At 63.6% G+C, this 53,929-nt stretch carries 59 protein-coding genes and 1 tRNA gene (1 of these 60 running past the window's edge); 22 read left to right on the top strand and 38 right to left on the bottom strand.

The features are described 5' to 3' along the window. Window positions 1-26 precede the first annotated feature (26 nt). From ACQ4W0_RS08555 to ACQ4W0_RS08535, 5 genes are all read left to right on the top strand, one after another. Window positions 27-1,115 carry a CobW family GTP-binding protein gene (locus tag ACQ4W0_RS08555; protein ID WP_436576375.1) on the top strand — a complete coding sequence of 363 codons (1,089 nt, stop codon included), beginning with the start codon at window positions 27-29 and terminating at the stop codon, window positions 1,113-1,115. Between the two features lie 481 nt (window positions 1,116-1,596). Continuing rightward, window positions 1,597-2,049 (top strand): RNA polymerase-binding protein DksA, encoded by a 453-nt coding sequence (gene dksA, locus ACQ4W0_RS08550; protein WP_034753066.1) that lies wholly within the window; start codon window positions 1,597-1,599, stop codon window positions 2,047-2,049. Window positions 2,050-2,259: 210 nt separating this feature from the next. Beyond that, the gene (gene hslV / locus ACQ4W0_RS08545; RefSeq protein ID WP_010394217.1) at window positions 2,260-2,796 is read left to right on the top strand and encodes an ATP-dependent protease subunit HslV; all 537 of its coding nucleotides are present in this window, start codon (window positions 2,260-2,262) and stop codon (window positions 2,794-2,796) included. A gap of 42 nt (window positions 2,797-2,838) precedes the next feature. Continuing rightward, the gene (gene hslU, locus ACQ4W0_RS08540; protein WP_436576374.1) at window positions 2,839-4,197 is read left to right on the top strand and encodes an ATP-dependent protease ATPase subunit HslU; all 1,359 of its coding nucleotides are present in this window, start codon (window positions 2,839-2,841) and stop codon (window positions 4,195-4,197) included. An 18-nt stretch (window positions 4,198-4,215) separates the two neighbouring features. After that, complete coding sequence (locus tag ACQ4W0_RS08535; RefSeq protein WP_436576373.1) at window positions 4,216-4,410, top strand: hypothetical protein; 195 nt, start codon at window positions 4,216-4,218, stop codon at window positions 4,408-4,410. A gap of 67 nt (window positions 4,411-4,477) precedes the next feature. On the opposite strand, the gene ACQ4W0_RS08530 is transcribed toward ACQ4W0_RS08535, so the two are convergent. Next, the gene (locus ACQ4W0_RS08530; protein ID WP_436576372.1) at window positions 4,478-5,098 is read right to left on the bottom strand and encodes an outer membrane protein; all 621 of its coding nucleotides are present in this window, start codon (window positions 5,096-5,098) and stop codon (window positions 4,478-4,480) included. A gap of 168 nt (window positions 5,099-5,266) precedes the next feature. Here ACQ4W0_RS08530 and ACQ4W0_RS08525 point away from each other — a divergent pair, with 168 nt between their 5' ends. Next, window positions 5,267-6,052 carry a helix-turn-helix domain-containing protein gene (locus ACQ4W0_RS08525; protein ID WP_436576371.1) on the top strand — a complete coding sequence of 262 codons (786 nt, stop codon included), beginning with the start codon at window positions 5,267-5,269 and terminating at the stop codon, window positions 6,050-6,052. On the opposite strand, the gene ACQ4W0_RS08520 is transcribed toward ACQ4W0_RS08525, so the two are convergent. The 17 genes from ACQ4W0_RS08520 to gpmA form a co-directional block, all read right to left on the bottom strand. Further along, window positions 6,025-8,283: a patatin-like phospholipase family protein gene (locus ACQ4W0_RS08520; RefSeq protein WP_436576370.1), complete on the bottom strand. Its 2,259-nt coding sequence runs from the start codon at window positions 8,281-8,283 to the stop codon at window positions 6,025-6,027. The genes ACQ4W0_RS08525 and ACQ4W0_RS08520 overlap by 28 nt on opposite strands. Window positions 8,284-8,341: 58 nt before the next feature. Further along, on the bottom strand, window positions 8,342-8,905 hold the full coding sequence (locus ACQ4W0_RS08515) for a type II secretion system protein N (RefSeq protein ID WP_436576369.1): 564 nt from the start codon (window positions 8,903-8,905) through the stop codon (window positions 8,342-8,344). Window positions 8,906-8,921: 16 nt separating this feature from the next. Continuing rightward, on the bottom strand, window positions 8,922-10,142 hold the full coding sequence (gspF, locus tag ACQ4W0_RS08510; protein WP_436576368.1) for a type II secretion system inner membrane protein GspF: 1,221 nt from the start codon (window positions 10,140-10,142) through the stop codon (window positions 8,922-8,924). A gap of 10 nt (window positions 10,143-10,152) precedes the next feature. Next, complete coding sequence (gene gspE / locus ACQ4W0_RS08505) at window positions 10,153-11,574, bottom strand: type II secretion system ATPase GspE (RefSeq protein ID WP_436576367.1); 1,422 nt, start codon at window positions 11,572-11,574, stop codon at window positions 10,153-10,155. A 10-nt stretch (window positions 11,575-11,584) separates the two neighbouring features. After that, entirely contained in the window at window positions 11,585-13,825 is a 2,241-nt protein-coding gene (gspD, locus tag ACQ4W0_RS08500; protein WP_436576366.1) for a type II secretion system secretin GspD, read from the bottom strand. Further along, window positions 13,822-14,598, bottom strand: coding sequence for a type II secretion system protein N (locus tag ACQ4W0_RS08495; RefSeq protein WP_099760994.1), 777 nt, complete (start codon window positions 14,596-14,598; stop codon window positions 13,822-13,824). Before ACQ4W0_RS08495 ends, gspD begins: the two co-directional genes overlap by 4 nt. Next, a complete protein-coding gene (locus tag ACQ4W0_RS08490) occupies window positions 14,595-15,128 on the bottom strand; it encodes a type II secretion system protein M (protein ID WP_436576365.1) in 534 nt (177 codons plus the stop codon). Before ACQ4W0_RS08490 ends, ACQ4W0_RS08495 begins: the two co-directional genes overlap by 4 nt. Beyond that, window positions 15,125-16,354, bottom strand: a complete 1,230-nt coding sequence (gspL, locus tag ACQ4W0_RS08485; RefSeq protein WP_436576364.1) for a type II secretion system protein GspL — start codon at window positions 16,352-16,354, stop codon at window positions 15,125-15,127. The genes ACQ4W0_RS08490 and gspL overlap by 4 nt, the downstream gene beginning before the upstream one ends. 19 nt (window positions 16,355-16,373) lie before the next feature. Further along, window positions 16,374-17,348 (bottom strand): type II secretion system minor pseudopilin GspK, encoded by a 975-nt coding sequence (gene gspK / locus ACQ4W0_RS08480; RefSeq protein ID WP_436576363.1) that lies wholly within the window; start codon window positions 17,346-17,348, stop codon window positions 16,374-16,376. Continuing rightward, entirely contained in the window at window positions 17,345-17,968 is a 624-nt protein-coding gene (locus ACQ4W0_RS08475; protein ID WP_436576362.1) for a PulJ/GspJ family protein, read from the bottom strand. Before ACQ4W0_RS08475 ends, gspK begins: the two co-directional genes overlap by 4 nt. After that, window positions 17,968-18,351 (bottom strand): type II secretion system minor pseudopilin GspI, encoded by a 384-nt coding sequence (gspI, locus tag ACQ4W0_RS08470; RefSeq protein ID WP_436576361.1) that lies wholly within the window; start codon window positions 18,349-18,351, stop codon window positions 17,968-17,970. The genes ACQ4W0_RS08475 and gspI overlap by 1 nt, the downstream gene beginning before the upstream one ends. Then, window positions 18,348-18,842 carry a GspH/FimT family pseudopilin gene (locus tag ACQ4W0_RS08465; protein WP_436576360.1) on the bottom strand — a complete coding sequence of 165 codons (495 nt, stop codon included), beginning with the start codon at window positions 18,840-18,842 and terminating at the stop codon, window positions 18,348-18,350. The genes gspI and ACQ4W0_RS08465 overlap by 4 nt, the downstream gene beginning before the upstream one ends. Window positions 18,843-18,854: 12 nt before the next feature. Beyond that, the gene (gspG, locus tag ACQ4W0_RS08460) at window positions 18,855-19,307 is read right to left on the bottom strand and encodes a type II secretion system major pseudopilin GspG (protein WP_436551494.1); all 453 of its coding nucleotides are present in this window, start codon (window positions 19,305-19,307) and stop codon (window positions 18,855-18,857) included. Window positions 19,308-19,400: 93 nt separating this feature from the next. After that, on the bottom strand, window positions 19,401-20,162 hold the full coding sequence (locus ACQ4W0_RS08455) for a HesA/MoeB/ThiF family protein (protein WP_436576359.1): 762 nt from the start codon (window positions 20,160-20,162) through the stop codon (window positions 19,401-19,403). Window positions 20,163-20,170: 8 nt separating this feature from the next. After that, the gene (locus ACQ4W0_RS08450; protein ID WP_436576358.1) at window positions 20,171-21,664 is read right to left on the bottom strand and encodes a S41 family peptidase; all 1,494 of its coding nucleotides are present in this window, start codon (window positions 21,662-21,664) and stop codon (window positions 20,171-20,173) included. A 47-nt stretch (window positions 21,665-21,711) separates the two neighbouring features. After that, window positions 21,712-23,175, bottom strand: a complete 1,464-nt coding sequence (locus ACQ4W0_RS08445; protein WP_436576637.1) for a murein hydrolase activator EnvC family protein — start codon at window positions 23,173-23,175, stop codon at window positions 21,712-21,714. A 76-nt stretch (window positions 23,176-23,251) separates the two neighbouring features. Further along, window positions 23,252-23,998, bottom strand: a complete 747-nt coding sequence (gene gpmA / locus ACQ4W0_RS08440) for a 2,3-diphosphoglycerate-dependent phosphoglycerate mutase (protein WP_101483505.1) — start codon at window positions 23,996-23,998, stop codon at window positions 23,252-23,254. A gap of 106 nt (window positions 23,999-24,104) precedes the next feature. Between gpmA and ACQ4W0_RS08435 the strand changes: the two genes are divergently transcribed. From ACQ4W0_RS08435 to ACQ4W0_RS08415, 5 genes are all read left to right on the top strand, one after another. Further along, window positions 24,105-24,521, top strand: coding sequence for a rhodanese-like domain-containing protein (locus tag ACQ4W0_RS08435; protein ID WP_353659236.1), 417 nt, complete (start codon window positions 24,105-24,107; stop codon window positions 24,519-24,521). A gap of 25 nt (window positions 24,522-24,546) precedes the next feature. Next, window positions 24,547-24,813: a glutaredoxin 3 gene (grxC, locus tag ACQ4W0_RS08430; protein ID WP_422727220.1), complete on the top strand. Its 267-nt coding sequence runs from the start codon at window positions 24,547-24,549 to the stop codon at window positions 24,811-24,813. A gap of 160 nt (window positions 24,814-24,973) precedes the next feature. After that, entirely contained in the window at window positions 24,974-25,447 is a 474-nt protein-coding gene (gene secB / locus ACQ4W0_RS08425) for a protein-export chaperone SecB (RefSeq protein ID WP_010394167.1), read from the top strand. A gap of 83 nt (window positions 25,448-25,530) precedes the next feature. Further along, the gene (locus ACQ4W0_RS08420) at window positions 25,531-25,992 is read left to right on the top strand and encodes an SH3 domain-containing protein (RefSeq protein WP_436576357.1); all 462 of its coding nucleotides are present in this window, start codon (window positions 25,531-25,533) and stop codon (window positions 25,990-25,992) included. A gap of 68 nt (window positions 25,993-26,060) precedes the next feature. Next, window positions 26,061-27,107, top strand: coding sequence for an NAD(P)H-dependent glycerol-3-phosphate dehydrogenase (locus ACQ4W0_RS08415; RefSeq protein ID WP_436576356.1), 1,047 nt, complete (start codon window positions 26,061-26,063; stop codon window positions 27,105-27,107). Window positions 27,108-27,259: 152 nt separating this feature from the next. Here the strand turns inward: ACQ4W0_RS08415 and ACQ4W0_RS08410 are convergent, their stop codons facing one another. Genes ACQ4W0_RS08410 through mscL form a run of 4 tightly spaced genes read right to left on the bottom strand, consistent with a single transcriptional unit; the run spans window position 27,260 to window position 29,985 of the window. After that, window positions 27,260-27,604: a cupin domain-containing protein gene (locus tag ACQ4W0_RS08410; protein WP_436576355.1), complete on the bottom strand. Its 345-nt coding sequence runs from the start codon at window positions 27,602-27,604 to the stop codon at window positions 27,260-27,262. A 15-nt stretch (window positions 27,605-27,619) separates the two neighbouring features. Beyond that, window positions 27,620-28,312 (bottom strand): DUF2461 domain-containing protein, encoded by a 693-nt coding sequence (locus tag ACQ4W0_RS08405; protein WP_436576354.1) that lies wholly within the window; start codon window positions 28,310-28,312, stop codon window positions 27,620-27,622. 21 nt (window positions 28,313-28,333) lie between these two features. Further along, window positions 28,334-29,494 carry a Do family serine endopeptidase gene (locus ACQ4W0_RS08400; protein ID WP_436576353.1) on the bottom strand — a complete coding sequence of 387 codons (1,161 nt, stop codon included), beginning with the start codon at window positions 29,492-29,494 and terminating at the stop codon, window positions 28,334-28,336. Between the two features lie 41 nt (window positions 29,495-29,535). After that, the gene (mscL, locus tag ACQ4W0_RS08395; protein WP_436576352.1) at window positions 29,536-29,985 is read right to left on the bottom strand and encodes a large conductance mechanosensitive channel protein MscL; all 450 of its coding nucleotides are present in this window, start codon (window positions 29,983-29,985) and stop codon (window positions 29,536-29,538) included. Window positions 29,986-30,398: 413 nt separating this feature from the next. Here mscL and petA point away from each other — a divergent pair, with 413 nt between their 5' ends. From petA to ACQ4W0_RS08360, 7 genes are all read left to right on the top strand, one after another. Beyond that, window positions 30,399-31,007: a ubiquinol-cytochrome c reductase iron-sulfur subunit gene (gene petA / locus ACQ4W0_RS08390; RefSeq protein WP_436576351.1), complete on the top strand. Its 609-nt coding sequence runs from the start codon at window positions 30,399-30,401 to the stop codon at window positions 31,005-31,007. Between the two features lie 2 nt (window positions 31,008-31,009). Continuing rightward, window positions 31,010-32,422, top strand: a complete 1,413-nt coding sequence (locus ACQ4W0_RS08385; protein WP_436576350.1) for a cytochrome b — start codon at window positions 31,010-31,012, stop codon at window positions 32,420-32,422. Between the two features lie 36 nt (window positions 32,423-32,458). Continuing rightward, complete coding sequence (locus tag ACQ4W0_RS08380) at window positions 32,459-33,223, top strand: cytochrome c1 (RefSeq protein ID WP_436576349.1); 765 nt, start codon at window positions 32,459-32,461, stop codon at window positions 33,221-33,223. A 120-nt stretch (window positions 33,224-33,343) separates the two neighbouring features. Then, window positions 33,344-33,955, top strand: a complete 612-nt coding sequence (locus ACQ4W0_RS08375; protein ID WP_010394154.1) for a glutathione S-transferase N-terminal domain-containing protein — start codon at window positions 33,344-33,346, stop codon at window positions 33,953-33,955. A gap of 141 nt (window positions 33,956-34,096) precedes the next feature. Then, on the top strand, window positions 34,097-34,609 hold the full coding sequence (locus ACQ4W0_RS08370; RefSeq protein ID WP_436576348.1) for a ClpXP protease specificity-enhancing factor: 513 nt from the start codon (window positions 34,097-34,099) through the stop codon (window positions 34,607-34,609). 26 nt (window positions 34,610-34,635) lie between these two features. Continuing rightward, window positions 34,636-34,711, top strand: a tRNA-Thr gene (locus tag ACQ4W0_RS08365). 228 nt (window positions 34,712-34,939) lie between these two features. Next, window positions 34,940-35,146 (top strand): dodecin, encoded by a 207-nt coding sequence (locus ACQ4W0_RS08360; RefSeq protein WP_436576347.1) that lies wholly within the window; start codon window positions 34,940-34,942, stop codon window positions 35,144-35,146. Window positions 35,147-35,160: 14 nt separating this feature from the next. Here the strand turns inward: ACQ4W0_RS08360 and ACQ4W0_RS08355 are convergent, their stop codons facing one another. Further along, window positions 35,161-35,472: a hypothetical protein gene (locus ACQ4W0_RS08355; RefSeq protein WP_436576346.1), complete on the bottom strand. Its 312-nt coding sequence runs from the start codon at window positions 35,470-35,472 to the stop codon at window positions 35,161-35,163. A 170-nt stretch (window positions 35,473-35,642) separates the two neighbouring features. On the opposite strand from ACQ4W0_RS08355, the gene ACQ4W0_RS08350 reads away from it, so the two are divergent. Together ACQ4W0_RS08350 and ACQ4W0_RS08345 are read left to right on the top strand one after the other, a co-directional pair. Further along, window positions 35,643-36,017 carry a hypothetical protein gene (locus tag ACQ4W0_RS08350; protein ID WP_436576345.1) on the top strand — a complete coding sequence of 125 codons (375 nt, stop codon included), beginning with the start codon at window positions 35,643-35,645 and terminating at the stop codon, window positions 36,015-36,017. Between the two features lie 212 nt (window positions 36,018-36,229). Then, a complete protein-coding gene (locus ACQ4W0_RS08345) occupies window positions 36,230-37,219 on the top strand; it encodes an EDSAP-1 family PEP-CTERM protein (RefSeq protein WP_436576344.1) in 990 nt (329 codons plus the stop codon). 41 nt (window positions 37,220-37,260) lie between these two features. Here the strand turns inward: ACQ4W0_RS08345 and ACQ4W0_RS08340 are convergent, their stop codons facing one another. The 14 genes from ACQ4W0_RS08340 to ACQ4W0_RS08275 all read right to left on the bottom strand — a co-directional run bounded on the left by ACQ4W0_RS08340 (window position 37,261) and on the right by ACQ4W0_RS08275 (window position 50,254). Further along, window positions 37,261-38,304 (bottom strand): LytR C-terminal domain-containing protein, encoded by a 1,044-nt coding sequence (locus tag ACQ4W0_RS08340; protein ID WP_436576343.1) that lies wholly within the window; start codon window positions 38,302-38,304, stop codon window positions 37,261-37,263. A gap of 11 nt (window positions 38,305-38,315) precedes the next feature. Beyond that, a complete protein-coding gene (locus ACQ4W0_RS08335; RefSeq protein ID WP_436576342.1) occupies window positions 38,316-39,254 on the bottom strand; it encodes a type II secretion system F family protein in 939 nt (312 codons plus the stop codon). A 14-nt stretch (window positions 39,255-39,268) separates the two neighbouring features. After that, window positions 39,269-40,246 (bottom strand): type II secretion system F family protein, encoded by a 978-nt coding sequence (locus ACQ4W0_RS08330; protein WP_436576341.1) that lies wholly within the window; start codon window positions 40,244-40,246, stop codon window positions 39,269-39,271. An 11-nt stretch (window positions 40,247-40,257) separates the two neighbouring features. Further along, a complete protein-coding gene (locus tag ACQ4W0_RS08325; protein WP_436576340.1) occupies window positions 40,258-41,604 on the bottom strand; it encodes a TadA family conjugal transfer-associated ATPase in 1,347 nt (448 codons plus the stop codon). Window positions 41,605-41,654: 50 nt separating this feature from the next. Next, window positions 41,655-42,824, bottom strand: coding sequence for a CpaE/TadZ family protein (locus tag ACQ4W0_RS08320; protein WP_436576339.1), 1,170 nt, complete (start codon window positions 42,822-42,824; stop codon window positions 41,655-41,657). Between the two features lie 55 nt (window positions 42,825-42,879). Next, window positions 42,880-43,494, bottom strand: a complete 615-nt coding sequence (locus tag ACQ4W0_RS08315) for a TadE/TadG family type IV pilus assembly protein (RefSeq protein WP_436576338.1) — start codon at window positions 43,492-43,494, stop codon at window positions 42,880-42,882. After that, window positions 43,484-43,966, bottom strand: a complete 483-nt coding sequence (locus ACQ4W0_RS08310) for a TadE/TadG family type IV pilus assembly protein (RefSeq protein WP_436576337.1) — start codon at window positions 43,964-43,966, stop codon at window positions 43,484-43,486. The genes ACQ4W0_RS08315 and ACQ4W0_RS08310 overlap by 11 nt, the downstream gene beginning before the upstream one ends. Beyond that, on the bottom strand, window positions 43,963-45,390 hold the full coding sequence (locus ACQ4W0_RS08305; protein WP_436576336.1) for a pilus assembly protein TadG-related protein: 1,428 nt from the start codon (window positions 45,388-45,390) through the stop codon (window positions 43,963-43,965). The genes ACQ4W0_RS08310 and ACQ4W0_RS08305 overlap by 4 nt, the downstream gene beginning before the upstream one ends. Next, window positions 45,380-45,682 (bottom strand): hypothetical protein, encoded by a 303-nt coding sequence (locus ACQ4W0_RS08300; protein WP_168208485.1) that lies wholly within the window; start codon window positions 45,680-45,682, stop codon window positions 45,380-45,382. Before ACQ4W0_RS08300 ends, ACQ4W0_RS08305 begins: the two co-directional genes overlap by 11 nt. 16 nt (window positions 45,683-45,698) lie before the next feature. Next, on the bottom strand, window positions 45,699-47,132 hold the full coding sequence (locus tag ACQ4W0_RS08295; RefSeq protein WP_436576335.1) for a type II and III secretion system protein family protein: 1,434 nt from the start codon (window positions 47,130-47,132) through the stop codon (window positions 45,699-45,701). Window positions 47,133-47,164: 32 nt separating this feature from the next. After that, window positions 47,165-48,022 carry a Flp pilus assembly protein CpaB gene (cpaB, locus tag ACQ4W0_RS08290; RefSeq protein WP_436576334.1) on the bottom strand — a complete coding sequence of 286 codons (858 nt, stop codon included), beginning with the start codon at window positions 48,020-48,022 and terminating at the stop codon, window positions 47,165-47,167. Then, the gene (locus ACQ4W0_RS08285) at window positions 48,019-49,392 is read right to left on the bottom strand and encodes an ATP-binding protein (protein WP_436576333.1); all 1,374 of its coding nucleotides are present in this window, start codon (window positions 49,390-49,392) and stop codon (window positions 48,019-48,021) included. The genes cpaB and ACQ4W0_RS08285 overlap by 4 nt, the downstream gene beginning before the upstream one ends. 93 nt (window positions 49,393-49,485) lie before the next feature. After that, window positions 49,486-50,019: an A24 family peptidase gene (locus tag ACQ4W0_RS08280; RefSeq protein WP_436576332.1), complete on the bottom strand. Its 534-nt coding sequence runs from the start codon at window positions 50,017-50,019 to the stop codon at window positions 49,486-49,488. A 52-nt stretch (window positions 50,020-50,071) separates the two neighbouring features. Further along, window positions 50,072-50,254 carry a Flp family type IVb pilin gene (locus ACQ4W0_RS08275; protein ID WP_034752975.1) on the bottom strand — a complete coding sequence of 61 codons (183 nt, stop codon included), beginning with the start codon at window positions 50,252-50,254 and terminating at the stop codon, window positions 50,072-50,074. A gap of 481 nt (window positions 50,255-50,735) precedes the next feature. On the opposite strand from ACQ4W0_RS08275, the gene ACQ4W0_RS08270 reads away from it, so the two are divergent. Then, entirely contained in the window at window positions 50,736-51,782 is a 1,047-nt protein-coding gene (locus ACQ4W0_RS08270) for a GGDEF domain-containing protein (protein ID WP_436576331.1), read from the top strand. Here the strand turns inward: ACQ4W0_RS08270 and ACQ4W0_RS08265 are convergent. After that, complete coding sequence (locus tag ACQ4W0_RS08265; RefSeq protein WP_436576330.1) at window positions 51,779-53,005, bottom strand: HD-GYP domain-containing protein; 1,227 nt, start codon at window positions 53,003-53,005, stop codon at window positions 51,779-51,781. The genes ACQ4W0_RS08270 and ACQ4W0_RS08265 overlap by 4 nt on opposite strands. Before the next feature lie 174 nt (window positions 53,006-53,179). Here ACQ4W0_RS08265 and ACQ4W0_RS08260 point away from each other — a divergent pair, with 174 nt between their 5' ends. After that, window positions 53,180-53,929 carry the 5' portion of a LysR substrate-binding domain-containing protein gene (locus ACQ4W0_RS08260; RefSeq protein ID WP_436576636.1) on the top strand. 186 nt of this gene lie beyond the right edge of the window, so only the first 750 of its 936 coding nucleotides appear in the window; the start codon lies at window positions 53,180-53,182; its stop codon lies beyond the right edge, outside the window.

The following is a 53,929-nucleotide window of genomic DNA, read 5'->3' as shown; positions in this document are numbered from 1 at the left end:
CATCGATTACAGCATAGGCATCTCTCATGGCACTGATTCCAACCACCATCCTCACCGGTTTCCTGGGCGCAGGCAAAACCACCTTGCTCAACCGCATACTGCAGGAAGACCATGGCATGCGCATCGCCGTGATCGAAAACGAGTTTGGCCAGGAAAACATCGACAATGAAATCCTGGTACAAGATAGCAACGAACACATCATCGAGATGAACAACGGCTGCATCTGCTGCACCGTGCGCGGCGACCTGATCGTGGGCCTGACGGAACTGGCGCGCAAGCGCGACGCCGGCCTGCTGGCGTTTGACCGCGTCGTCATCGAAACGACGGGCCTGGCCAATCCCGGCCCCGTGGCGCAAACCTTCTTTGTCGATGAAGAAGTGGGCAGCCACTACATGCTCGATGCCATTATCACGGTGGTCGATGCCCGCCATGCCATGAAGCAACTCGACGAATACGAGGAAGCCCAGCGGCAAGTGGGCTTTGCCGACAAGCTGCTGCTGTCGAAAACCGACCTCGTCAGTGAAGAGGACGTGGCCACGCTGACGCGCCGCCTGAAGCGCATCAATCCCCGCGCGCCTATCGCCAAGGTCGATTTCGGCCGCGCGCCGCTGGCCGACGTACTCGACATCCGCGGCTTCAACCTGAATGAAAAGCTGGAACTGGACCCGAATTTCCTGGCCACCGAAACGGCGCATGTGCATGATCATGACCATGCGCATGAGCACGCAGGTGAGCACGGCCACAAGCACGCACACGAACACAGCGATGCTTGCGCCACCGATTGTGGTCACACCGACCACCACCATGCGCAACACAGCGACGATATCGCCGCTTTTGTTTTCAAGAGCACGCAACCATTCGACAGCGCCAAGCTTGACGAGTTCCTCGGCGGCCTGGTGCAAGTGTATGGCCCGCGCATGCTGCGCTACAAAGGCGTGCTGCTGATGCAGGGTGCCGAACGCAAGGTGGTATTCCAGGGCGTGCACCAGTTGATGGGCAGCGACCTGGGTGCCAAATGGGGCGAGAATGAAGTGCGCGGCAGCAAAATGGTGTTTATTGGCAAGAATCTACCAAAAGACATTTTTATTCGCGGACTCGAACAATGTTTGGTATAAACTAGCCGGGTTTTGCCAATTGTCCGTTGCAAAGCAGAAACAAAAGGGAAAGTTAAGCACGCTTTCCCGCTGTCCGACACCCATCTTGCTGGTATAAACCAACAAGTAGCCGTCTCTGATCGGCTAGGCAACAAATCGGGATGGCAATATAAGGCAAAGCGTGCCAAAATCAGCGACGAAAACGGCCCATGTCGTTGGCCTGTCATGAAATGCTGGCAAACTGCCGCTGGCCACATGCCAGGCATGCAAGCGATCCACCCAACACGCCCGTTGTCGCGCGCATAGCGCGACTGGCATAGAGCGGTAAAAAGTTATCAACATGGCACCATAGCCTGCCGGTAATCCTGGCTTTCGCCGGCAAGCCAAGGTCGCAAGCAGTACAGCGGGACAGCAATGCCAAGCGGAACCTGTACAGTTGCTCGGTATCGCCGCATCAACTGATCAATTTGAAAACTCTGTCGTATCGAAGGTAAGCGAAGTTATGACCAAAACTAATAAATCGACCCCGGCCGCCAACCAAGACATCCCTCTCATCAGCGAAGACCAAATTCGCGCCATGAGCGAAGATGACTACATGAATCCGGCACAACTGGCATTCTTCAAGGCGCGCCTGCAGCAGCTCGAGAAAGACCTGCTGAAAAACGCCGGCGAAACCACGGAACACTTGCGTGAAACCGTGCTGGTCCCGGACCCTGCCGACCGCGCCACCATCGAGGAAGAGCATGCGCTGGAACTGCGCACGCGCGACCGCGAACGCAAATTGCTGAAGAAAGTGCAGCAATCGATCGCCAGCATCGACGCCGGCGACTATGGCTGGTGCGAAGAAACGGGCGAGCCTATCGGCATCCCGCGCCTGATCGCCCGTCCCACCGCCACCCTGTCGCTGGAAGCTCAGCAACGGCGCGAACTGAAGCAAAAGCTGTACGGCGACTGATCGCCCCTCCCCTTGCGTGGCCGCTCCGGTGGCTCCGCAAGGACGAAAAAAAAGCACACAACCTGCGTTGCGTGCTTTTTTTTCGTCCTGCGCCGACTACACTGAAGCAGGCACTGCCGCTTGCAATTGCCTTTTCCATCCCCACTTTTGAGCCATGGGCGCGCAGGCACACGACGCTGCACGCATCGGCACGAATCTTTTGAGGTCACTATGGAACAATTTCACGGCACCACCATCCTCTGCGTCCGGCGCGGCAAGCAAGTCGCCCTGGGCGGCGATGGCCAGGTAACTTTGGGCAACATCGTCATGAAGGGTACGGCCCGCAAGGTGCGTAAGTTGTATCAGGGCAAGGTCCTGGTCGGCTTTGCCGGCGGCACGGCCGACGCCTTTACCCTGCTCGACCGTTTTGAAGGCAAGCTGGAAAAGCACCAGGGCAATCTGCTGCGTGCCTCCGTCGAACTGGCCAAGGACTGGCGCACCGACCGCGTGCTGCGCCGCCTGGAAGCGATGCTGCTGGTGGCCGACAGCGAGTCGACCCTGGTCATCACGGGCAATGGCGATGTGCTGGAACCGGAAGACGGCATCGGCGCGATCGGCTCGGGCGGCACCTATGCCCAGTCGGCCGCCAAGGCGCTGCAGGAAAACACGGACTTGTCGCCGGCCGAAGTGGTCAAGAAATCGCTGACCATCGCCGCCGAGCTGTGCATCTATACGAATATGTCCCACATCATCGAGACCTTGGACTAAGTCCAAGCGCGCCTGAGCAAAGAATAGAAAGCCATTATGATCATGAACATGACTCCGTCGGAAATCGTCACCGAACTCGACAAGCACGTGGTGGGCCAGGCCAAGGCCAAGCGCGCCGTCGCCATCGCCCTGCGCAACCGCTGGCGCCGCCAGCAGGTGGCCGAGCCACTGCGCCATGAAATCACGCCCAAGAATATCCTCATGATCGGCCCCACGGGCGTCGGCAAGACGGAAATCGCGCGCCGCCTGGCCAAGCTGGCCGAGGCGCCGTTCATCAAGATCGAAGCGACCAAGTTCACGGAAGTGGGCTATGTGGGGCGCGACGTCGACACCATCATCCGCGACCTGATCGACATCGGCATCAAGCAGACACGCGCGCTGGAAATGAAGAAAGTGCGCGCACGCGCCGAAGATGCGGCGGAAGACCGCGTCATCGACATCCTCGTGCCGCCGGCACGCGACTTCGGCTTCACGCCGAATACGCCGGCGGCCGTGGACAGCGGCAGCGGCAGCGGCGACAGCACGCGCCAGACCTTCCGCAAGCGATTGCGCCAGGGCGAGCTCGATGACAAGGAAATCGAAATCGAGCTGGCCGAGGCGAGCCCGCAGATGGAAATCATGGCGCCGCCGGGCATGGAAGAAATGACGGAGCAGATCAAGTCCATGTTCTCGGGCGTGGGCGGGCAGCGCAAGAAGGCGCGCAAGGTCAAGATCCGCGAAGCATTGAAACTGCTGGTCGAGGAAGAAGCGGCCAAGCTGGTCAACGAAGATGAGCTCAAACAGAAGGCCATCCAGAACGTCGAGCAGAACGGCATCGTCTTTCTGGATGAAATCGACAAGATCGCTTCGCGCTCGGAGTCCGGCGGCGCCGACGTCTCGCGCGCGGGTGTGCAGCGCGACCTGTTGCCGCTGGTCGAAGGCACGACCGTCAACACCAAGTACGGCATGATACGCACGGACCACATCCTGTTCATTGCCTCGGGCGCCTTCCACCTGGCTAAGCCGTCGGACCTGATTCCCGAACTGCAGGGGCGTTTCCCCATCCGCGTGGAACTGGAATCGCTGTCGATCTCGGACTTCGAGCGTATTTTGACCAGCACCGACGCCTGCCTGACGATGCAGTACGAAGCCTTGCTGGCGACGGAAAACCTGAAGCTGCAATTTGCGCCGGAAGGCATCACGCGCCTGGCGGAAATCGCCTATTCGGTCAATGAGCGCACGGAAAACATTGGCGCGCGCCGTCTGTACACGGTGATGGAAAAATTGCTGGAAGAAGTGTCGTTTACGGCCAGCGAAGGCAGCAGCAGCACGGAAAACCTGCTGGTGATCGATGCCGCGTATGTCAACGAACGCCTGGAAGCGCTGTCGGTCAACGAGGACCTGTCGCGCTACGTGCTGTAGTCAGGGAGGGGAACACCGATGGCAAACAAGGCATTGGCGACGCGGCAGAAAATGCAGTTCCGCGTCGAACCCTCGCAAAAACCGCGCAATCCGGTCGCCACGGCCGCCTTGCAGCGCGCCGCCGGCGCGCACGTGAAAACCGTGTCTGCCCAGCGCCAGCAGGAAAAACGCCTGCTGGCGACATTGCTGCTGAAGGTGGAAACGGACAAATAGGCCGCCCGCGGACACCCCGGTCAGGGGCGTCCGCCATCAGGCCACTCTCTGCCGCAGCAGCATCCCCTTAGAAACGGTAGGATGCGCCCAGCGAAAACATGTCGACCTTGGTCGTTTGCTTGTCGTTGTACTTCACGGGCACGCGATCCCAGTCGAGGTGCAGCGACCAGTTCTGGTTCAGCGCATATGCCGCGCCGATGCCGTAGATCAGGCCAGCCTTGTTCTTCTTGTCCGAACCGCCGCCCAGATAATCGACCTTGCCCTGCGTGTAAGCCACGCCGGCACGCCCGCTCAGGGTGAAGGCATCGAACTGGTAGCCGAGCACGCCCTGCACGCCGGCGCCGGTGAACTTGCCGCGGCCGGCGCGCTTGCCGGCGCCAGTGTCGAAGCCGGACTTGACCTCTCCGCCCAGATACCCCACCAGCTCAACCGAAGGCAGGGCCACGCCGCCCTGAAACGGCAGCGCGTCGAAACTGTAGCCCACGTAGGCCTTGCCATTGCGCTTGCTGCTTTTGTCGCAATCGCCTTGTCCTGGCACGCAGTCGAGGCCGGTATTGGCGCGAAAGCCGTAGCTGGCGCCCGCGTAGATGGGACCCGGCGCAGGCTCGGCTGCGGCCGCCACGGCGTGCAGAGGAGCGATGGTGGCCAGCGCCAACAGCGCTGCGGGGAAACGGAAAGATGGGAACATGGATAACCTCTACAAGTGGATGGATTGCCTGGTTGTAGCGCGCTGCGCGAGCCACAAGCGGGAGTGTCATCTCTTTTGCCGAGAAGTACTATCACCTTGTGCAAAGTGCCATTTGCGGCTACATTCGGTACCGTCATCCGCCACCAAACTTGTAAAAAAGGATATCTCGTGAGTTCACCTGAACTGGTTTTGCGCGTGTTGCGCACCCAATTGCGCGCCGCCGGCATCACGTATAAGGTATTGGCCGAGCGCATCGCCATGAGCGAGTCGAGCGTCAAGCGCATGTTTGGCCAGCACGATATGTCGCTGTCGCGCCTGGCCCTGATCTGCAAGGCCTCGGGCATCGCCATGGAAGACGTGCTGCGCGGCGCGGCCGACATCACGCCGCACGCCGACACGCTCACCCTGGTGCAGGAAAAGTCGCTGGTGGCGCATCCGCGCTTGCTGCTGGTGGCGATCTGCTGCCTGGGCCACTGGAGCCTGGAGCAGGTGGTGGAAACGTATGCGCTGACGCAGGCCGAATGCATCGGCTGCCTGGCCGAGCTGGACCGGCTAGGCTTGATCGAACTCAAACCGCTGAACCGCTACAGCCTGCGCGTCTCGAACGCCTTCCACTGGCTGGCCGACGGTCCCGTGCAGCAGTACTTCCGCGAGCATGTGGTGGCCGATTATTTCAGCGGGCATTTCGACGGCGCCGGCGAAACCCTGATGTGCATTCCGGCGCGCCTGTCGTTGTCGAGCGCGCAAGAGCTGGTGCAGAAAATCCGCCAGCTGGCCGAGGAACTGGCGCGGCTGCACCAGAACGACCGGCGCCTGGCGCCCGCCGAGCGCGATGGCTTTACCCTGCTGCTGGGGTTTCGCTCATGGGAGTTTGCCGCCTTCACGGCCCTGCGCCGCAGCACGACGCCCGCCGCCCCGGCTGCGCCTTACCAGACCGGTCCCAGGAACAGATAGAAGGTGCTTTCGCCCCCCTTCGACGCGCCCGATGCCACGTACACGGGACCGAAGCGCGTATCGACGGAGATGAAGGCGCTGCTCGCCTGCGTGAACTTGCTGGCTTTCCAGCGCTCGCTCTGATCGAAGCCGCCACCCATTTCCAGCGAAAAGCCGGCCCGCACGACGCCGCCCAGGGTGCTGGGCAGGGAACCGATGCGGCGCGCCATCACAAAGCGCGCCAGGGCGATGCTGCGCCCACTCACAGATTGAAAATCCGTGCCGGACAGGCGCAGGAAGCCACCCAGACTGAGCGGCGCCTCGCCACGCTGCGAGCGCGCCCATTCGCCATACACGTGGCCGGCCCAGTTGCCGCGGCTAAAAGCCTTCAACCCCGTAATGGACGATTGGCCCACGGCCGTTTCGCCCGATCCCGTGGTCGTATCGCGCGTCCAGGTAGCATCGAACAGCACGCCGCGCGTGGGGAAACCGGGCGAATCGAGCGTATCGACGCGGAACTGCACGAACTGCGTGGTGCCCAGCGCACGCAACTCCGGCTGCGCAGGGTCGGCCGGAATCGCCAGCTTGCCCTTGACTTCCCGTCGCGTGACGCCAAACTGCAAATCGCCCCAGTTGCCGAACTGGCGCCCCAGCACCAGTGCAGCCGTCTGGCCGTTATACGCCAGGCGCGCGCTGCGCCTGCCCTGGTCGAACAAATCCATCGCCGACGAGGTGTATTGCAGCTGCGGTGCGATGTACCAGGGGTTGCCGGCGCCCAGCGGCTGCCAGAACTGCACGCCATAACCGCGCGCATTGCCGATCTGCGCCGTGCTGCGCAACTCGCCACCCCAGCTGTTAAAATTCGAGCGCACATGCAGCAGCTTCAGGGCAAAGCTATTGCTGTCCCTGAAGTCGCTGGCCATTTCCAGGCCCACGCGCAGGCGGCTGCTGGCCCATGGCGCTTCGACCGCCTTGATGCTGACCGTGCGCTGGTCGCCGGCATCAACCACTTCCGTCTCCACGCGCGCCACGTCGCCCCGGCCATACAGCTTGGCCGCCGCCTTGAGCACATCTTCCTGGCTGACCGGCTGCCCTTCCACCAGTCCCGATTGCGCCTGCAAGATGCGCGGGTTGATGTCGCCTTCGCTCTCCACGGCCAGGCGCGTGAGCGGCAAGGCCACGTCCAGCAAGGCCGGCGCCGCCAGGCGCAGCTGCTCGCGCGCCGCGTACTGTTCCGGCGGCAGGGCCAGCGGCGCCAGGCGGGTGGCCAAGGCCTGCGCCGCCTGTTCGCCGGCGCGCATGGCGCGTGCATAATTTTCAAAGTCAAGAAAACTCACGCCCGTCAAATCCGGCGCCACCAGGATATCCTGCGGACGCAATTCCTTGAGCGAGCGCTGCACGTTTTGCTCCGTGAGGATCTGCAGCATCTGCTGCGCCACGCCGATAGCGCTGCCCAGCTCTTTTTCCGGCGCCAGCGGCGTGCCCACGTTGACGGCGATGATGATGTCGGCCCCCATGGCGCGCGCCATGTCGACGGGCAGGTTGCGCACCAGACCCCCATCGACCACCAGCCGGTTGTTCACGCGCACGGGCGCAAACACGCCCGGCACGGCCAGCGAGGCGCGCATCGACAGGAACAGCGGCGTGTCGACCAGCTCCACCAGCTCGCCATTCACCAGGTCGGACGCCACCGAGCGGAAAGGCAAGGGCAACTGGCTGGCGGGGCGGTCGCGCATGCCGGCCGGCAGCAGCCGGTTCAGCGCTATTTCCAGCGCCGCGTTGCTGGCCGCGGCCGGCGGCGTGGAAATGCCGTTGCGGCTGGTGCCAAACTCGATGCGCGACGGCAGCAATAAATCTTCCTCGCGGCGGCGGAACGCCAGTTCGTCGCGCGGCGGCCGGTCGGCCACCACGCGCGCCCAGTTGGTTTCGCGCGCCATCTTTTCCAGGTCGGCCACGGAAGCGCCGGCCGCATACGCGCCGCCCACCACGCCACCCATGCTGGTGCCCACCACCATGTCGATCGGCACATGCAGCTCCTGCAGCACTTTCAATACGCCGATATGCGCGAGACCGCGCGCGCCACCGCCCGACAGCACCAGGGCGATGCGCGGGCGCGCCGGTACAGGCGGGGGGACGGCAAGGGTGGAAACGGCGGTAGAGGTAGTGGCGGCGGGGACGTCGGCTGCGGCAGCCGGCGGCAAGACGCACAGCGCCGCCACGCAGCCCGCCAGGACGGCACGGATCGAGAACATGAAGACTCCTGTAGCGATGGCGGCATGGTGCCATCGGCAAAATACGATAAGAACAGCGTTAATTCGACGGCGGCGTGCTGGTGGTGCTCACTTGCGGCACCGGCATCATGGTTGCCGGACGTTGCTGCTCCATCGGCAGCGGCGGCGGCACCAGGTTCGTGACGGGCGCAGGGGCCGCAGCCGGCGTTGGGGTGGCGGACACTTGCGCCGGCATGGCCAGCGCCTTGTCGTCGGCCACCAAGTCGAGGCGCTTGCTCACGCCGCCATCGCGCAGCAACACATGGCGCGCATGCACTTCCAGCACCGTCACGCCGGGCACCACCTCGGCGCCTTCCGGCAGGGCCACGGACGGCTTGCCGTCGGTCGAGATGATGGCCACGCTGCCGCGGCCATTGCTGGCCGCTACCACGCCCTTGAGCTGGTAGTTGCTGGCCGTGGCCACGCTGACCTGGCCGCCGAACAGCGAGGCGCCCGCCTCCACGCTGGCATCCTGCACCACCGGCACGGCGGGTGGATTGATGGGGCGTTGCGGTGCCTTGAACAGCTGCATGGCCCAGTAGGCCAGCGACACGGACAGCGCCACGACGGCGAGCAAACTTGTAAATTGAGGCAAACGCTTCATGGCTTCCTTGAGTCTCTTATTTGACCAGCTGATTGATTTCGATAATCGGCATCAGCACGGCCAGCACGATCAGCAACACCACCACGCCCATGGCCAGGATCAGGGCCGGCTCCAGCAGGCCCGCAATGGTCAGGGTGCGGCGTTCCAGGTCCTGCTCCTGCGCGCTGGCGGCGCGTTCCAGCATGGCCGGCAGCTCGCCCGTGATTTCGCCCGCGCGTATCATGTGGATCAGCATGGGCGGAAAATGCTTTTGCGCCGACAGCGCGCGTGCCAGGCTGACGCCCTCGCGCACGGCGCCGCTGGCTTCTTCCACCAGTTCCTGCATCGCCACATTGGTCAGCGTATCGCGGCTGGTATCGAGCGCGCGCAAGATCGGCACGCCGGAGCCCGTGGTGATGGCCAGGGTGCTGGCGAAACGCGCCGTGTTCAGGCTGCGCTCGAACTTGCCGTACAGGGGCGCCGTCAGCAGCCAGGTATGCCAGCGCCGTTTCAAGGCCGGCTGCTGCAGCGCGCGGCGCCAGGCCACCCAGGCGCCGGCGAGGGCAATCGCCACGACGATGCCGTAATGGCGCACGAAGTCCGACAGCGCCAGCATGATCACCGTGAGCATGGGCAGCTTTTGCTTGGTATTGGCAAACACGGAAACGATCTGCGGCACCACGTAGGTGAGCAGGAAGATCACGATGGAAAACGCCACCACCGTGACGATGGCCGGATACGTGAATGCCAGCTTGACCTTCTGCACCAGCGCATTGCGCCGCTCGATATAGTCGGCCAGGCGCGACAGCACGCGCGACAAATGGCCGATCTGCTCGCCGGACGCCACCAGCGCCCGATAAATTTCCGCGAAATCGCGCGGATGGCGCGCCAGCACGTCGGAAAACGCGGCGCCGCCGATCACTTCCGAACGGATCGAGGCGATCAGGTCGCGCAGATACGGCCGCTCGGCCTGTTCCAGCAGCGCGGAAAAGGCCTGCTCCAGCGGCAGGCCCGCTTCCAGCAGGCTGGCCAGCTGGCGCGTAAACAGGGCCAACTCGGTGCTGGACAGGCGCTCGCCGAAGCCGCGCCGCCTGGTGACGCCGGCGGCGTCGACCTGCGCGGCGATCGGTTCGACGGCCAGCGGCACTAGGCCTTGCACGCGCAGCTCGGCGCGCGCGGAACGGGGACTGTCGGCATTGAGCACGCCCTTGCGGGTGGCACCCTGGGCATCGACGGCTTCATAACGGAATGCGGGCATGGTGGCGGGCCTAGTCTTTGGTCACGCGCAGCAATTCAGCTTGCGTGGTAGTGCCGTCGCGCAGCCAGCGTTCGCCGTCGTCGCGCATGCTCGTCATGCCATCCTGCAGGGCGACCGCGCGCACGTCCGCTTCCGAAGCGCGGTTGTGGATCTGCGCGCGGATCTGCTCCGTCGTGCGCAGCAACTCGTACACGCCCACGCGGCCCTGGTAGCCCGTCTGGCCGCACTGCTCGCAGCCGACCGCCTGCCAGTATTGCCCGTCGAAGGTCTTGCACGCGCCGCACAATTTGCGCACCAGGCGCTGCGCCAGCACGCCCAGGAGCGACGACGACAGCAGAAACGGTTCGATGCCCATGTCCAGCAGGCGGGTGACGGCCGCCGAGGCATCGTTGGTATGCAAGGTCGCCAGCACCAGATGGCCCGTCAGCGAGGCCTGCACGGCAATCTGCGCCGTTTCCAGGTCGCGGATCTCGCCGATCATGATCACATCGGGATCTTGCCGCAGAATCGCCCGCAACGCCTTGGCAAATGTCATGTCGATGCGCGGATTGACCTGCGTTTGCCCCACGCCGGCAAGGTCGTACTCGATCGGGTCTTCCACCGTCAGGATGTTCGTGGTGGTGGCATTGAGCATCGACAGCGCCGCGTACAGCGTGGTGGTCTTGCCCGAGCCGGTGGGACCGGTGACGAGCACGATGCCGTGCGGTTGCGTGATCAGGCCATCGAACTGCTTCAGCATGGGCGCGCTCATGCCCAGGTGCTGCAGGTCGAGGCGGCCCGCTTCCTTGTCCAGCAAGCGCAATACGGCCCGTTCGCCATGCCCGGTGGGCAGGGTCGAGACGCGCACGTCGACGGGTTTGCCGCCCACGCGCAGGGTGATGCGGCCGTCCTGCGGCAAGCGTTTTTCGGCGATGTCGAGCTGCGCCATGATCTTGATGCGCGAAATGAGCGAACCGTGGATGGCCTTGCGGGGGCGCACCACGTCGCGCAGGCTGCCATCGATGCGAAAGCGCACGACGGACGTCTGCTCGAACGGCTCGATGTGGATGTCGGACGCGCCTTCGCGCAGCGCCTGCGTCAGCAGCGCGTTGATCATGCGGATGACGGGCGCATCGTCGGACGATTCGAGCAAGTCCTCGATGGCCGGCACGTCCTGCAGCAGCTTGGTGAGGTCCAGGTCGGCGTCGAATTCATCGGCCATCTGCGACGCGTCGCCGCCACCGCCCGCGTAGGCGCCAGCAATGGCAGCATCAAGTTCGCCGCGCGGCAGCACCGTCAATTGAATCTGGCCGAAACGGCGCGACACTTCGGCAATCGCCGCCGGCGCCGTCGATGCGGCCACCAGCACCTCGACCGGGGCGCCGTCGACGGCGCCGGGCCGGGCCAGCAGGCCGAAATCGCGCGCGAAGGCGTAGGGAAGCAGATTACTCATGGCTGTCCCATCACTTCTGCTGCGGCAATTGCTGCTGCTGGTATTGCTGCAGCAGCGGCTGCGGCGGCGTGGCCGCGTTGGCCGGCGCGCCTGGCGGCGGCGTCGGCGCCGGCGGCACGGGTCGCGTCACCATGTTGCCGCCCACCGGCTGGCCATCCTGCAGGGCCGGCAAGACGGGCGTGCCCAGGTCTTTCAGCATCAGGTTGCCCGTGGCCGGCACGGCGGCCGTCTCGGCCGAGCGCATGTAGTCGTAACGGTCGGCCGCCAGGCTGCCGCTCTGCTCCTTGTTGCGCACGATGACAGGGCGCAGGAAGATCATCAGGTTGGTTTTCTTGCGCTCGCGCGTCTGGTACTTGAACAGGTTGCCGATCAGGGGAATGTCGCCCAGGCCGCGCACTTTCTCCGCGTTGTCGCCCGTGGTGTCCTCGATCAGGCCACCGAGCACGATGATCTGGCCATCGTCGGCCAGCACATTGTTTTCGATCACGCGGTTGTTGATGGTGATGCCGCTGACGGCCGACGCGGTGGATTTGTCCACGCTCGACGTCTCGTGATAGATGCCCAGCTTGATGGTGCCGCCCTCGGAAATCTGCGGGCGCACCTTCAGGGTCAGGCCCACTTCCTTGCGGTCGATGGTCTGGAACGGGTTGGTGTTGGTGCCGGCCGTACTGGTGTACTGCCCCGTCAGGATAGGCACGTTCTGGCCCACCTTGATGGTCGCCAGTTCATTGTCCAGGGTGATCAGGTTCGGCGTCGACAGGATATTCGCATTGCCGTCCGATTCCAGCGCATGCGCCACGGCGCCCAGGCCCAGCGCGCCGTTGATCTGCTTGAAGATGCCCAGGGTCAGGCCGCCCGTCGGCAAGACCTTGCCGCCGCCCGTGGCGATGGCGCCGATGTTGTTGGTGGTGCCGCCGGCGAACGACTGCAAGGCACCTACGCGGTAGTTGCTGCCGCTGTCGCCGGACAGGCCCAGCCACTGTACGCCGAATTCGGACGCCTTGGCCGACGTCACTTCGACGATCAGCGCCTCGATGTAGACTTGGGCGCGGCGCACGTCGAGCTGGTCAATCACGGCGCGCAGGTTGCGGTAGACGGCTTCGTTACACGTCAAAATCAGGGTATTCGTCGACGCATCGGCCTGGATGAAACCGGCCGCGCCGCCCGACGACAACTGCTGCGGCCCATTGTTCAGCGAGGCGCCGCCCGTGCTGCCGCTTTGCGTATTGCCGCCCAGGCCAGTGCTGTTCATGCCGCTGTTGTTCTGGCTGATCTGGTTATTCGTGCTCTGGTTGCTGGTGCCCTGCTGCGCCGTGGCGGCCGTGCCGTCCGACGTCACCACCGAGCGCAAGGTCTGCGCCAGCTTGGTGGCGTCCGCATTTTTGAGGTACACCACGTGCACATTGCCCAGCTGCGTGGTGGGCTGGTCCAGCTTCGAGATCAGCGACTTGGCCAGGTTGGCGCGCGCCGCCGACGGCGCGCGCAGCACCAGCGAATTGGTGCGCGGGTCGGCCAGCACGGAGACCTTGCCAGCGTCGGCCCCTGCGGCGGCGCCCGCATTCCCGCCTTCCATCAGTTTATTGACCATCGAGGCCAGGTCGGACGCGATGGCATAGCGCACGGGGATCACGTCCAGGTCCGTCGAGGCGGGCACGTCGAGCGCGGCGATGATCTTCGCCAGGCGCTTGAGGTTATCCGCGTAATCGGTGATCACCAGCGAATTGTTGCCCGGGTTGGCGTTGATCGTGTTGTTCGGCGAGATCAAGGGGCGCAGCACGGCCAGCAGGTTGGCCGACGATTCGTAGTTCAAGTAAAACACCTGGGTGGCGATCTGGTCGCCCTTCACCTGGCTGGCGCCATTGCCCACCTGGGTCGGCACGGACTGCAGCTTGGCGTCCGCTTCCGGCACCACTTTCGCGTAGCCGTCGCCGGAGACCACCGCATAGCCCTGCAGGCGCAAGGCCGAGGCCAGCAGCCCGAAGGCCTGCGTCTTGCTGATCGATTTTTCCGACACCAGGGTGATCGTACCCTTGACGCGCGGGTCGATGACGAAATTGATGTTGGTGTAATGGCCCACGGCCTTGATCACCGATTCGATGTCGGCGCCGACGAAATTGAGCGCCGCTTCATCGCCGGGCGCGGCCCAGGCGGGTGCCGGCATGCCGGCCACGGAACAGCACAGCAAGGCGGCGGCCGACAGGCGGCGCAGCGAAAAGGAGAAAGTATGGGGGCTCACGGATGGTTTTTTCATTGTCTGAACTCTAAGGCGATGATGTTTTTTTCGCTATTGCTACGGCGCTGTCCCAGCAAATTCAACAAACTCGCCAAGGTCTCTTCATATCCTGCTGCGGCCTGGGCCTGGCCGGAAAACTGCATGCGCCCCTGTTGCAGGCTGCCGCTGCCGTCGAGCAGCAGCGGTCCCTTGATGGAGCGCAATGTCAACGTCGCCTGCTGCCCCTGCCAATCGAAATCGAGCTCGTAGCTGCCCAGCGGACGCAGCGACGACAGACGCGACGCCATGTCCGTCATTTGCAAGGTGGTGCGGCCGACGGCGGAAAACTGCCGCTGCTCCAACGCCAGCTGCAAGGTGCTCCACGACAATCGCATGCTGCCCGTCGGCGCCACGGTATTGAGCGGCGCGCCCAGGCCACCGAGGCCATCGGCCGGCAGCAGCAGGGCCGCCGGACTGACCTGCCAGTGCGACCACGAACCGCGCAAGTTCACCGGCTGCGACAGCGCCTGCGGGTTTTGCAATTCCACGTCCGCCGATCCCCACAGCACCGAGGGCGAAATACGCCAGCTGAAACGCCCCGGCAGCAGGGGCGTCACGGCGCCGTTCGCGCTGGCCGCCCCGCCGATAAAGGCCGAGCCGCGCCACAGGGTACCTTGCGCGTCGCCCAAGGTCAAACGTCCGCCCGTCTGCTTTTCCACGATGCCGGCGACCCAGCCGGCCGGGAAAAATACCAGCAGGGTGACGCAGACGCTGACGATGATGGCTAGCAGCCAGCCAAGCAAGCGCCTCATCGTGCCGCGCCAGGGCTCTGGTGCAGGGTCAGGCTGGCATCGACCAGCCCAGCCTTGCCCTGCGCCGTGATCTTCGCTTCCTGCACCGCCACGCGGCCTTCGCGGCGCAAACCGTCCAGCCACAACATGACGCTGGCAAACGGCACGCCATTGAGCTGCACGCGCGCATATTCGCCCGTCAGCGACAGCGATTGCGGCGCCAGGCCGCGCGCCTTCAACGACGCATCGAGGCTTTCACGGCCCATGGGCGCGACCTGCACAGGCGCCTGGCGCGCCAGTTCGCCCGCTTCGCGCGCCAGCGCCTGCAACTGCGCCGCGTTCTGGCGCAGCTCGGGCAAACTCTTTTGCAAGGCGATGCGGCCCGTCCAGGCCGGCTCGAAGAACACCGCGTAGACGAAGGCCAGGCCCGCCACCACGCCGCCGATGGCGAGCAGCTTGCGCTCCTGCTGCGTGCGTTCGGCCCAGAATGCCTGCACATTTTGCTGTTGGCCCACCAGCGCGGCGCGCACCTTGTTGACTGCTGCACTCATGCTTTTGCTCCCGTGGCCGGCGTGATCTTCCACACGCCCGGCGCCGTTTCATTCAAGGCCAGCTTGCGCGCGGCCAGGCCATCGCGCACCTGCGCCTGGGCGCTGGCGTCGACCATGTCCGGTTTCAGCTTGACGATCAGGCTGCGCTCGCGGTATTCCAGCGACGCCACCACGCCGCGCCCGGCCAGCCCGCCCAGCGCCTCGCCCAGCGCCGCGCTCATGCTGGTGAAGTCATCCATGCTGGCCTGCCCGCTTTGCAGGCGGGCAGCAGCGATATTGCGCCGCATCTGCTCCGCTTCCAGGCCATACACGGGCGCTTCATTCGGATACGCGGCCTTGAAGGTTTGCTGCATCGAGGTGCGCACGGTGGCGGCCTCGCGCTTCAAGCGCATCCATTCGATATTCATGCCGGCCAGGTTGACGATCACGGCCAGCAGCGCCAGGCGCAGCGGCCAGCGCCAGCGGCGCCATTCGGTGGCCGATCCCGTGGTCGTGCCCAGCGCGGGCGCCAGGTCCAGCCCCGCGCCCTTGGCGCCGGCGATCCAGTGCGCCCAATGGTCGCTCTCCAGCGTCACGCCCTCCATGCCGACAGCCAGCTGTTGATATTGCGCAAGCTCGGCCTGCGCCACGTAGACCGTCAGGGGCACGTCGCCGGCAAACGCGCGCGTCGTCAGCAGCGCCTGCTGCGGCTGGGCCGGCAAGACCAGGCCCAAACCCTCTTGCGGCGCCTGGCGCAAGGCCAGTTCCAGGCCGTCGCCGGCCGCGTGCAAGGAGGCCGTCACACTGCCCGGCTGCAAGGGCAGGCACAGCTGCGATGGCAGCAGCGCCACCTTGCGCGCGCCCTGCGCCAGCAAAGCCTTCACCAGTACCTCGGCCCAGGCGCGCTGCGCCACGGCGACCGTGCGCATGCCGGCAGCGTCGGGCGCACCGGCGGCCAGCAGGCAATCCTGAGTATCACCGAGGATATGTTCTTCCACCAGGCCAGGCAAGGCCGCGCGCAGGCGGGCGCCGGCCAGCGGCGGGGTTTTCAGGCGCAGCAGGGTCACGTCGGCCGCCGCCAGCAGCAAGACCACCTGCTTCGCGCCAGCAATCAGCTGACCCAGGCTGCCCAGCGGCGCGCTGCCCTGCTGCAACAGGGCGCCGCCGTCGCCGGCCAGCACGAAGGAGCAGGCAGGCGCGCTGTCGGTGGACGCCTTGGCCGGGTGACGGATATACAATATTGTCAAAGTGACTCGCTTTCAGCTGTTAATTTTCTCGCAACCAGACCAGGCGGGTTGCCCGCTCCCGGTCTGGTTGTCGATAGATGAGGGCCACGGCATCCAAGGCGGCGCGGTCCAGCCGCACGCGGATGACGGTAAGGAAGTAGCGGCTCTTCACATCGAGCTCCACGCCGTCGATCGGCTTGGCATTAATATTATTCTTGAAGTTTGCCAAATCGACAAACTTTTTGCGCGGATTGCTCAAGGTCAGGGCGCTGGCCTCGGACAAGGACATCATCGTCACGGCCGCCAGCACCTCGGCCGGCGCCGTATTCACATTCACTGCCGTCAATTCCGGCAGCACGATGATGAAGTCGCGCAGCTGCTCGATCATCTGCGGCGTATAACCGGGCACGGCCAGCAAGTCCTCGACCTGCGTGAAGGCCACCGGTTCGCTACTGCCGCCCGTGGCGGCGGGGGTAGCGGGCGTCTTGCCATCGGTGCCACTGTCGGGGGCACGCGGTTTTGGTTTCGCGCGCAGCACGGCATCAGCCGTGGCCTGCGCCAGGCCGCTGTCAAGCCGCAGGTTGGCCAGCAAACGCTGGTAAGCCTGCACCTGCGATGGATTGATGCCGCCCGTGGCGGCGACCAGGTTGGTAATATTAAACCGCGCCTGCGCATCGAGCGCGCGGCCCGACACAGTGGCGTCAAATTTTTCCGTGTCGACCTTTTCGCGGTCGACATAATCGTCGAGCCGCGCTTCCTCGATGGGCGTGGCCCACACGCCGTCCAGCGCCGTCTGCGTGGGATTGTCCTGGCGCAACCAGAAGCGGGCGAAGTCGACCATGCCGCGCATGGCCCACTGCGTCTGCAGGCGCAGGCGCTGGTTTTCCATCGAACGCACCTGCACCTGCTGCTGCCAGAACAGACTGGCGACAACGGTGATGGCCAGCGCTGTCAGCAGCAAGGCCGTGATGACGGCCACGCCGCGCTGGCGGCCGGGGCGGATAAACGGCTTCATCCCGGCCCCAACAAGAAGACTTTGGACAGGCCCGCATCCTGACCCGGCATTTGCAAGGTCACTTCCAGGCCCGGCACTTGCGCGGAGATGGTGGCGCCGGCCGTCAGCACGTTCCAGGCGCCATTGCTCCAGCCCCGCATGACCATGCTGTCGACGCCGCGCATGAGGGCCACGTCGGCGTTGGAGGTATCGGTATCGTCGCGCGCCGCCTGCCACAGGGTGTCGAGCACGGCCAGGTCGCGCGTGCCGTTCGACTCGCGCCGCGTCAGCACGCCGCCGCGCAGACGGTAAGTGACCACTTGCAACTGCTGCGGCTCTTGCTCCGACGCGGCCAGGCGCACCAGGGTCAAGCGGTCGGTCTCGGCGCTCAGGTTGGTGCGGCCATTCAGCAGGGTATTGCCCTGACCGGCACCGGCCAGGTGATCGCAATCGCTTTGCATCTGGGCAAACGCCAGCTGCATGCCGCGCGCCTGCTCCAGCTGGCTGGTCAGCACTTCGCGCGAACGCATGATGCTGTCCAGGCCGCGCCAGCCCAGCACGGCGACCATGGCCAGGATGCCGATCGCCACGAGCAGCTCGATCAAGGTGAAACCGGCGGCAGAATGATTGCGGCGCGCCATCAGTCGTTGAACGCCAGTAAGACCAGGCGCACGATGCGCCGGGCCGGGTATTGCACGTCGTACACGTTGACGCGCACTTGCCGGATACGGGGATTCGGCGTGGCCACCACTTCTTCTTCGCAGATCAGTTTTAAATCGCCTTGCGGGCAGTCGACCGTGCGCTTGCCCGTCTGCGGGAAGGTTTTCGCCAGGCGCAGCCGCACCAGGTGGTTTTCCGCCGACCAGGTGGCCATCATGGCGCTGCGCAAGCCGTCGCTGTTTTGCGTCAGGCTGCCCACGGCGCGCAGTGAGGCGCCCAGGGCCGTGCCGACGATGACCAGGGCGACCAATACTTCCAGCAAAGTGAAGCCGCGCTGGCGGCGTTGTCGGGAGATGCCCATCATTGTTCGACCGTGAAATGGCCGATGCCGTCGGCGCGGATGGCCACGCTGCGCTCACCGCTGGCCAAAGTCAGCACGAAAGGCTTGTCGACCGGTTCGCGGCCGAAGATGATGCGCAGCGGCTGCGCCACGCTGTTCGACGGCTGCACGCTGAGCAGCATAGGCGTATTGGCAAACGCGCGCTCGCGCAGCAAATCATCCTGCGTCACGGGTTGCCACAGCTTTTCATTGAGCACCAGGAAACGGTATTGATTGTCGTCAGCCTCGAACGCCACCTGCCGGCTGCGCACGATGGCTTCATCGCGCGCCAGCTGCAGCAGCAGGGCGATGCGCTCGGCTTCCTTCTGCAGCGCTTGCTGGCCATTCGGCATGGCGTTCAGCGACACCAGGCCCAGGGTCACCCCGATGATGACCATCACCACCAGCAATTCGATCAGCGTGAAGCCGCTGGCGCGTGGCCGGGGCAGTGCGCGACCGGTGGTCATGGCAAGCATGCAATGGAAAACTTACAGTTCCCAGGAGCCGATATCGGCATCGTCGCCGCTACCGCCAGGCTGGCCGTCGGCGCCCAGCGAGATCAGGTCGACTTCGCCTTTCACGCCCGGCGAAAGGTACTGGTACGGGTTGCCCCATGGATCCTTCGGCATCTTTTCCAGGTAGCCGCCCGCTTTCCAGCCATTCGCGGCCGGTCCCGTGGTGGGTTTTTCGATCAGCGCCTGCAAGCCCTGCTCGGTGGTCGGGTAGCGCTGGTTATCCAGGCGATACAGTTTCAAGGCTTGCATCACGGTGGCGATGTCGACTTTCGCCGCCGCCACTTTCGACTCGCCCGTGCGGGCGATCAGCTTGGGCACCACCAGCGAAGCGAGGATGCCCATGATCACCACCACGACCATGATTTCGATCAAGGTGAAGCCGCGCGCGCGGCGCTGGCGGGTCGGATGGTTTGCTGCGTTTTGCATAAGAAAGAGAGAAGAAGGTGAGTAATGAGTGCAGAGTATAAAGCGGAAATATGACAAAGCCTGTCATATAGGGAAAAAATTCTGCGCGGCTACTCAGAGCGGCAAGACCACTACACCGCAAACAGCGCAGCCAGGGTCGCGAGCGACCTGCATGCTGCTCCATTCCATGTGCAAGCCGTCGAGCAGCAGCAGGCGCCCGGCCAGCGATTGCCCCACGCCCATCACCAGTTTCAACGCCTCTGCCGCCTGCATGGCACCCACCACGCCCACCAGCGGCGCGAACACGCCCATAGTCGAGCACGCCTCATCCGTGAACTGCTGCTCCTGCGGAAACAGGCAGGAGTAACACGGCTGGGTACCCGTGCGTGGGTCGAACACGCTCACTTGCCCGTCGAAACGGATCACGGCGCCCGACACCAGCGGCACCCGGGCCGCCACGCAGGCGCGGTTGACGGCATGGCGCGTGGCGAAGTTGTCCGTGCAGTCGAGCACCACCGTGGCGGACAAGACCAGTTCGGCCAGGCGCGCGCCGGCCAGGCGCTCTTGCAAGGCAACGATGTCAATCTCGGGATTGATGCCGATCAAGGTTTCGCGGGCCGACAGCACTTTCGGCTGGCCCACGCGGGCCGTCGTGTGGGCGATCTGGCGCTGCAGATTGGTCAGGTCGACCGTATCGTCATCAACCAGGGTCAGCTTGCCGACGCCGCTGGCGGCCAGGTACATGGCCGCCGGCGAGCCGAGCCCGCCCGCACCGATCACCAGCACATGCGCATCGAGCAAGGCTTGCTGGCCTTCAATGCCGATCTCGTCTAACAGGATGTGGCGCGAATAGCGCAGCAGCTGATGGTCGTTCATGGCGGCGACTACGGTTTTCGCACAGGAATCTTCTTGTCGTCGGCCTTGATGTCGGAAGCGATTTCCGGCTTGGCGCTGATCTTCTCGCCCTTGGCCTCGACCTTGGCCAGCTGCACCGGCAAGCCCTGGAAGTGGTTCAACGCTTGCTGCAGTTGAAAGTCATCCTTGGCGCCGTATTCGAGCGGCTTGCGCTTTTTCGCCGTGGCGATCAGACGCTGCTCTTCTTCCATCTGCTCATGCATGCCTTCCATGGTCGGTTTGGCCGCTTCCGGCTTGCCATCGTTGCTGCTCAAGTGTTTTTCCAGGTCCGCCTCGCGCACGCGCAGGCTGTTCCAGCCATCGCCTTCGGCCGTTTCATCGACCAGCAAGTCGGGCACGATGCCGCGCGCCTGGATGGCGCGGCCTTTCGGCGTGTAGTAGCGGGCCGTGGTCAGCTTGACGGCCGTGTCGGCAGTGATCTGGCGCAAAGTTTGCACGGAACCCTTGCCGAACGTCTGCGTACCGATGACGGTGGCGCGCTGGTAATCCTGCAAGGCACCGGCGACGATTTCCGAGGCGGACGCGGAACCGGCATTGACCAGCACCACCAGCGGCACGGTTTTCAGCGCGGCCGGCAGCTTGGCCAGCGGGTCAGCCTTGGCGCCCGGTGGCGCATAGAATTCGCGGCGGCCATAAAACACTTGTTTCGACTCGGGCAACTGGCCCTTGGTGGAGACGATCACGGAGTTACCCGGAAGAAATGCTGTCGCCACGCCGATGGCGCCCGGCACGACGCCACCGGGATCGTTGCGCAAGTCCAGCACCAGGCCCTTCAGCTTGGGGTCTTGCGCATACAGCGCGTTGATCTTTTTGACCATGTCATCGACGGTCGGTTCCTGGAACTGGGCGATGCGCAGCCAGGCATAGCCGGGCGCGACCATCTTGGCCTTCACGCTTTGCACGCGGATTTCCTCGCGCACGATGGGGAACACCAGCGGCTTGCTTTCGCCCTTGCGCGACATCGTCAACACCAGCTTGGTGCCAGGCTGGCCACGCATCTTCTTGATGACATCCTCCAGCTGCAAGCCTTTCAGCGGGATATTGTCGAGACGGGTGATCAGGTCGCCCGCCAGGATGCCGGCCTTGGCGGCCGGGCTGTCTTCGATGGGCGAGACGACTTTCACGTAGCCGTCTTCCATGCTCACTTCGATGCCGATGCCGACAAACTTGCCCTGCACGCTTTCGCGCATTTCCTTGAAAGCATTCTTGTCGAGGTAGACAGAATGCGGGTCCAGCGACGAGACCATGCCGGAAATGGCTTCCGTCAGGAGTTTCTTGTCTTCCACCTTCTCGACATAATCAGACTTGATCAAGCCGAAGACATCGGACAGCTGGCGCAGCTCGTCGAGCGGCAGCGGGGCATTCGTGATTTTCTGCGCCACGGCCGGAAACTGCAGCGACATGCCGATGCCGGCCAATACGCCCAGACCAATCAGGCCGATACTTTTGACTTTGATGCCCATGTATTCTTCACAATCTACAAATTCGCTGCCGCAGCAATGGTGGGGACTTAAAACTTCACCCAGGTGGCGGGGTCGAAGGCGCGGCCCTGATGGCGCAATTCAAAGTATAGCCCTGATTCCTCGTTGCCGCCGCTGTTACCCGCGCTGGCAATGGCGTCGCCGCCCTTGACGGCATCACCCACCCGTTTCAGCAAGGATTGGTTATTGCCATAAATACTCATGTACTGGCCGCCATGGTCGACGATGATCAAATTGCCGAAACCACGCAGCCAGTCGGAAAACACCACGCGGCCGCCGGCGATGGCGTGGATCTCGCTGCCTTCGCCCGTGCGGATGAACACGCCCTTCCAGCTGGGGCCGTCACCGCGCTTGCTGCCGAAGCGGGCGGCAATCTTGCCCGCCACGGGCGCGCGCAACTGCCCTTTCAGGCCGGCAAAGGCGCCAGATGGCGCGGCCGGGCCCAGGCTCGGACGTTCCGGCTCCGGTTCCGGCTTGGGCTCAGGCTTGGGCGTCACCTTGGCCACTTGCGGCGGCTCGTCGTCATCGATCGGTTCCAGTTTCACAGGCGGCGCTGGCGGCGTCTGCGGCTTGATCTTGCCCGATTTGTTTTGTTGCTCTTTCGCAATGCGTTCGCGTTCGGCTTGCGCCTGGGCGGCCTTGGCGCGCGCGGCCAGCAAGCGTTCGCGTTTTTCTGCGGCGATCTTGGCGTCCGCAGCCGCTTTGGCGGCGGCGCGCTGCTCGGCCAGCAATTGCTGGCGTTTCTTTTCGGCCGCAGCGGCCGCGGCCTGCTCTTCGATCAGTTTCGCCAGCTTGTCGACCAGGTTGCCCATGCGCTGTTCGTCGCGCTCGACATTGCCCACTTCCTTGCGCTGCGCCACCAGGCGTTGCGACAAGCTCGTCAGCAAGGCGGCGCGGCGCGCCTTTTCCTGCACCAGCAGGGCCTTCTGGTCGCGCTCTTCCTGCGCGATTTCTTCCAGTTCATCCTTGGCGTTCTGCACGTCCGCCTGGTTTTTCTCCACCGCCAGCAAGTTGACGCGCAAGGCGTCAAGCAGGCGCGCCTGCGCCTGCGACACATAGGCCATCAGTTGCAAGTCGCGGTTGATGCGGTTCGGGTTGTCGCCCGACAAGAGCAGCTTGATGCGGTCTTCGTTGCCGGCGACATATTGTTCACGCAGCAATTTGGACAGCTGCGCTTTTTGTTTCTCGACGGTGGCCGTCAACTGCTGGTGCTCTTGCCCCAGCGCATTGAGTTTCACGCCCGTCGCGCTTTGCTCCTGTGCCAGGTCGCGCAAGGCGCGGTTGGCGTTGGAAATAGCCTCTTCCGACTCGGCCAGGGTATCGGCCGCGTCATCCTTGGCGCTTTCCGTGCGGCTGATGTCGCGCTTGAGCGCCGTCAGCTTTTGTTGCAATCCAGCACGTTGTGCTTCCGCGGCCGCTTTCTGCTTGCTGCGTTCGGTGGGCTTGGCACCCTGTACGGCGCCGCTCGACAACAGCAGCGCTGCGCACAGCATGGCGCCGGCGCGCCACGCCGGCAGGGGTCGTTCAGCAGAGGGGGCGATCGCTGTGCCGCGGAAGAAAGACAACAAGTTACTTGGCCTTCCCTTGGTTCGCCACGGCCGCTTGCGCTGCCGCAATCGCTGCCGGGTCGCCCAGGTAGTAATGACGAATCGGTTTCAGGTCGGCGTCCAGTTCATACACGAGCGGCTGGCCGTTCGGAATGTTCAAGCCGACGATGTCGCTGTCGCTGATGCCGTCTAGCATCTTGATCAGCGCGCGCAGGCTGTTGCCGTGGGCCGAAATGATGATTTTCTTGCCAGCGCGGATAGCCGGGGCGATTTCTTCGTCCCAGGACGGCATCACGCGCGCCACGGTGTCTTTCAGGCATTCGGTCAGCGGAATCGACGCTTTCGGCAAGCCGGCATAGCGCGGATCGTTGAACGAGGCGCGGTCATCGTCAGCTTCCAACGGCGGCGGCGGCGTGTCGTAGCTGCGGCGCCACACCAGTACTTGCTCGTCGCCATACTTGGCGGCCGTCTCGCCCTTGTCCAGGCCTTGCAGGGCGCCGTAGTGGCGTTCGTTCAAGCGCCAGTCGTTCTTGATTGGCAAATACATCATGTCCATCTCGTCGAGCGCCAGCCACAGGGTGCGAATGGCGCGCTTCAGGACGGAAGTGTAGGCCACGTCGAACGTAAAACCTTCCTGCTTGAGGATCTGGCCGGCGGCCTTGGCTTCGTTGACGCCCTTTTCCGTCAGATCGACGTCGGTCCAGCCGGTGAAGCGGTTATCGAGGTTCCAGGTGGACTCGCCGTGACGCATGAAAACGATTTTGTACATAGTTCTATCTTCTCAAGGGGTTCAAATCAAAAAAGCAAAACGTAAAAAGACCTCGTCCAGCTTCTATTTTATAATGCGCGGATTGACTTAAACCATTGGACCCTACGTGAAATTCATTATCGACCACATTTTTCTGTTTGCCATCGTCATTATTTCCGGCGGCGCCCTCCTCTGGCCACTGCTGTCGATGCGCGGCAAGCGCGCGACCGTGCTGGAAGTCACGCAATTGATCAACCGCGGCAAGACCATCATCGTCGACGTGCGCAGCGCGGAAGAATTCGCCACGGGGCACTTGCCTGACGCAAAAAATATTCCGCTGCCGGAACTGGCAAAACGCCTGGGCGAGCTGGAAAAATTCAAAACGCGCCCCATTGTAGTGGTTTGCCAGAAAGGTTCGCGTTCGGCAACGGCCGTCGGCCTGCTGACCAAAGCCGGTTTCGCGGAAGCCACCAGCCTGGAAGCCGGCCTCGACGAATGGAAAAAGCAAGGTTTGCCATTGAAAACCTTGTCGCTGGCGAAGTAAACCAGCATTTATTGAAGGAATCATCATGACCGTACCTGTAATTGTGTATAGCACCGCCGTGTGCCCGTATTGCGTGCGCGCCGAGCGCCTGTTGGAAGCCAAGGGCGTGAGCGTGCAAAAGATCCGCGTCGACCTCGACCCGGAAGAGCGCATCAAGATGATGGAACGCACGGGCCGCCGCACGGTGCCGCAAATCTATGTGGGCGATACCCACGTGGGCGGTTTCGACGATTTGTATGCGCTCGATCAAGCTGGCAAGCTGGACCCCTTGTTAAACGGCACAGCAGCCTGATATAAAGCGGGTTCGAGAAATTGCTTGGTTTTTTGTCGTATTGTTTTGATACAATTGCCCTCGCACCTGATCTGGCCGTGCCTATCCGGCACGGTTTACATACCGCAAGCACCATATTTGAACGGTGTGCCGTTCTTGTCCTTTACAACGAAAGCGTTCCATGTCTGACGAAAATCTGCAACCAGTCTTCCAAATCCAACGCGTCTACCTGAAAGACATGTCGCTGGAACAACCAAATTCCCCAGCTATTTTCCTGGAACAAGAAGCACCAGCAATCGAAGTCGCTCTGGACGTGGGCGCTGCGCCTCTGGCCGACGGCATCTTCGAAGCCACCGTGACCATCACCGTGACCGCCAAAGTCGGCGATAAAGTCGCTTTCCTGGTTGAAGGCAAGCAAGCTGGTATCTTCGAAGCACGCAACATTCCTGCCGATCAACTCGATCCGCTGCTGGGAATCGGCTGCCCGAACATCATCTACCCTTATCTGCGCGCCAACATCGCCGACGTGATCACCCGTGCCGGCTTCCCGCCAGTGCACCTGGCCGAGATCAACTTCGAAGTGTTCTACCAACAACGTCTGCAAGCTATTGCTGACGCCGCTGCCGCAGCTCCAGCAGCCAGCGAAACGCACTAAGCTCTGCAAGACCCCGCCGGCCGTCAAGGCTGGCCTGACACGGCGGCCTGGCCGCCGTGTTTCGTTAAGGTTCAAAAAATATCATGTTGAAAAGTGCGCTCTTGAGCAAGTTCCGCTGGATAGCCGGCGCCGTGCTGCTGCTGGCCACCGCCGCCAGCCACGCCGTCGATTTCAAAACGGTGGGAGCAAACCCCGTGATCCTGTACGACGCGCCGTCCGCCAAGGGCGGCAAGCTGTACGTGGCGCCACGCGGCATGCCGCTGGAAGTCGTGCTCAGCTACGGCGAATGGGTCAAGGTCCGCGATGCCAGCGGCGAAATGGCCTGGACCGAAGCCAAGGGCCTGTCGGCCAAGCGCAACGTCGTGGCGCGCGCCGCGAACCTCAAGGTTCGCGCCAGCCCCGACGACACCGCCTCGCCCATCATCCTCGTCGACAAGGGCGTGCTGCTGGAAATGAGCGAGCAACCCAGCTCCGGCTGGGTCAAGGTGCGCCACAAGGATGGCCAGAGCGGCTACGTCAAGACCAGTGAAGTGTGGGGCCTGTAAGCACCGCCAGATTCATCGGGGCAACGGCCAGCCGCGCCGTGCCCCTCCCCCTGCCAGACTGAGGTTGCATGCAAGTTTCCCCTGAAAACACTCCCGATACCAGCGCCACAGCTGCCCCGCGCCGCATTACCGTACTGGGCGCCGGCGCCTGGGGCACGGCCGTCGCCATGGCCCTGGCCGGCCGCCACGACGTGCTGCTGTGGGGCCGCAACGGCGACGCCATGGCCGCCATGGCCGCCAGCGGCGAAAACAGCTATTTACCGGGCTTCCCCTTGCCGCCGCAACTGCGCATCAGTGCCGATTTCGACGCCGCCGTCGCGCATGCCGGTGGCGAACGGGGCCTGCTGATCGCCGCCTGCCCCGTGGCCGGCCTGCGGCCCCTGCTGCTGCAACTGAAAGACAAGGCCATCGGCAAGCTGGTATGGCTATGCAAGGGCTTTGAAGGCGGCACGGGCTTGCTGCCGCACCAGATCGTGCAGGAAGTGCTGGGCGACAACATCCCCGGCGGCGCCCTGTCCGGGCCCTCGTTCGCGCAGGAAGTGGCGCGCGGCCTGCCGTGCGCGCTGACCATCGCCTCGCACAGCGCCGCCTTGCGCGGCGCCGTCGTCTCGGCCTTGCATGGCGGCACCATCCGCGTGTATGCGAGCGAAGACCTGGTGGGCGTGGAAGTGGGTGGCGCCGTCAAGAACGTGCTGGCCATTGCCACCGGCGTGGCCGATGGCCTGGGCCTGGGCTTGAATGCGCGCGCCGCACTGATCACGCGCGGCCTGGCGGAAATCACGCGCCTGGGCACGGCCCTGGGGGGCCAGACGGAAACGTTCATGGGCTTGACGGGCATGGGCGATTTGATCCTGACCTGCACCGGCGACCTGTCGCGCAACCGCCGGGTCGGTCTGGGCCTGGCGCAAGGCAAGGCGCTGGCCACCATCGTGGCCGAACTCGGTCACGTGGCCGAAGGCGTGCCCTGCGCCAAGGCCGTGCGCGAACTGGCGCTCCGCATGGGCGTCGACATGCCGATCACCAACGCGGTAGCCGGCGTGCTGTTCGACGGCGATTTGCCGCACCTGATGGTGCAGCAGCTGCTGTCGCGCGATCCGCGCGCCGAGGCGGCTTAACCACGTGTACGAGTAATAACGCCTAACAAAACCGTAGCGAGCGGATGTGAGTTGTGGCTGAGAAGCGGAACTGTGCGAATGCACGGGGACGCCGAGTCAGTGAGCATCGGAGGCCGCGACCCGCGCCGCGCAGTAGGTTTGGTTAGGTGTTCCTAGCGCCCCGCCTTGGCCATCAATATCGTCAGCAGCACCAGACTGTCTTCACGCGCGGCCAGCGCATGCGCCTGGCCGCCGTGCAAGTACAGCATCTGCCCCGGCCCCAGAAGATGCTCCTTGCCATGCGCATCCACCGCTACCTGCCCTTGCAGGCACAGCAAGGTGATTTCACCGAGGACATGATGCTCGGGCATGGTCTTGCCCTTGGGCATGCACATGCGGATCAATTCCAGTTCGTCCGTCTTGGCCAGCGCGATGGCGGAAAACTGCGACAGGTCGTCGCCGTCCCTGCGCAGCACCTCGATCACTTGTCCTGAACTTGCGTGCTCCAGTGCCATCATGTGCTCCTTCAGCAATTACTCGGTGACTTCCTCCGGCTCTTTCGCGCCGCGCATCCACTCGACCAGCGGCCACGCATCCTGCAAGCCTTGCGCCAGGGTCGACAACAGTTTTTCCGGTTCGTTTACGGGCAGCGGCACTTCGGTCCAGACAAAAAAGCTCTTCAGCTTGATGAATTCGATATGTTCGGCGTCCGCCTCGAAACCCTTGGGCGGGCGCTGCAACTTGCCCTCGTTCTGGATGGTGCCGAAACGGGCCTTCAAACGCTTATTTTTCAGCACTTTGGAAAAACCTGGCGCGTCGTTGACCATGTGTTCGCGCAGCGCCTTCAGGCGGCCTGGTGGCGGCATGTATTCGCCGGCGCCGAACAGCAAGTTGCCCTGACCATCGATCTGCAGATAATACGTGGGGCCGCCCGCCTTGCTGGGACGGCGCATGTCGTTCGGCGCGATGGCGGCCGAAAAACGCGTTTTATACGGGCTCTTGTCGTGCGCAAAACGCACGTCGCGGTTGATGCGGAACATGGCCTTCTTCGGATTGCAGTACTTCACGGCCGGGTCAAACTTGCCCAGCTCACCGATCAGACTGGTGACCAGCGCGAGGAATTCTTCGCGCAGGATGTCGTAGCGGGGCTTGTTCATGACAAACCAGGGACGGTTGTTGTTGTCGCTCAGTTCACGTAAAAATTGGGTCAAATCGCGCACATGCATGTGTCAAATTCCGATCAGCAACTATTTGGAAAGCTCTTTCGGGAGGGGGCGCTTGCCCACCATCACGTCGAGCGCCGCTTCGCGATTCTTGCGCAGCACCGTCATTTTAGCTTTTCCGCCAGGCGGCAGTTGGGCGATCAGGTTGAGCATTTCCGTCGTGTCACCCACGGGCTTGCCTTCCACCGTCAGCAGGATGTCGCCGGGCACGATGCCCGCCTTGTCGGCCGGGCCGTTGCGCACCACGCCGGCGATGATGGCGCCGCTGGTACGCTGCAAGCCGAAGCTTTGCGCCAGCTCGGGCGTGATGTCCTGCGTTTCCACGCCGATCCAGCCGCGCACCACATGGCCATCCTTGATGATGGCTTCCATCACCGTCTTGGCCGTCGAGACGGGAATGGCAAAGCCGATGCCGACGGAGCCGCCGCTTTGCGAGTAAATCGCCGTATTGATGCCGATCAGATTGCCGCGCGTATCGACCAAGGCGCCGCCCGAGTTGCCGAAGTTGATGGCCGCATCCGTCTGGATGAAGTTTTCAAAACTGTTGATGTGAAGATTGTTGCGGCCCAAGGCAGAGATGATGCCCATGGTCACCGTCTGGCCCACGCCGAACGGGTTGCCGATGGCCAGCACCACGTCGCCCACGCGCGCCAGTTCCGACTGACCCAGCACTATGACGGGCAGCTTGTCGAGGTCGATCTTGATCACGGCCAGGTCCGTTTCCGGGTCCAGGCCCACTACCTTGGCGGGCGCCTTGCGCCCGTCCGTCAGCACCACTTCGATTTCGTCGGCGCCTTCCACCACATGGTTGTTGGTGAGAACATAGCCTTCATGGCTGACGATGACGCCCGAACCGAGGCTGTTTTTCAAGTCCTCGTCATCCTCGCCGTCCGGGTCGCGGTCGCCGAAGAAACGTTTAAAAAAGGGATCGCGCGCCAGCGGATGGGCGCCGCGCTTGGGTACTTGCAGGGTGAGGATGTTGACGACGGCGGGCATGGCGCGCGCCGCCGCGTCGCGGTAGGAACCGGGCGCCAAGCTGCTCGACGCCGTTTCCACCACGGGCACCGGCTTCGCAGCAGAGCCCAGCTGCTGTACCCGGCTGGCCGGGCGCAGCGCGCCGTACACAAAGTACAGCGCCAACGCGATGGTCACGGTTTGCGCAAACAATAACCAGAATCGTCGCATACAGTTCTCTGCCCAGGTCAGCCGGCCATTGCCGGAACGACTTATTTTGCCAGATCGTTGCTATTCTGTCCGTTCTTCTGCAGAGAGTCGCGGATTTCACGCAGCAGCACGATGTCTTCCGGCGTGACCGGCGCTGGTGCTGGCGCGACCGGTTCGCTGCGGCGGGCCTTGTTCATCAGGCGCACCATCTGGAAAATGATGAAGGCAAGAATGACAAAGTTGAGCAAAATGGTCAGAAAGTTACCGTAGGCCAGCACGGCGCCCGCCTTTTTCGCTTCCACCAGGGTCATCGTCGTGGCCTGGCCGTTCAGGGGCAGATAGTAATTGGCGAAATCGAGGCCGCCGAAAATACGGCCGACGGGCGGCATGATCACGTCTTGCACCAGGGAATCGACAATCTTGCCGAAGGCGCCGCCGATGATGACACCGACTGCCAAGTCGACAACGTTGCCTTTCATTGCAAATTCTTTAAATTCCTTCATCATTGCCATGAATTTCTCCTTCGGATAGGTATAAAAAACATGCCAATCATACTATTGATTCCCAGTGCCACCAACTTGTGGTTGTAGTCAGGACCAATTCGGGCACAGCCGGGCGCATCTAGTTCGAAAGAACTAGCCACCTCCTGCAAAAGTATATAAATTATGGTACAAGCAACGTTTTTGTTTTATTCGTTGTTTGCTTCACTTATAATTTGCGGTTGCCAGAAGTGGCTTTTTCACTTCCGGATAATCAACAAGAAACTGGCACGGGCTGCGCCATTGGCCGAAGTTCCGCAGGGATGTTGCCACTTTACCGCGCAAAGATGCGGGTTGCGGCAATCAGTGGGAAAGAGCTTCGGCGACGGGTTTTTCGCGGCTGCCACTCATAATAAAGATTCGCATTTTGACTGATTGGGGTTTGCATGAGTAACGAAAAGCAGGTCGATTCAGGCCGTCGCGGCTTGCTCGTCGCCACGTGCGCGGCGGGCAGTGTAGTTGGATTGGCAACCGCGGGAGCCTTGGTAAGCACCTTCCAGCCGTCGGAGCGCGCGAAAGCGGCTGGCGCGCCGGTTGAAGTAGACATCACCACCTTGCAACCCGGCGAAATGCGCACCGTCGAATGGCGCGGCAAGCCGGTCTGGATCATCAAGCGCACGCCGGAAATGATCGCGTCGCTCAAACAAACCGATGGCAAAGTCGCCGATGCCAATTCCCAACGCAATCCCGCCGAATTCACGCCTGAATACTGCATGAATGAAGCGCGCTCGATCAAGCCTGAAATTCTCGTCGCCGTCGGCATCTGCACCCACCTGGGCTGCTCCCCTTCCTCGAAATTTACTCCCGGCCCGCAACCGTCGCTACCCGATGACTGGGAAGGCGGCTTCCTGTGCCCTTGCCACGGCTCCACCTTCGACATGGCAGGCCGCGTGTTCAAGAACAAGCCGGCGCCGGACAACCTGCAAGTGCCGCGCCATATGTACCTGAGCGACACCAAATTGCTGATAGGTAAAGACGAGAAAGGCGAGGCTTGATCATGGCTGCTTTTAAAGAAACAAAATTCCCGGCCGACGCTCCCGTTGCCGAAAAAGCGCTGGGCTGGGTCGATGACCGCTTTCCCCTGACCAAGCTGTGGAATGACCAATGGGGCAAGTACTACGCCCCGAAAAACTTCAATTTCTGGTACATCTTCGGCTCGCTGGCCATGCTGGTGCTGGTCTTGCAGATCGTCACCGGCATCTTCCTGACCATGCACTACAAACCGGATGCGGCCCTGGCCTTCAATTCCGTCGAGTACATCATGCGCGAAGTACCGTGGGGCTGGCTGGTGCGCTACATGCACTCGACGGGCGCCTCGGCCTTCTTCATCATCGTCTACCTGCACATGACGCGCGCCCTGCTGTACGGCTCGTACCGCAAGCCACGTGAACTGATCTGGCTGTTCGGTTTCGCCATCTTCCTGTGCCTGATGGCCGAAGCGTTCTTCGGCTACCTGCTGCCATGGGGCCAGATGTCGTACTGGGGCGCCCAAGTGATCGTCAACCTGTTTGGCGCCATCCCGTTCATCGGCCCTGACCTGTCGCTGTGGATCCGCGGCGACTACGTTGTCTCCGACGCGACCCTGAACCGCTTCTTCGCCTTCCACGTGATCGCCATCCCGCTGGTACTGCTGGGCTTGGTTGCAGCGCACTTGATCGCCCTGCATGAAGTGGGCTCAAGCAATCCGGACGGCATCGAAGTGAAGGAAAACCTGGGCGCCGACGGCCACCCGCTCGATTCGATTCCATCGCATCCCTACTACACCGTGCACGACCTGTTCGGCGTGTCGATCTTCCTCGTCATTTTCAGCGCCGTCGTGTTCTTCGCGCCGGAAATGGGCGGCTACTTCCTGGAATACAACAATTTCCTGCCCGGCGATTCGCTGAAAACCCCGCTGCACATCGCGCCAACCTGGTACTTCACGCCGTTCTACTCGGTGCTGCGTGCCACCACGGCCGACTTCATGTACGTGCTGATGGGTGTCGTGGCGGCCTACGTGGTGTTCATTTGGCTCAAGTCGCGCCTGTCGACGACGATCAAATCGGCCATCGCCGGCATCGCCATCGTCGCCATCATCGGCATGCTGCCGCAAGTGCTGGACGCGAAATTCTGGGGCGTGGTGTTCTTTGGCGGTTCCGTCGTGATCCTGGCCTTCCTGCCATGGCTCGACCATTCGCCCGTGAAATCGATCCGCTACCGTCCGAGCTGGCACAAATATGTGTACGCCATCTTCGGCCTGTCGTTCCTGATCCTGGGCTACCTCGGTACTCAGGCGCCAACGGATACGAAAACCCTCGTGTCGCAAGTGTGCACACTGATTTACTTCAGCTTTTTCCTGCTGATGCCATGGTGGAGTGCAATGGGCAAGTTCAAGACCGTGCCGTCGCGTGTGACGTTTCACCCGCACTAAGCCGCTCTCACGCCACGCTCAAAGGACATACATCATATGAAGATTGCAAAAAAACTGCTCGCCATCCTGGCCTTCGTGCCAGCCATGGCTCTCGCCAGCGAAGGCGGCTTTCCGCTGGACAAGGCACCTGACCGCCAGACCAACATGGCAGCGCTGCAACATGGCGCCAAATTGTTCGTCAATTATTGCCTGAATTGCCATGCCGCCGTGTCGATGCGCTACAACCGCCTGCGCGATCTGGGCTTGACGGAAATCCAGATCAAGGAGAATCTGTTGTTCTCAGGCGATAAAGTAGGCGACCTGATGATCACGGCCCTGGCACCGCAGGACGCCAAGGCCTTCTTTGGCGTCGTACCGCCGGATTTGTCGGTAATTTCGCGCGCGAAATCATCTTCCGCTGGCACAGGCGGCGACTACCTGTATACTTACCTGCGTACGTTCTATAAAGACGACACTCGGCCGACCGGCTGGAACAACATGGTCTTGCCGAATGTTGCCATGCCGCATGTATTATGGGAATTGCAAGGTGTTCAGACTGCCAAGTTCGTGGAAGAGACAGATCCCCATGAGCCAAGCAAGAAGATCCACAAATTTGCCGGCTTCGAGCAGGTCAAGCCCGGCACGTTGAACAAGATCGAGTATGACAATGCGGTAGCCGACCTGGTCGGCTACATGGAGTGGATGGCCGAACCGGCACAGCAAACACGCAAACGCCTGGGCGTGTGGGTGCTGCTGTTCCTGTCGGTATTTGCTCTGCTGGCATGGCGCCTTAACGCGTCGTTCTGGAAGGAAGTCAAATAAGTGAGGCGCCGGCCATAGGCCGGTTTATGCCTGTTTCTGCGTTGTCCGCATGAGTGGACAAGCGACCTGGGGTGAGCCGTTCGCGGCTTCACCCCCTTTGTTTCTAAGGAACTATAAAAAATGATGGTTCTCTATTCGGGTACAACCTGCCCATTTTCGCAACGCTGCCGCCTGGTTCTGTTTGAAAAAGGCATGGACTTCGAAGTGCGCGACGTCGACCTGTTCAACAAACCGGAAGATATTTCGACCATGAACCCGTACGGCCAGGTACCTATCCTGGTCGAGCGCGAACTGATCCTGTATGAATCGAACATCATCAACGAGTACATCGATGAGCGCTTCCCGCATCCGCAACTGATGCCGGCCGATCCGCTGATGCGTGCCCGCGCGCGCCTGATGCTGTTCAATTTCGAAAAAGAACTGTTCGTGCACGTGCACGTGCTGGAAAGCGAACGCGCCAAGAGCAACGACAAAGCCCACGACAAGGCACGCGCGGAAATCCGCGACCGCCTGACGACTCTGGCGCCGCTGTTCCTGAAAAACAAGTACATGCTGGGCGACGAATTCTCGATGCTCGACGTGGCTGTCGCGCCGCTGCTGTGGCGCCTGGACCACTACGGCATCGAACTGTCGAAGACGGCTGCACCGCTGATGAAGTACGCCGAACGCATCTTCTCGCGTCCTGCATACATCGAAGCGCTGACGCCATCCGAGAAAGTGATGCGCCGCTAAAAGATAGGCCCGACAAGCCACGCTTGCCGGGACATCCAGGGCCATGTGTAAAAGTTGTTTTTGCGCTGTCCCAGTCTTTTGAACTACCGGTGCGCCCGCCTCAAGCTTGAAGGGGGGCGCTCCCGCCTCACAGTGCCTATCATGTCTGAAATTTCAACCAAACCTTATATGCTGCGCGCCATCTACGAATGGTGCACCGACAGCGGCTACACGCCTTATCTCGCGGTCAAAGTCGATTCGCGCACCACGGTACCGATGGAATACGTGAAAAAGGGCGAAATCGTGCTCAATATCAGCTTCGGCGCCACCAGCGGCCTGAAGATGGACAACGACGCCGTCCGCTTCCACGCCCGCTTTGGCGGCGTCTCGCGCGAAATCTACGTGCCTGTCGACAACGTGATGGCCATCTACGCCAACGAAAACGGCCAGGGCATGGCCTTCGAACCCGTGCTGGGCAACGATGACCCCGACGCGCAACCGACGGACAGCCCGGCCTCGGCCGACCTGCCACCGCCAGCGCTCGCCCCGGTCTCCAGCGCCCCGGCCCTGTCGTCCGTGCCGACCAGTTCCCCCGAACAACGCGACAACGCCACGCCCGGCGACGACGAGCCACCAAAAAAAGGCGGCCGTCCGACCCTGACACGCATTAAATAGCGTATAATTCGCAACGCGCAGTTTTTGCCGACTTAGCTCATTTGGTAGAGCAGTTGATTTGTAATCATCAGGTGGCCAGTTCGAAACCGGCAGTCGGCACCAGAATTCAGTAGAAAATCAAAGGGTTACCCGTTTCGGCTGGTAGCCCTTTTTTCTTTTCCCCTGCCTGCGGGACACTCCCAGGCCCATTAACACGCGTCACCGTCCAGATAAGCTTGCGCACGCATTGCTGCACCGCGCAATGACGTCCAGCACATTTAGGCGCAAGATGAGCACGTGCTTGCGCAAAGCAGGCTCCCGATGTCTGGCTTGCCTACCTGGGGAAATATCATGTCCGCACACATTTACAAACTGATCGAACTGGTCGGCACATCGACCGAGAGCAGCGATCAGGCGATACGCGATGCCGTTGCCAAGGCGGCGCTCACGGTCAAGCACATGGACTGGTATGAAGTGACCGAGTCGCGGGGACACATCGTCGATGGCAAGGTGGCGCACTTCCAGGTCACGCTGAAGGTCGGCTTCCGGCTGGAATAAGGCAAGGCGGCAACTCACCTCCGCCCGACAACTCCCCGGCTCTCCAGCCACTCCCGGCCGCCGGCCTCCAGCGCGGCCTCAATCACCTTTTCCGGCAAGCTGTACACGGTCGCCCAGCTGGCGCGGCCATCCTGCGTGTTGGCGGGAAAGCTGTGCGTCTCGATGGGCCAGTGGTATTTGCGTTTGAGCGCTTTGACGATGGCGGCCAGGGAGACGCGGCCTTGCAGGGGTTCGGCGCCGGACTGGTCGCGGTTCGACAGCAGCACGGCCAGGACCTGGCCGCGGCCCGTGCGTGCGCCGGGGAAGGTGGGGGTTTTGTTTGCCATGGCCTATTTTACCGGGCAATTATCGGACGAGATACGATGTGCCGATGTGCCGCACCTTTGATCTGGCGCAAGCGCCACACCAGCTTTACGGCCACGATGGGTATTTCGCCAGGCGTGCCGGCGCCCCTCTGGCAGCCTGGGCCACTCATCACGGGGCACAGGAGCCTATCATGCACAGCCTGAACATCCACGCCATGCAATGGCAACCCGTTGCCGATATTTCCGCCATCGACCCGCTGCTGCCTGCGGATCTGGCCTGCTTTCGCGAACTGCGCGACGTACTGCAGCGCTATGGCGCGCTCGACCGCTTCGGCATTTCCCTGATCCACCGCCATTTCGACATCGCCGACGATGAGGAGCTGATGGAATACACGGATGTGGAAGAACGCACCTTGACGGTAAAACCTGTCAAGAAAAGCGGCATCGACTGGCAGCACACGACCATTACCAACTGGAAATTGACAGAAGGCGAGGAAGTGGCGCGCATCGGTTGCGGTTGCGCAAGCAATTCGGGTGGCCACCTGGGTTATCACCGCGGTACCTGAGGCGGGCCGACGCCGCCCGCCAAGCGGCGTCGGCCTTTCTTACACTTCGCCCTATCCAGCTCAGCCCGCTTTGCGCAAGTACCTGATTCAATTTACTTTTTTGTGTGTGGCACACAAGCTGCTTATCTGTGTCTACGAGATGAATCCAGGCAAGTCATTCTGGATTCTTTGTCCCCCGGATTTTCCGAGACTGACCACGATAAGAGGCTGCGATGAACGTCGATCACACACGAAGCAAGACCCTGGGTTGGCTGGGCGCACTGGCGGCGGCAAGCCTGCTGGCCAGCGGCCAGGCGCAGGCCGGCGCCTACGGCCTGGCCGTCAATGAATTGAACAATTTCCGCATCACCACCAGCGCTGGCGCGCTGTCGCTGGCCGGCGCCAACCGCAATGCCAGCGACAGCGCCTTCTTCGAGGGTGGCGTAGCCGTCAATCCGCGCGCCGTCAATACCGGACCGGCCGCCAACGCCGACGTGCTGCAAGTGTGTTCGGGCGGCGGCTGCAGCGGCTTGCCGCAAAACCGCTACGCACCCAGTCCCAGTACCACGCTGGAATTCGCGCGCGGCGATGCGCACGCCTTCGGCAACATGCTCAATGGCGGCGCCAGCGTGCAAGCCGTGGCGGAAGCACAGCGCAACACCGTCGGCGCCGCCACGGCCACGGCTGGCGACACGCTCACCGGTTCCGTCAACCTGACCCTGTCGAGCGCCGGCTTCATCACCTTCAGCTTCATGGGACGGCGCGACCTGCGCACCAGCGTGACGACCTTGGGCGACAAGTCGAGCGTGTCGATCATGGATATCTTCAATATCTCCTGCAACAGCGCCAGCCCCGTCGGCTGCCTGTCGAACGCGAATGCCGATGGCGTAATCTTCCAGTTCGCCCCCGACGGCAACCCGAACAATGGCAGCGACATCAACGGCAACCATGGCGCCGGCAGCCTCGACCCCTTCAGCCTGAACTTGACGGCCGGCACGAATGACCCCGCTACCGGGCGCGCCTTCACGAATGGCTTTGCGCTGTTTTCCCTGACCTCGAATTTCGCCATGCCCACCGGCAGCTATACCTTGAACTTTTCCAAATCCACGCGCACCGACATCGTCGTCATCGATCCCTTGGCCGTGCCGGAGCCGGGAAGCCTGTTCCTGCTGAGCCTGGGACTGACCGCCCTGGCCTTCACGCGCCGGCGCCTGCCGACATAGCAAGCGACATGCTCCAGACACGCGGCGCCAGCAGAGGCGTTCTAACCGAGCCGGGCCAACGCCTGGCGCGCCAGCTGCAATTGCTGCAAATAATAGCGGTGCAACACGGCCGGCTCACTCAGGTCGCGCCCCAGTACCAGGCGCAGCTCGCTGGCAGGGCAGTCGGCGGCCTGGGTCTGCACCTGCGTCCCCAGCTGGCGGGCCAGCTGGCGCGCCGCCTGCTCTTGCGCGGGCCGGTATTCGACGCGCGTGCGCGCTACCTGGAAGCGGGTTTCATTGGCCAGGCGCACCACTTGCACGGGAGCGCCGGCCAGGCTGCGCGCCAGCGCGGCCGCCATGCCCGGCACGCCGTTACCATTCACAATTTCCAGGCGCGGATGCGGCGCACCAGCCCCCGCCACGGACCGCAGCGGCGCGGCGACGGGCACGCGCCGCAGCTGGGCCATGCCATCGCTCTGCGTGATCTCCACGCGCGCCATGGCGGGCGCATCCTGCACCGGAACAGGCGCGGGCACCAGCTGCGGCGGCGCCGCGCCGCGCAACAAGGCCATGTCGCGCCGCAAGTCGTGTTCCTGCAAGCTGGCCGCCTGGCGCCGCATGAGGGCGGCGCGCTCGTGCTGTCCCAGGCGCTCCAGCACCTGCGCCAGATGCTGCCAGGCCAGCGCATTGAGCGGATCGAGCAAACACGCCTGTTCCAGCGCGGGCAAGGCTTGCGCATCGCGCCCGCTCAGATAATAGGCATGGCCGAGATTACTGAACAGATAGGCTGGCTGCGGCCGCGCCATGCCCGTTTCCTGCGTCAGCGCCTGCCACTGGGCGATGGCCGCGTCATGCTCGCCCCGCTGCGCGTGCAGCACGGCCAGGCCGTTGCGCGCGTTCACGTGGCGCGGCGCATGGCGCAGGGCCAGCTCATAGGCCGCCTGCGCGGCGGGCAGGTCGCCCCGCTCGAAAGCCTGGCGCCCCGCCACATAGGCGGCATCGGCGTCAGGCCACGCCGGCACCGGTGCACGGGCCAATTGCGTGGTACAGGCGGCCAGGCCCAGGCAGGCACAGGCGGCGGCCAGGCGGGAGAGCGTCAAGCGCATGGTGACTCCTTTCAGCGGCTGGCCATGGCCGGCACGAGCACGCGATAGACTTCGATCACGGCCGGCCCCATGAGCACCAGCATCAGGGTGGGAAAAACGCAAAAGATCAGCGGGAACAGTAGTTTCAGGGCGATCTTCGCCGCCGCCTCCTCGGCCAGCAGACTGCGCTTGCTGCGCAGGTTTTCCGAATGCACGCGCAGCGAATCGCCCATGCTGGTGCCGAAGCGTTCCGATTGGATCAGCATGGCGACGAGGGTATCGACATCTTCCACGCCGCTGCGCAGGGCCAGGTTGCGCAGCGCCTTTTCCTTGGAAAAGCCGGCGCGCATTTCCATCAGCACCAGTTGCAATTCCTGCGCCAGCACCACGCTTTTGATGTGGATTTCGCCCGACACCTTCACCAGCGCGCGCTCCAGGCTCAGGCCCGCCTCCACGCACACGGTCAGCAGGTCGAGCGCATCGGGGATGTTTTCGAAGATGTCGCGCCGGCGCCGCTTGGCCGTGCTGGCCAGCACCAGGTTCGGCAGGTAATAGCCGATGGTGGCGCTGACGCACAGCAGCAACAGCAGCACGCTGCGCAACTGTGCCGCCATGGCGCTGGCCGCATACAGCCCCAGCACGGTGGGAAACAGCAGGGCCAGCACGGTTTTCGCCGCAAAGTACAGGGCTGGCGCGCTCGCCTGCCGCCAGCCCGCGTTCATGAAGCGCGTGCGCAGCGGCGAACGCTCCCAGCCCTCTTCCGGCAGCGACAGCTTGCTGAACGGCTGCGCCACGCGTGCCACCCGCTCTACCCAGCCATGGTCGGCCACCGCATCGCTGGCCGCCGGCGCCATGGCGCCAAACAGGCGCTGGCGCAAGGTGCCGGGAAAGAAGATCAGCCACGCCAGCAGGGCCAGCGCCACCACCACGGCGAAAACAATCACGAGAAACAGCAGTTGCGAACCGTTCATGCCACCCCCTGTTGTTATATCCTGATCCGTATCACATTGCGCATCCAGACCACGCCCAGTGCCACCATGCCGGCCGCGTACCACAGCAGTTTGATGCCGCTGGGATCGGTCCACAGCAGGCGGATGTATTGCGGATTGACCAGCGCCATGACGCCGATCATCACCACCGGCATCAGTCCCAGCACCCAGGCCGACATGCGTCCCTCGGCCGACAGCACGCGCACCTGCCCCAGCAGTTTCAAACGGGCGCGGATGATGCGCGCGATGCTGACCAGCACTTCGGCCAGGTTCCCCCCCGATTCGCGCTGCACCAGCACGGCGATGACGAGGTAGCGCAAGTCCGTCAGCGGAATGCGCGCGGCCAGGTTTTGCAGCGCTTCGTTCATCGGCACACCGTAATTGATTTCTTCGTGCGCCATCTTGAATTCGCCGCTGATCGGCTCGCTCAATTCATCGCCCACCATCTGCAGCACATTCGAAAACGAATGGCCGGCGCGCAGCGCGCGGGCCAGGAAATCGGCCGCTTCCGGCAATTGCGCCTCGATCTTTTTCAGCCGCGCCGCGCGCGCGCGCAGCACGAACAAACACGGTCCGCTCACGGCGCTGGCCAACAGCAGCAAGGCGCCGGGAAAAGGCATGGACCAAACCGCCAGCAGCAGCAAGGCCGCCAGCAGCAGGGCAGCAGTGACGCCGATGAATTGCGCCACCGACCAGGACAAGCCCGATTGCAGCAGCAGCTGGTCCAGCTGCGCCGCCTGCGGCGCGCGGCGCAGCAAACGCTCCAGGCCGGGCGCACGCGCATAGCGGCGCTGCTTGAGGATGGAGACCCGCTCCCCGCCCGCCTCACCGCGCGCCGCCATCAGCCGCAGGCGCCGGTTGATGCGCCGCGCCGCGCCGCCATGCGTGCCCGCCCACCACAGCCAGGCGCCTTCCACCATCAGGATACAGGCGGCGAACAGCAACACGGCAAAGCCGTAGAAGATCAGGTCCATGATGCGCCCTTCTATTCGTAGATGCGGTCCGGGTCGAACACCGTGTCGGGCACGGGCGCGCCAAACATGCGCAGGCGTTCCGTGAAACGGGGCCGCACGCCCGTGGCGCAAAAGTGGCCCTGCACCTTGCCATCGGCATCCACGCCCGTCTGCTCGAAACGGAAGATTTCATGCATGGCGATGATGTCGCCTTCCATGCCCGTCACTTCCTGCAGGCTGACCAGCTTGCGCGCGCCATCGGTCAGGCGCGACACTTGCATCACCACTGTCACGGCCGAGCAAATCTGCTGGCGCGTGGCGCGCGGCGTCAGGTTCACGCTGGCCATGCCGACCATGTTTTCCAGCCGCGCCAGCGCATCCCTCGCCGTGTTCGAGTGGATGGTCGCCAGCGAACCCTCATGGCCCGTGTTCATCGCCTGCAGCATGTCGAGCGCCTCGGCGCCGCGCACCTCGCCCAGGATGATGCGGTCGGGCCGCATGCGCAGCGCATTGCGCACCAGCGCACGCTGGCTCACTTCGCCCTTGCCCTCGATATTCGGCGGACGCGTTTCCAGGCGCACCACGTGCGGCTGGCGCAGCGCCAGTTCGGCCGCATCCTCGATGGTGACGATGCGCTCGCTGCCGGGAATGAAGCCGGACAGCACGTTGAGCAGGGTCGTCTTGCCGCTGCCCGTGCCGCCCGAAATCAGGATGTTGACCTTGGCCTGGCCCAGCGCCTGCAGCACCTGCACCATGGGCGGCGTCAGGCTCTTGTAGTCGAGCAGGTTGGCGATCGTCAGCGGCTGCACGGCAAAACGGCGGATCGACAGGATCGGGCCGTCGACGGCCAGCGGCGGAATGATGGCGTTGACCCTGGAGCCGTCCGGCAGGCGCGCATCGACCATCGGGCTCGATTCGTCGACGCGCCGTCCCACGCGCGAGACGATCTTTTCGATGATCTTCATCAGGTGCGCATTGTCGTGGAACGTCACGTCCGTCAGCTGCAAGCGCCCGCCGCGCTCGACATACACCTTGTCGCAGGTATTGACCAGGATGTCGGATACGCTGGCATCGGCCAGCAAGGGTTCCAGCGGGCCAAAGCCCAGCATCTCGTGCTGGATGTCGAGCACCAGGCTATGCCGTTCATGCTGGTTCAGCACGATGCGCTCTTCCTCGATGACGCGCTGCACCAGCAGCGCCAGTTCGTGCTTGAACTGCTCGGCCGTCAGGCGCTTCAGGCGTTCCAGGTCGATACGGTCGAGTATCGTCTGGTGCATGGTCTTTTTCAGCTCCTGGTAGGCGTGCAGCGCCAGCGCCCCTTGCCCATTGCTGGCGGGGCGCACTATTTCATTCGCCGCCAGGCGTTCGCGTAAAGTCATCTCGGCTCCCATGATGGCCCCCGGCGGGAGCCTTGACATATCTCCCTGTCCTAAGCTTCGCTGCGGCTGAACAAACGGTCGAACAGGCCGCGGCTTTCCGTCACGCGGCGCGCCGTCACCAGCTCCACCAGCTCGGCCAGGCTGCGCGCCACGGCGCTGGTGCGCGACAGCTGCAGCAGGGGGATGCCCTGGTTGACGGAGTCCGTGGCGGCGACGTAATCGTTGGGCACCGTGTGCACCACTTCCGCGCCCAGCGCCTGTTCCAGGTCCGCAAGGCGCAGGCGCCCGCCCTTTTCATAGCGGTTGACGATCAGGCGCAGGCGCTCGCCCGGATAGCCGAGTGAGCGGAAAATGTCGAGCAGGCGGCGCCCGTCGCGGATATCGGGCAAGGCCAGTTGCAGCACCGGGTAGATGGCGTCGGCGTTGTCGAGCGCGCGCAGCGACAGCGCATCGATCTGGCGCCCCACGTCGAGCACGATGTAGTCGTAGTGCTGGCGCGCCACGGCCAGGATGCGGTCCATGTGTTCCGGTTGCATGTCGACCTTGTGCGCGGGGTCGTCGGCTGCCGCCAGCACGCCGAAGTTCGGCGTCACGTGCACCAGGCACGAGGCGAGGAAGGCGCCATCCATGCGCGCGATCTGGGCGCAGATATCGGACAGGGTCATGGCCGGCTTCTGGTCCGAGACATACAGGGTGGCGTCGCCGAACTGGCCGTGCAGGTCGATCAGCAGCACCTTGCAGCCGGCCAGGCTGGCCAGCGCGTAGGAAAAATTCGTCGACAAGAAGGTGGCGCCGCTGCCGCCCTTGCAGGAAATGAAGGCAAGGACCTTGCCGTCGCGCATCTGCGTCACGCCGGCCTGGATATCCACGCGGTCCATCGCTTCATGGAAGGCCTTGTGCACCAGCGGCAGCTGCAGCACTTCGCGCATGCCGGCACGCATGGCGCGGATCAGCACATCCTGCTGCTGGCCGCGCGTAAGCAGCATCAGCACGGCCAGCGGATACTGGCGCGCCAGCCGTTCCAGCAAGTCCGCCTCGTCGGCGTCAAGGCCGCTGGCGTCGACGATCACCAGCTCGGGCGCTTCGGGCAGCATGCGCTCGACGGCATCGCGCAGGCCGCTGCGCCGCTCCAGCAGGCGCAGCACCGGCATGCGGGCCGCGCCCTGCGCCGCGATTTCATCGTGCAAGCTGGCGTCGCGGGTAATCATCAGGGCTTTCATCGCATTTCCTCGCTTCTTTCAGGTCAACACATTCGGCTGCGCCGTCAAGTGGCGCTCATGGACAAAAACCGGGATTGTCCGGATAGCCCAGCGACTCTGCCACCGCCATGGTGGCCCCGCTGGGCAAACGCACGGCCCCTGCGCCGGCGGGAAACATCATCCCCAGCAGCGGCAGGACGGGCCGGTACGGCATGCTCTCGCAGCGCGCGCCATCGCCGGGCACGCACAGGCGCGCGCGCACGAAGCGGATGCAGCTGGCGCCATGCGGATCGTCCAGGCAATTGATGCGGTTGCGTTGCGGACACCCTGGCATCACCGTCACCGGCACTGCCGCCAGCGCGGCGCCGCCAGCGGCCTGCGACAGATAATCGATGCGCACATACGCGTCGCTGATGCCGCCGCCCAGCGGCAGCGCGCCCGGCGCGGCGCGCAGCACGGCGTGCGTGCGCACGGCCTGCAGCGCGCCGGCATTGCTGAAATCGGTGACGGCGGCGGCGCGCGCGGCGCGCCGGGTGATCTCATGCACCATGTTCCACACGTACACGGCGCGCGCCACTTCCAGCATGGCAAACAGGAAGAGGAAGAATAGCAGCGCCAGCATGGCGAACTCGACAGCGAAGACGCCGCCCTGGCGCTGGCGCTGAATGCGCCGGCGCAGTTTAGTTAACATAGCGCAATGTCGCGTTGGCACGCAGCGGGATCGGCGCCAGCTGCGGCAGCCACTTGCGCGTCAGCTCGGGCAGGAAATCGACGGGCATGTCCACGGACACCTTGATGCGCACCTGCAGCGGCGCCGTGGCGTATGTGCCGCAGTTATAGGCATCGTCGGCATACACGCAATCGAGGCTGACGCTGAACGCCTTCATGTGCGGCGCCGTCTCCGCCATCGCATCGAGCACCATTTGCCGCGCAAACGCGCTGTGCTGCGTGGCCACATCGCCGTTTGTCATCTGCGGCAGCGGCATGGTCGCCAGGTAGCGCGCCGCATCGTGCGTACTTTTCTGCAGGGCCGTGTACACCAGCAGCGCACGGCCGAACAGCAGCACGAAGGGCAACAGGCCCATGAAAAACAGCAGGATCAGGGCCAGCTCGATGGCGGCGACACCGCCCTGGCGACGTGGCGTGCGGCGGAGCGGCTTCATTGCAGCAGCTCCGCCGGGCCCATCAGCGATCCCTCGTTCGCCAGGCCGGCAAATTCGGCGCTCAATACGCCATTGCTGGCCGGCGCCGTCATGAAAAAGCGGCCGATGCCGCGCACCTGCGCCAGCACGTCGCTGCCGGCCGGCAGCGGACAAGCCAGCAGGGGAATATGCAGCAAACGCCGCTGCGCCACGCCCGTGTTGCCGGTCGGCGCCGTCTGGAATCCCAGCGTCTGGTAGGGCGACGTGGCAGGATAGCCGGACTTGGCGGCCGGCGCGGCCGGGCTAGCCGGATACAGCTTGGGCCAGTCGCTGGTGGCAAACGGTAAATAACCGCCGGGCGGCTTCACGCTGCTGTACCTGACCGCCTTGCTAAACGACCATAGCGGTCCATAGCTGCCGAGCGCAGGCGGCGTGGCGTTCGATTCCGGATCGGCCACGGACAGCAGCGGATTGCCCGTGCTCAGGGCGCTGGGTGCGTCGGGCGTATTTGTCATCCACCAGTTCGCCGCCGTATTCGGATACGCGCGGATATTCGTGTCGGGCGGCGCCGTGACGGGATGGCAGCCGCTGCCCGCATGCTGGTTGAAGCGCGCGTTGAAGGCCGGCCACAGCGCGGCGGGAAAGGGCCGGTGCACGTGCACCGACGCACTGCCGATGCGCGGGTACAACACCGTGCCGCTGCAGACAAACGGCAGCACGCTCGACTCGCTGACCTGCAACGACGATCCCAGCATGCCCGGCCGGCCCAGCGGATTGAGCACGAAATGTTCGGCTGCAGGACCATGCGGATTGAGCTTCAACAAGTTGTACGCCACGCCGCGGCGAAAGCCATATTCCAGCAGCTCGACGGCCGGCAGCAGGGCCGCATTCTTACGCGGGCTGGCGGCACTGCCCGACAGCGCGCAGATAGCCAGCGGGGTCAGGTGCAAGCTGGACCGTCCCGCCACCGCGCGCGCGCCCGTGTCCAAGGTGCGCAGCGCCGGCGACCAGGCGCCCAGGAACGCCGTCGCCACCCGCCCCAGCGATGGGTCATTGGCCTGCGTATCGACGCGCACGAACAGCGCCGTGGCAGGATCGGGCACGGCACCCGCAGCATGCCACGCGCTGGCGGGCGCGTCGGGTTCGCTGGCGAAGCGGATGCTGGCGTCCGACAGGACGGCGCCTTCCATGCGGCGCCGCCATGCGCTCCTGTCGGCCGCACTGCTCTTGGCTTTCGTCACGGCAGCCAGCAGGCCCTCGGGCGTACCAACCAGTTCGGATGCCGCCGCCAGCGCCGCGTTGTCGGCCAGGTTCTGCAATTCCGTCTTGCGGCCGATGACCTGCCCCACATCGAGCGCCAGGCCGATAAAGCCCAGCACCACGATGAGCAGGATGGAAAAAGCGATCAGCATCGCCCCGCGCTGGCGCCGGCGTCTATTTGCCATTGCCGCCTCCCAGCATGAATTGCACGGGCTGCGGCGCCTGGCCATTCGGTTCGGCAAACGAGGCACGGTAGCGCTGCATGACGGCGTGCGCGCTGGGGCCATCGAGGCCATCGGCCGGCGTGCGATTGCCGGCGCTGGCCGGATCGCGCACCTGCTGCGCCATGGCCAGGCGCACGGCGTCGCCGAAACGCCGGTCCAGCTGCGGCGTGCTGCCGTGCGCGCAGGCGGCCAGCTGCAGTGCCAGCAGCAGCGCCGCCAGGCGCCGCAGCGACATCAAAAGCGAGTTCGGCATGGCATCTCTCCCCGTCTCATTTCAGCTCGAAACCATAGACCGCGCGCAGTGTCGGCACGGGCGGCGGCGCCAGCGTCCCTTCCATCTTGCCGCCCAACATCAAGTCCGTGCGCGAAGGGGGCGCCAGCTGCGCCGTCGGCAGCACGGCGTCGGCCGGCAAGGGTTTCACCAGGTGCGCGGTAATGACGAACAGCAATTCCGTGCGGTCATGCTGGAAATCCGTGCTGCGAAACAACGCGCCGAGGATCGGTACTTCGCTGAGCCAGGGCACGCCCGCGATATTGCTCACCTGGTTGTTCTTGATCAAGCCGCCGATGGCGTAGCTCTGGCCGTCGTACAGCTGCACCGTGGTCGAGGCGCGCCGCGTGGTGATGACAGGCAGGATCGAGCGGCCGCTGACACCGGCGGCGGAAATGCCCACGCCCTCGCGCGACAGTTCCGACACTTCCGGCGCCACCTTCAAATTGATGCGCCCGCCCGACAGCACGGTGGGCGTGAAGCGCAGGCCGACGCCATATTCGCGCTCTTCCAGCGTGATCTTGTTGTTGTCCTGGCCGACGGGAATGAAGATCTTGCCGCCGGCCAAAAAACTGCCTTCCTGCCCGCTGATCGCCATCACCGTCGGCTCGGCCAGGATGCGCACCAGGCCATCCTGTTTCTGCGCCTCGATGGTCAGCTGCTGGCCATTCGACTTGCGCACGTCGAGCAAGCCGTTGGCCGTGCCGCTGAGGAAATTCGACAGCAAGGTGGTAGCCCAGCTGCCGGACGCAAAACGCAGAGTGGCGCCCACTTCCAGACGCTCCAGCAGGGACTTCGACACTTCGGCAATCTGCACGGCCAGCATCACTTGCTGCGGCGCACTGACGTCGAGCATATTGATGACGCGGCTGTTCGCGCCACCCGCGCCGCCACCGGGCACCGTGGCCACCACCGGCAAGGCAGCGCCATCGGCGGGCTTCGGCAGCGCCAGCGGCGGCGTTGCGCGCCGCACATAGGCGTGTGCCAGCTCGACGGCGCGCAGCACGGCGCCCGCATCCTGCACCGTGCCCGACAGCACCAGGGTATCGGCCACGGCCGTCACGCGGATGGCCTTTTCTTCCGGCATCAGGGCCGCCAGGGTCGCTTGCAAGCCGGCCGGGTCCATGCTGACGCTGACGTTCACCACGCTGCACACGCCGCTGCGTCCCTGGATGATCATATTCGTGCTGCCCACATCGACGCCCACCACGTACAGGGTGTCGGGCGCCACCAGCATGGCTTGCAGCACGGCCGGATTGCCGACGCTGCGGGCCAGCACTGCCTCGGGCAGGCGCAGCATGCTCGACTTGCCCACCTGCAGCTGCAAGTTGCCGGGTGTAGCCGCTTCTCCGCCGCAGCGCGGGCCAGGATCGGCCGCCGCGCCGGCAAGCGGCAACAGCAGGCAGCACAGTGTCAGCAGGGCGCGGTTCATGAGCGTGTCCATGGTTGAGCTAGGTAACAAGGCTAAAAACATTCACGCGACTGGCGCGTCCCGTCGATGACACCGCTGCACTGGCGCGGCGACTCCAGCGGCGCCTTCGCCACGCGCACGGGGCGCGGCGCGGCGGCAGGCACAGGCACGGCGATGGTGGGAGCGGGCTCGGCTTCGTGCGGTCCGCCCAGCAGGGTCAGCTTGGTCGCGCCCGCCGTCACGCCCGGCTGCGGGTCCACCTGGTTGCGCAGCACCAGCGACAAGCTGCCCACGCTGCGCGCCAGGTCCAGGTTTTCGGCCTGTTCCGGCGTCACTTCCAGGGTCACCGCATTGACCACGCGCGGCTTGGTCTCGTCGCGCCCCACTTCCTGCGCCACAGCCAGCACCAGGATGCGTTCGAGGACGATCTTGGAAATGTTGCGGCTTTGCGGAAACGCGCGCTCGCCGGCATCCTGCTGGGTGCTCACGATGATGTCGACATAGTTGCCCGGCAAGGCGAAGCCGGCCACGCCGATCACATCGTTGACGCGCACGGTGATGGCGCGCCGCCCTTCCGTGATCAGGGCCGACAGGCCGCCCAGGGTGCCCACCGGCGCCAGCTTGGCTTCGCTCAGCGGCTCGCCGCGCAGCACGCTGGTTTTCAGCACCCGTCCTGCCAGTGTCGCCGGGTCTTGCAGCGCGCCTTGCGGCAAGCTTTCCGCCGGCCATACAGCCAGGCGCAGCATCTCGGGCGTCAGGCGCTGGCCCAGGTTGACATCGCTGGCGGCGACGACGATCTTGCCCTTGCCAGCCGGCGTCTGGCGCAGCAGCCAGTGCGAGGCCAGCAACACGGCCAGCAGGCCCAGCACCACCGCCAGGGCCATCATCAGCAGGGCGCGCCGGTTTTTCATGCGATGCGCTCGCACAGGCTGGCGGCCGGCATGTCGCAGCTGGCAAACAGGCTGTTCCAGGCCTGCTCCAGGGCGGCCACCGTCAGGCGCGCTTCACAGCCGGCAAAACCGGCAAAGTCGCCTATGCGCGTCAGCAATTCCTGCGGATAGCTGGCCAGCAAGGGCCGTCCCTGCGCGCCATGCAGCTGCAGCAGGTGGTTCACGGCCAGTTCATCGATGGCCATGCCGGCCAGGCGGCATTGCTGGCGGAACAGGGCGCGATAGGCGCTCTCGGCCAGCGGCCCCACCTGCACCTTGTAGCCGATGCGGCGCAGCAAGGCAGGATCGAACAACTCGCCCGGCGGCACATTCGTGGCCAGCACCAGGGCGCTGTCGAACGGCACGCTGATCTGCACGCCGCCGGGCAAGCCCAGCTGGTCGCTGCCGCGCGCCAGCGGCTGCATCAGCCGCGTCAGCAGCTCTTGCGCGCCCAGACGCTGGCGGCCCAGGTCGTCGATGATCAGCATGCCGTTATTGGCCCGCACATGGGGCGGTGCCTGGTAGCAGCCGCCGCTGGCGTCATGGCGCAGCTCCAGCATGCCAGCGTCGAGCTCGGCGCCCACATGGATCACGGGACGCTGGCACAGCACCCAGCGGATGTCGGTGCTGCGCCGCTCCAGCGCCTGGCGCGCATGGCTGACATGCTGCGGCGCGGGCGGCAGGTGCTGGGCAGGATCGTACAATTGAATGATGTCCTGGCCGACAACGATGGCGTACGGCACGGCGACCAGCCCGTGCAGCAATTGGCCCAGTTGCAGCGCCAGGGTCGACTTGCCGCTGCCGGGCGGACCGTACAGCAGCAGCGAGCGCCCCGAATGCAGGGCAGCACCCACCACATCGAGCATGCCCGGTCCCGCATGGGCACTGCCCAGCACGGCGGCCAGGTCATCGCTGCCCACGCGCTGTTCCTGCGCCAGCCACGACTGGCGCGCCACCATGGCACGGTACGCTTCCAGGGTGACGGGGGCGGCGCCGATATACGCGCAGCGCTCGAGGAAGGCGCTGGCACGCTGCTTGCCGGCACCCGTCAGCTGGTATTGCACGTCGATATCGGATTCGCCGCGCCAGGCCACTTCGGCCATCTGCTCGGCCACCATGAAATCGAGTACTTCACGCAAGACATTGATCGACAGGCGCAAGCGCGTCGTCAGTGCGGACAGGTGCGTCTTGCCGCCCACAAACATCAGCTTGGCGATCAGTTCGACCACCAGCGGCCGCTCCAGGCCCGTTTCGCGCAAGCTCTTTGGCTGCGGCGGCAAGGGCGGCATCAGGTTCGCGTCGGCGGGGCGCGGCGTACTCTCGGTGCTCATGGAATAGTCGACCTCGGTCATCCTGTGTCTCCAAGCCGGTTAAGACTGCATTGAACAGAATTCATTCTAGCCAGCGGGGACTGGCGCCCATTGATTCAGAGCAATGAATAACAATCAGAAATAATGCCGCCCTTGCACCACCAGGCAGCCCAGGGCAATGGCCAGTCCGTACGGCATGTTGCCCACGCTGGCGCCGCTGCCCAGTGCGGCGGGCGCCAGCGGGATGCCGGCCATGCGCGCAATCATTGGCCACAGCAGCTGGCGCAGATTGCCCAGGCAGGCGCGCCACTTGCCCTGGTACGTGATCATCAGCACGGCCATCAGGCCGCCCAGCACAAAGGTGGCGAAACAGATCTGCAGCACGGGCCAGGGACCGGCAAAGGCGCCCACCATGGCGATCAGCTTGACGTCGCCGGCGGCCATGCCGCGCAGCACGTATAAAGGCAAAAACAAGAAGAAGCCCGTCGCCATGCCGCCCAGCCACAACGACGGCACGCTTTGCGGCCACAGCCACAGGTGCAAGGCCAGCGCGGCCAGCATGCCGGACAGCACCAAACCATTCGGTATCTTGCGGCATATCAAATCACTGACGGCAGCCCCCGTCACAAAGCACAACAACAGCAGGTCGCACAAGGCAGTTGCAGGCATGGCACACCTCCCGAAAAAACCCGCCACCGGCCGGCCAGCGGCGGGTACCCGCTTAGGGCGTCAACACCAGGTTCGACGAAATGTCGGTGAGGACGGCCAGCAAGTTGGTCTTGATCAGCAAGAAACCGGCCGTGATGGCGGTAGCCATCAAGGCCGCAATCAAGCCGTATTCGATTGCCGTAATGCCATCCTCATCCTTGACAAACTGCTGTACTGCCGACAGGAAGGTATGCATGACAAGCTCCCAAAAGTGAATCACAAGTCCCTGGCGCAATCGGGTGTGAAACATTGCCCATTCCTGCTAATATGTTTCCTGCCGTAAATTTCTGCGCCATTGCATTGACTATAAAGCGTCCATATTTTGGCAAATTGACGCGCCACAAGTTTCCACATGGAAATTATCAAACCTTGTTGAAATGACGGCTGATGCAAACAAATGTTGCGATCAGGATTGAAAGCCTTCGTCAACGCAAGTTTTTTGCAACGCAGTGCATGAATCTCATGTATTTACATGAAATATTGCATACGTTAATTGCCTATTAGGCAAAAAGACATTATCCTGCTTAGCTCTTCTTTGGAAAGGCCTCTCGCCCTGCGGTAAAGAGCGTCATGCCACCAAATAAATCTTGGCTTCTTGTAGACGGACGCGAACATGCTCTTGCTTGATGCAATGCTGCTATGACGACACTTGTGTGACTACTTTCCAGAGATCGACAATGGATTCCCTACTGAAACACATGGTGGACATGACCGGGCACCGCGACCATACGATGCTCGACATCTCCGTGATCTCGGCAGTTCAAGAGCTCGCTTCCGCGTCGCAGACCCGTGTGCTGGCAATGACCACCGTGCGTGGCCAGGTGTTCGTGCGGTCGCGGGCCATTATCGTGGCGGGCAGCGTGGCCCGCATGGAAGACAATCCCGACCCGGCGCTGCCGGGTGAACCGCTGTCGGACTATCCGGCGCTGGCCGCCTGCATCGCGCGCCATGAAGCGAGCGCCGATACCCTGTGCGCCGACGGCCGCCACCTGCTGTGGCTGCCCATCTGGATCGGCGACCAGGTCACCACCTGCCTGGAAATCACCAACCCCACGCCGTACACGGGCGCCACCATTCAGGTAATCGGCGGCATCGTCAGCGTGTACCGCAATTTCCAGAACCTGCTCGACTACAGCGAACGCGATTCGCTCACCGGCTTGTTGAATCGCAAGACCTTCGACGACCAGCTGGCGAAAATCCTGCAAAGCCGCGGCGAACCGGAAGCGGAGAAGCCGCTACCCGTCGATGAAGAACGGCGCCACCATACGGACACGGAACGGCAATGGCTGGCCGTGATCGACGTCGATCATTTCAAACTGGTCAACGATAAATTTGGCCACCTGTATGGCGATGAAGTGCTGATCCTGATCGCCAACCAGCTGCAATCGTCGTTCCGCTCGCAAGACCGCATCTTCCGCTTCGGCGGCGAGGAATTCGTCGTGCTGCTGCGCTCGATCACCCTGGAAAATGCGCAGAAAATCATCGACCGCTTCCGCACCAATGTCGAAACGCATAACTTCCCGCAAGTGGGCAGAGTCACCGTCAGCGTGGGCTTCGTCAGCATCAACGCCTACGAGGCGCCCGTCATCATTCTCGGCCGCGCCGACCAGGCCCTGTACTACGCGAAAAGCCATGGCCGCAACCTGGCTTGCCACTATGACGAGCTGGTCGCCAAGGGCCTGTTAACGACTATCGCCTCGAACGATACTGCGGAATTTTTCTAGGCGTCCGCGAGGGAAAGAAAGCGCATGGGATCGACCTGCCACTTGGCAGCCGACTCATGGCCGACGATCTTGTCGCCGCCGCCAAAACCAAAGCCGCGCGACAGGTCGACTGTCTCGGGCTTGATGTAGGCATTGCTCTTCGTACTGAAAAACACATTCACCTTCGGCGCCAGCAGATTGCTCTCGTGCGCCTCGATGACGACGGCCAGGCGGCCCGATTCCAGCATCACCATGGTGCCGACCGGATAGATCCCCACGCAGCGCATGAAATCCTGCGCAAACACGGGATTGAAATGGAATTTGCTCCACTCATAAATCTTGCGCAAGGCTTCGGCGGCGGCGATGCCCTTGTGATAGCTGCGGTCGGACGTCAGCGCGTCATACACGTCGACGATGGCGGCCATCTGCGCCAGCTCGCTGATGGCGTCACCGGCCAGCTGGTCCGGGTAGCCGCTGCCGTCGCGCCGCTCATGGTGGTGCAGGGCGATGTCGAGGGGAATGGCGCCCACCTCGGGCGAGCGGCGCAGGATATCGTAGCCATCGCGCGGATGGCGCTTGATCAGGGCAAATTCTTCCGGCGTCAGGGGACCGGGTTTGTTCAGCACGCTGTCGGGCACCAGCGCCTTGCCCGTGTCATGCAGCAAGCCGCCCAGGCCGGCTTGGTGCGTGGTGACCCCATCGACGCCCCGCGAGCGGCAAAACGCCACCAGCAGCGCGCACACGCTGACGGAATGCAAGAAGGTGTAGTCGTCCTTGTTCTTGATGCGCAACAAGCCGACGAGGGCGCCGGGATTGCGCAAGATCGATTCGGTGATATCTTGCACCGTGTGCTGCACGCGGTCGATCTCGACGGCCTTGCCCAGGCGCACATCAGCCATCACCGTGCGCACCAGGCTCGATGCCTGCCGCCGCACCTGTGTGGCGCGCGCCAGTTCCATGCCCAGCGACACGCGCGTAACCACCTGCGGCGGAGTGGCGATCTGCACCAGTTCGCGTTCCGTCTCGGCCCGCGCCTGCGCCACCGTGGGCGCATCCTGCACGTCGAGGCCCTTGCCGCTGTCGATCACCACGTCATGGATGCCGGCCTGCACGATCTTGCGGATTTCATCATCGCTGCGCAACAGGAAACGGTTGCGCACGAACGGATGCGTCATCCAGTCGCAGCTGAGGTCATGGACGTACATGCCCACTTTTAATTGAGACGAATCAACTTTCTTGAGCATGCTGTCATCCCACAAATACGCGTCTGGAGCACCGAAGGCGCTAGAATGAGTATAACAAAATTGTTATTCTGCTGGCCGCGTTCGGCGCTGCGGCGCAACACCCTGTTTTTTCCGCTCACCGCGCTGTTGTCGGCACCCTTGCCGGGCAATGGCGCACGCACCGCTTTGGGACCCATGGAACTGCGCCAATTACGCTACTTTGTTGCCATCGTCGACCACGGCTCGCTGTCGCGCGCGGCTCTGATCCTGCATGTGGCGCAGCCGGCCTTGACGCAGCAGCTGCGCCAGCTGGAAGAAGAACTGGGCGTGCAGCTGCTGCACCGCTCGGCCCAGGGCGTGCTCAGCACGGACGCGGGCAAGGTGTTTTACGAACACGCGCAAGCGATCCTGAAACAGGTGACCGACGCCCGTTCGGCCGTCACGCAAAGCGCCACGCGGCCGTCCGGCAATGTCACCCTCGGCTTGCCGCACAGCATCTCCGGCGCCCTGGCCCTGCCCTTGCTGCTGGCTGCGCGCGAGCGCTACCCCGAAATCACCCTGCAACTGACGGAAGAAATTACGGGTAACCTGAACGAACAATTGAAATCGGGCCGCATCAACCTGGCTGTGCTGTTCGACGATGGCCAGCTCACGCCGTTTGCCTGCAGCCCGCTGGTGGAAGAAGAGATGCGTTTTATCTGCCGCAGCGATTCGCCATTCGCGCCCGCCGGCCATGCCGTGTCGTTCCCGCAGGCACTGAGCGCCACCCTGATCCTGCCGGGCCTGCAGCATGGCGTGCGGCCGCGCATCGACAGCCGCGCGCGCGAACTGGGCCTGGAGACGGCAAACGTGATCGAGATCAACTCGATCGCCATCCTGAAATCGGCCATCCTGGCCGGCATGGGCGCCACCATCTTGCCGGCCGCGCCCCTGCTGGCCGAACTG

The sequence above is a fragment of the Janthinobacterium breve genome (assembly GCF_051380895.1).
Taxonomy (GTDB): domain Bacteria; phylum Pseudomonadota; class Gammaproteobacteria; order Burkholderiales; family Burkholderiaceae_D; genus Janthinobacterium.
This window is presented reverse-complemented; position numbering and strand designations above follow the sequence as displayed.

What these genes read in the sequence shown, in the direction of transcription:
- ACQ4W0_RS08380 (WP_436576349.1), top strand. Translation starts at nt 32,459, where the DNA reads ATGAAGATTGCAAAAAAACTGCTCGCCATCCTGGCCTTCGTGCCAGCC.
- ACQ4W0_RS08295 (WP_436576335.1), bottom strand. Translation starts at nt 47,132, where the DNA reads ATGAACCGCGCCCTGCTGACACTGTGCTGCCTGCTGTTGCCGCTTGCC.
- ACQ4W0_RS08410 (WP_436576355.1), bottom strand. Translation starts at nt 27,604, where the DNA reads ATGATGGCACTGGAGCACGCAAGTTCAGGACAAGTGATCGAGGTGCTG.
- ACQ4W0_RS08360 (WP_436576347.1), top strand. Translation starts at nt 34,940, where the DNA reads ATGTCCGCACACATTTACAAACTGATCGAACTGGTCGGCACATCGACC.
- ACQ4W0_RS08475 (WP_436576362.1), bottom strand. Translation starts at nt 17,968, where the DNA reads ATGGCGCGCCGCAATCATTCTGCCGCCGGTTTCACCTTGATCGAGCTG.
- gspD (WP_436576366.1), bottom strand. Translation starts at nt 13,825, where the DNA reads ATGAAAAAACCATCCGTGAGCCCCCATACTTTCTCCTTTTCGCTGCGC.
- cpaB (WP_436576334.1), bottom strand. Translation starts at nt 48,022, where the DNA reads ATGAAAAACCGGCGCGCCCTGCTGATGATGGCCCTGGCGGTGGTGCTG.
- ACQ4W0_RS08335 (WP_436576342.1), bottom strand. Translation starts at nt 39,254, where the DNA reads ATGAACGGTTCGCAACTGCTGTTTCTCGTGATTGTTTTCGCCGTGGTG.
- gspK (WP_436576363.1), bottom strand. Translation starts at nt 17,348, where the DNA reads ATGAAGCCGTTTATCCGCCCCGGCCGCCAGCGCGGCGTGGCCGTCATC.
- ACQ4W0_RS08490 (WP_436576365.1), bottom strand. Translation starts at nt 15,128, where the DNA reads ATGAGTGCAGCAGTCAACAAGGTGCGCGCCGCGCTGGTGGGCCAACAG.
- ACQ4W0_RS08535 (WP_436576373.1), top strand. Translation starts at nt 4,216, where the DNA reads ATGGCAAACAAGGCATTGGCGACGCGGCAGAAAATGCAGTTCCGCGTC.
- ACQ4W0_RS08520 (WP_436576370.1), bottom strand. Translation starts at nt 8,283, where the DNA reads ATGTTCTCGATCCGTGCCGTCCTGGCGGGCTGCGTGGCGGCGCTGTGC.
- ACQ4W0_RS08400 (WP_436576353.1), bottom strand. Translation starts at nt 29,494, where the DNA reads ATGCGACGATTCTGGTTATTGTTTGCGCAAACCGTGACCATCGCGTTG.
- gspF (WP_436576368.1), bottom strand. Translation starts at nt 10,142, where the DNA reads ATGCCCGCATTCCGTTATGAAGCCGTCGATGCCCAGGGTGCCACCCGC.
- hslV (WP_010394217.1), top strand. Translation starts at nt 2,260, where the DNA reads ATGGAACAATTTCACGGCACCACCATCCTCTGCGTCCGGCGCGGCAAG.
- ACQ4W0_RS08420 (WP_436576357.1), top strand. Translation starts at nt 25,531, where the DNA reads ATGTTGAAAAGTGCGCTCTTGAGCAAGTTCCGCTGGATAGCCGGCGCC.
- ACQ4W0_RS08310 (WP_436576337.1), bottom strand. Translation starts at nt 43,966, where the DNA reads ATGAAGCCGCTCCGCCGCACGCCACGTCGCCAGGGCGGTGTCGCCGCC.
- ACQ4W0_RS08315 (WP_436576338.1), bottom strand. Translation starts at nt 43,494, where the DNA reads ATGTTAACTAAACTGCGCCGGCGCATTCAGCGCCAGCGCCAGGGCGGC.
- ACQ4W0_RS08355 (WP_436576346.1), bottom strand. Translation starts at nt 35,472, where the DNA reads ATGGCAAACAAAACCCCCACCTTCCCCGGCGCACGCACGGGCCGCGGC.
- ACQ4W0_RS08415 (WP_436576356.1), top strand. Translation starts at nt 26,061, where the DNA reads ATGCAAGTTTCCCCTGAAAACACTCCCGATACCAGCGCCACAGCTGCC.
- ACQ4W0_RS08265 (WP_436576330.1), bottom strand. Translation starts at nt 53,005, where the DNA reads ATGCTCAAGAAAGTTGATTCGTCTCAATTAAAAGTGGGCATGTACGTC.
- ACQ4W0_RS08370 (WP_436576348.1), top strand. Translation starts at nt 34,097, where the DNA reads ATGTCTGAAATTTCAACCAAACCTTATATGCTGCGCGCCATCTACGAA.
- ACQ4W0_RS08530 (WP_436576372.1), bottom strand. Translation starts at nt 5,098, where the DNA reads ATGTTCCCATCTTTCCGTTTCCCCGCAGCGCTGTTGGCGCTGGCCACC.
- hslU (WP_436576374.1), top strand. Translation starts at nt 2,839, where the DNA reads ATGAACATGACTCCGTCGGAAATCGTCACCGAACTCGACAAGCACGTG.
- secB (WP_010394167.1), top strand. Translation starts at nt 24,974, where the DNA reads ATGTCTGACGAAAATCTGCAACCAGTCTTCCAAATCCAACGCGTCTAC.
- gspG (WP_436551494.1), bottom strand. Translation starts at nt 19,307, where the DNA reads ATGCAAAACGCAGCAAACCATCCGACCCGCCAGCGCCGCGCGCGCGGC.
- ACQ4W0_RS08375 (WP_010394154.1), top strand. Translation starts at nt 33,344, where the DNA reads ATGATGGTTCTCTATTCGGGTACAACCTGCCCATTTTCGCAACGCTGC.
- gspE (WP_436576367.1), bottom strand. Translation starts at nt 11,574, where the DNA reads ATGAGTAATCTGCTTCCCTACGCCTTCGCGCGCGATTTCGGCCTGCTG.
- ACQ4W0_RS08455 (WP_436576359.1), bottom strand. Translation starts at nt 20,162, where the DNA reads ATGAACGACCATCAGCTGCTGCGCTATTCGCGCCACATCCTGTTAGAC.
- gspI (WP_436576361.1), bottom strand. Translation starts at nt 18,351, where the DNA reads ATGATGGGCATCTCCCGACAACGCCGCCAGCGCGGCTTCACTTTGCTG.
- ACQ4W0_RS08320 (WP_436576339.1), bottom strand. Translation starts at nt 42,824, where the DNA reads ATGAAAGCCCTGATGATTACCCGCGACGCCAGCTTGCACGATGAAATC.
- ACQ4W0_RS08305 (WP_436576336.1), bottom strand. Translation starts at nt 45,390, where the DNA reads ATGGCAAATAGACGCCGGCGCCAGCGCGGGGCGATGCTGATCGCTTTT.
- ACQ4W0_RS08325 (WP_436576340.1), bottom strand. Translation starts at nt 41,604, where the DNA reads ATGACTTTACGCGAACGCCTGGCGGCGAATGAAATAGTGCGCCCCGCC.
- ACQ4W0_RS08405 (WP_436576354.1), bottom strand. Translation starts at nt 28,312, where the DNA reads ATGCATGTGCGCGATTTGACCCAATTTTTACGTGAACTGAGCGACAAC.
- ACQ4W0_RS08445 (WP_436576637.1), bottom strand. Translation starts at nt 23,175, where the DNA reads ATGCTGTGCGCAGCGCTGCTGTTGTCGAGCGGCGCCGTACAGGGTGCC.
- mscL (WP_436576352.1), bottom strand. Translation starts at nt 29,985, where the DNA reads ATGGCAATGATGAAGGAATTTAAAGAATTTGCAATGAAAGGCAACGTT.
- ACQ4W0_RS08465 (WP_436576360.1), bottom strand. Translation starts at nt 18,842, where the DNA reads ATGCTTGCCATGACCACCGGTCGCGCACTGCCCCGGCCACGCGCCAGC.
- ACQ4W0_RS08385 (WP_436576350.1), top strand. Translation starts at nt 31,010, where the DNA reads ATGGCTGCTTTTAAAGAAACAAAATTCCCGGCCGACGCTCCCGTTGCC.
- ACQ4W0_RS08345 (WP_436576344.1), top strand. Translation starts at nt 36,230, where the DNA reads ATGAACGTCGATCACACACGAAGCAAGACCCTGGGTTGGCTGGGCGCA.
- ACQ4W0_RS08515 (WP_436576369.1), bottom strand. Translation starts at nt 8,905, where the DNA reads ATGAAGCGTTTGCCTCAATTTACAAGTTTGCTCGCCGTCGTGGCGCTG.
- ACQ4W0_RS08495 (WP_099760994.1), bottom strand. Translation starts at nt 14,598, where the DNA reads ATGAGGCGCTTGCTTGGCTGGCTGCTAGCCATCATCGTCAGCGTCTGC.
- petA (WP_436576351.1), top strand. Translation starts at nt 30,399, where the DNA reads ATGAGTAACGAAAAGCAGGTCGATTCAGGCCGTCGCGGCTTGCTCGTC.
- ACQ4W0_RS08350 (WP_436576345.1), top strand. Translation starts at nt 35,643, where the DNA reads ATGCACAGCCTGAACATCCACGCCATGCAATGGCAACCCGTTGCCGAT.
- ACQ4W0_RS08330 (WP_436576341.1), bottom strand. Translation starts at nt 40,246, where the DNA reads ATGGACCTGATCTTCTACGGCTTTGCCGTGTTGCTGTTCGCCGCCTGT.
- ACQ4W0_RS08300 (WP_168208485.1), bottom strand. Translation starts at nt 45,682, where the DNA reads ATGCCGAACTCGCTTTTGATGTCGCTGCGGCGCCTGGCGGCGCTGCTG.
- grxC (WP_422727220.1), top strand. Translation starts at nt 24,547, where the DNA reads ATGACCGTACCTGTAATTGTGTATAGCACCGCCGTGTGCCCGTATTGC.
- ACQ4W0_RS08275 (WP_034752975.1), bottom strand. Translation starts at nt 50,254, where the DNA reads ATGCATACCTTCCTGTCGGCAGTACAGCAGTTTGTCAAGGATGAGGAT.
- dksA (WP_034753066.1), top strand. Translation starts at nt 1,597, where the DNA reads ATGACCAAAACTAATAAATCGACCCCGGCCGCCAACCAAGACATCCCT.
- gpmA (WP_101483505.1), bottom strand. Translation starts at nt 23,998, where the DNA reads ATGTACAAAATCGTTTTCATGCGTCACGGCGAGTCCACCTGGAACCTC.
- ACQ4W0_RS08450 (WP_436576358.1), bottom strand. Translation starts at nt 21,664, where the DNA reads ATGGGCATCAAAGTCAAAAGTATCGGCCTGATTGGTCTGGGCGTATTG.
- ACQ4W0_RS08285 (WP_436576333.1), bottom strand. Translation starts at nt 49,392, where the DNA reads ATGACCGAGGTCGACTATTCCATGAGCACCGAGAGTACGCCGCGCCCC.
- ACQ4W0_RS08555 (WP_436576375.1), top strand. Translation starts at nt 27, where the DNA reads ATGGCACTGATTCCAACCACCATCCTCACCGGTTTCCTGGGCGCAGGC.
- ACQ4W0_RS08270 (WP_436576331.1), top strand. Translation starts at nt 50,736, where the DNA reads ATGGATTCCCTACTGAAACACATGGTGGACATGACCGGGCACCGCGAC.
- ACQ4W0_RS08340 (WP_436576343.1), bottom strand. Translation starts at nt 38,304, where the DNA reads ATGCGCTTGACGCTCTCCCGCCTGGCCGCCGCCTGTGCCTGCCTGGGC.
- ACQ4W0_RS08280 (WP_436576332.1), bottom strand. Translation starts at nt 50,019, where the DNA reads ATGCCTGCAACTGCCTTGTGCGACCTGCTGTTGTTGTGCTTTGTGACG.